A 55,570-nucleotide genomic window follows, 5' to 3' on the forward strand; every position below is an offset into this window, starting at 1 on the left:
AACGTCGTCACTTTGTACTCCTGTGGGGACACTGGCTGGGCGGCGGCCCCGGACGAACGACTGTCGTCCGGGGCCGCGGTTCACGCACCCGCGATGGGTGTCAGTGGCAGGCCAGCACAGACAGACCACTGGTGCCGCCGCACAGCAGCAGGCTCAGGTTGCTGGGGCAGCTGTGCCCGCTGTGGCTGCTACCGCCGGAGTTGGTCTGCGGTGCGGCTTCCATGCCCTGCAGGTCGAGAAGAGACATCTGTACTCCTTGGCGAGCTATCGGGGATCTACCGACCCGCGCCGGTTGGCGCGGGCGTCTGGGGGTCCGGCGCGGCGAGCCGTCGGACGGGGGTGAGCAGCGGTGCGTGCACCGGCTCGTCGTGCAGCGCGGTGCCCAGGGCCAGCAGCACACCGGCGGTGCCGGTGGCGAGGTCCGTGGAGAGCCGCAGCAGGCCGGTGCCGGGGAAGGCCATCCCGTCGGCGTACGGCAGGGCGTGCCAGGCGAGACCGCGGACCTGGGTGGCCACGGTCGGGTCGGTGACCGGGTCGGGCGTGCGGCCCGCGAGGTAGAGCAGGATGCCCGCGCGGCCGGTGAACAGGCCCGGGAGGATGTACATGGGCAGCGTGCAGGCCAGCTCGATCTGGGTCAGCGCCGTCGCGAACTGCTCGTCCGGCCTGCGCGCGAGGTAGGCGTCGATGGCGACGCCGATGCCGACGCTGCCGACCGCGAGGTACGGCATGGTCCGCCAGCCCTCGTTGACCTCTAGCGTTCCGTTGGTCCGCACGACCGTCCGGCGCAGGTCGCGGCGCAGTGCCACGGCCGCCTGGTCCAGGAACCGGGTGTCGCCGGTCTCGTCGTGGGCGCGCAGCAGCAGCATCACCTGGCCCGCGCAGCCGCGCAGCAGCCCGGCGTTGGGCTGGGTCCCGCCGCTGATCTGCGGCTCGGGGTCGTCCGGGTTGGCGTCGGGTAGGTCGAGCCGTTCGGCGACGAGTTCGGCCGCGCGCAGGCCCGCGACGCGCAGTGCGGGCTCGCCGGTCCGGTCGGCGAAGTGCAGCAGGTTGAGCCCGATGCCGCTGAGCCCGCCGCCCAGGTCGGAGCCGAGCGACTCCCAGCTCTCCCGCAGGCAGATGTCGACAGCGTCGAGCGCCTCCTGCCGGTAGCCGAGGTGGTCGAGGGTGAACGCGGCGCCGTGCAGGCCGTCGTAGAGCCCGGGCCGGGTTCCGCTGACCGGGTTGAGCGACCGGCGCACCAGCCACTGCTCCAGCTCCGGGTACCGGCCGCCGCCGGTGGCCGAGATGGCGTAGAGCACGCCCGCCGCGCCGTAGGCCAACCCGAGGCCGCCCATCGCGAACTGCTCGATGTCGCCGGGAAAGAGCCGGTCGGTGCGCTCGGGCGTCGCGCTGGCAACGATCGAGCGCACCAGGTCGTCGCGCAGCCGCGGCCAGTCGGCCGGGTCCGGCTCGATCCGCGGGCTCGGTTCGGCCCGGTGCTCGGCCGGGACGATCGTCTCGACCGCGCGCTCCAGGAATCCGGGCGCCACCGGGAAGTGCTCGGCGATGATCTCGGCGAACTGCACCGCTTTCGGCCGGTGCAGCCAGATCAGGCTGGTCATCGGCAGGAACATGGCCAATCGCAGGCAGGCCAGCGCGTAGCGGTCCATGGCGAAGCCGGTCACGCTGCGCGGGGCGGCGAAACCCTGCTGCGCCAGCCCCGGCCGCACGGACTCCTCGATCGGCGCGGCGACCTCGAAGTCGAGCAGCACAATGGTGTCGTCGGGCCGGACCATGACGTTGAGCAGATGCAGATCCCCATACACCACACCATTTTCGTGCACAGCGGTGAGCGTGGCCTCGATCTGCCGGTGGATGTCCTGGGCCCACGCGCTGTAGTCGGCCGCCTCGGCCGGGCCGGAGGTCGGGTCGATCAGCGGGTAACGCAGCACGATCGACTTGCTCAGCACCTCGCCCTCGACGTACTCCATCACCATGAACCGGTGCTCGCCGAGCCAGAACAGGTCGTACACCTCGGGAATGCCCGGGATGCCCGCGAGCCGGGTCAGGATCTCGTGCTCGCGCTCCACCCGTGTGACCGCGTCGTGGCCCCAGGCGTCCAGTCCGGCGTGCGGGCGGCCCTCCTTGAGCACCACCTGCCTGTCGGTGCGGGTGTCCGTGCCGACGTAGATCCCGCCGCCGTTGGAGAAGTGCACCACCCGCTCGATCTTGTAGGGCAGGTCGGCCACGGTGACCGCGTTGCGCGCGGCGAGTTGCGGGGCGAGGAAGTCGGGCAGGGTGACCCAGGCCGGGGTGTGGAACACCGGGTCCCTGCGGTCGGCCACCAGGTTCCCGTCGGGGTCGGCGATCGCGGGCACCAGTTCGCCGTGGTTGTCGACGGTGTAGCGCATGGCGAACGCGCCGTAGCGCACATACAGCGGACCCTTGCCCCAGCGCAGATCCGTGAGGATGTACGGGTTCGGCTCGCCGTCGAGCAGTTCGCCCAGCTCACGCAGGATCATCTCGCACTCGGCGTCGTCGGCCGGGTAGATGGTGACCAGCTTGCCGCTGTAGCCACGCGGGGCGTACTTGGAGACCCGGGCGTTGAGCGCGTCGCGGGAGCGGAGGAACTTGAAGTGGATGCCGCGGGGGACGCAGTAGTCCCACACCGCGTCGAGCACGCGGTCGGCGTTGGCCAGGGTCGCCGAGGCGTGGATCTTCCAGCCCTGGGCGGGCAGGCCGGTGCGGCCGGAGCTGAAGGTGAACCAGTCGTCCTGGTCCTTGCGCCGCCACCCGTCGGGCAGCGGACGGGCCGCGGTGTCGAACGACGTGCCTGCCGTGTGTTCGGAGTGCATCGCGTCGTAGAACGACGGATCCGCCATGCAGAACGCTTCGTACCGGTCGTCCACGCCGCCTCGTCTCCGTCGCCTCGTTGCGCCGATGCACCACGTTAAGCGGCGGCCAGCGCGGCGGTCTTAGCTTCGGCTTAGGGCGGGGTTTGATTCCGTCAACGGCCGCGAAACGGTGCGGTTAGGCCAAAAGATGCACAGAAAGTCCCATTTTTCCTGCTCCCAACGGGTGAACGACATGTCAATTCGTGCTGACTTGCTTACGAAAGGTCATCTTTTGCGACTACCTCTGTGGGGTCGGGAGAACGGTGCCAGGCGGAGGAGGATGGATGACGGGTGGACGGGCCGACGGAGTTCCCGAATCCGTGGACGGACTGCCCCGGGTCGAGCGGCCCGCGTTGCGCGAGTTGTTCGATCTCGCGCTGTCCCAACGGATCTGCGTGGTGATCGGCGCCGCGGGCTGGGGCAAGACCACGGCGGTGGCGTCGTGGGCACGCGACCGGCCCACCGCGTGGATGCGGCCAGAGGACCACGACGCGGAGGCGACCGGCTTCGTCCGCGGCCTCGTCGAGGTGTTGCGCCCACACCTGCGCCCACACGCGGGCGAGCCCGGCGCGGGTGCCGCGGCGATGGTCGCCTGGCTGCGCCACTCGCTGCCGGACGACCTCGTCCTCGTCGTCGACGATCTGCAGACGGTGGTGCCACAAAGCCCGGTGGCGGACGTCGTCGCCGACCTGTGCGCGCGGGCCCCCGACCGGCTGCGCATCGTGCTCGCGTCCCGGCGCGAGCCGCCGTTCTCCCTCGCCCGACTGCGCGGGCGCGGCCTGGTCTCCGAGATCCACGCCCCCGAACTGGCGTTCACCATGGCCGAGATCACCGACCTGCTGCGCGCGACGATCGGCGACGAACCGCCCGCGCTGGCCGCCCGGCTCTGGGAGCGCACCGGCGGGTGGCCCGCGGCCCTGTGCGGCGCCGTCGAGATGCTGCGCGGCGTCGACCCTGATCAGCGGCTCAGTGCGCTGGAGCACCATTTGACCGGTCCAGGCGAGCGGTTCCACGGGTACCTGGCCGAAGAGGTGCTCGGCTCCGAACCCGCCTGGGCGCGGGACCTGCTGCGGCGGCTGGCCGTGTTCGGCACGGTCACGTCGAGGACGGTGGACGCGATCGGGATCGCGGGCGCGTCCGGCCTGCTGACCGAACTGACCCGCCGGGGGCTGGTTCGGCGCGGCCCCGGCGGTCTCGTCCGCTGGTCGATGATCGGCCCGCTGGTCGACTACTTCGACCACGAGGCGGTGCTGCCCGCCGCCGACCGGGCGGCCCTGCACGTCACCGCGGCTCGGGAGTGCGTCGTGCGGGGCGCGCACGCCGAGGGACTCCGGCACCTGCTGGCCGCCGAGTCGCACGCGGCCTGCGTCGCGCTGCTGGTCGAGCGCGGCGAGGCGCTGGTGAACAGTGGCCAGGTCGACGTGGTGCTGGCGGCGTCGGCGCTGCCGGAGACCTACCTCGACGACCCGCGCGTACAGCGGATCATCGGCCAGGCGCGGCAGGTTCGCGGGCAGTGGGCCGCGGCGACGGAGTGCTTCCGGCGGGCGGGCCGCGACCACGACGACCTGGAGCCCGCGCTCGCCTGGCGGGTCGGCCTGCTCGCGTTCACCCAGGGCGAGTTCACCGAGGTGCTTTCCGTGTTCGGCCGGACCAGGTTCGCCAAGGAGGACACCACCGCGGAGACCAGGATGCTGGCCATGGCGGCCAGCGCCCATCGGATGACCGGCGACGTCGACGGCGCCCGGGTCATGATCGCCAGGGCCGAGTCAGCCGCGCGGCTCGGCGGGCAGCCGCGGGCGCTGGCGGCGGTGCACCAGGCGCGGGCGATGCTGGCCTCGGCCGACGCCGACCGCAGGCAGGCACAGGCCGAGTGCCGCGCCGCCCTGCACATCGCCGAGGCCGCCGACGACAAGGTGCAGGCCGCGTGGATCCGCGGCTGCCACGCCGTGCACATGCTCGACATGGGCTCGCCGCGTCAGGCCCTGGCCGAGGCGCGCGCCATGCGCGGGTTGGCCGAGCAGTGCGACAGCTCGTTCCTGCTGGCCCAGGCCGCGACGACGTGCGGCAGGGCCCTGGTGCGCCTGGGTCTGCTGGACGAGGCGCTCGCCGACCTGCAGACGGCTGTCGACCTGTTCCAGCGCCTCGGGTCCCGGTTCCTCGCGTGGCCGCTGTGCGGACTCGGCGACCTCTACCGCGTCCGGGGACAGTTGGTTCGCGCGCACGCGGCCTACGAGGAGGCCCTCGCCCTGACCGAGCCGTGCCACGACGTGCTGGGCCAGAGCTTCGCGCTGGTCGGGCTCGCGCGTATTCGGGCGGCCGACGACCTGGTGGCCGCCCGCGCGCTCGCCGAGCGCGCGGTGGCGCTGGGGGAGGGGCTGCGCGAGGTCGCGGCCTACCTGACCCGGGGGTGGGTCGCGCTGCTCGAAGGCGACCGCGGGCGGGCCGCCGCGGACGCCGCCCTGGCGGGTGCCGCCGCCCGGCGAAGACGCGACGACCCCGGGCTCGCCGAGGTGCTCACGCTCACCGTGCTGTCCTCCTGCGACCCGGTCGCCGACTCCGCGCTGCTCGGCGAGGCGATCGACATCTGGCAGGAGACCGGGTGCAGGCTGGAGGAGGCCGCGGCCAGGGTCGTGGCGGCCCGCGTCGGCACCGCCGCGCCGGACATCGCCGCCCAGCTCGCCGCCGAGACCCTGCTTGGCCTGGGGATCGACGTCGGGTCGCGGCGGGCGGCGGGCCCGCTCGCGGTGCTCAGCCGGTCCGGGCCCGCGGTGACCATCCGCACGCTCGGCGGCTTCCAGGTGACCCGCGACGGCAGCGCGGTGCCGAAGACCACCTGGCAGTCGAAGAAGGCCCGCGAACTGGTGAAGATCCTCGTCGCGCGGCGCAGGCCCGTGCCGCGCGACCAGTTGATGGAGCTGCTCTGGCCGGAGGTCGACCCGGCCCGCTCCGGCAACCGGCTCTCCGTGCTCCTGTCCGGTGTCCGCGACGTGCTGCAGCCGCTCCGGGCCGAGGCCGAGCCGCTGGCCACCGACGGCAACGTGGTCTGGCTCGACCCCACCCAGGTCCGCATCGACGTCGAGGAGTTCCTGGGCTACGCCGAGGACGCGCTCGACGCGCACCGCCGCGACCGCGACGACGCCATCGCGCGGCTGACCGCCGCCGCGGGCGCCTACACCGGCGATTTCCTGGAAGACGATCCCTACCAGGACTGGTCATCGCCGCTGGCCGAAGACGTCCGGGCGACCCACATCGCGCTGCTGCGGGTGCTGATCGCGCGGCTGCGGGCGGCGCACGACGTGGACGGGGTGGTGCGCTACACCCTGCGGCTGCTCGGCCACGACCCCTACGACGAACAGGCCCACCTCGGCCTGGTCGACATGATGTTCGCGGCGGGCCGCCTGGGCGAGGCCCGCCGCTACCATCAGATCTACCAGCGGCGGATGCGCGACATCGGCGTCACCCCGCGACCACTGCCCACCCCCCGCCGCGGCTGACCGACTATCCACACTCGACTGTCCAGAAAGGACTTTGGAGTTGTCGGAGGTCGCGGGTGTCGGCCACGCTAGGGTGATCTCATGGCGACGTGGAGTGATCTCGCGAAGTACGTGCGAGACCAGTACGAGGTGATCTCCGAGCAGCGCGACGAGATCCGCATCATGTTCGGCTTCGAGCACTACGACGAGGAGGACGAGCGCACGCAGGTGGTGATCCTGGCCAGGGAGGTACTCGACGAGCGGCACGAGTGGGTGCAGATCGCCTCGCCCGTGGGGCTGGCGGCGGGCGTCGACCTGCGTGCGCTGTTGTCGGAGGTGGGTCACTCCTCGGTCGCCTGCGGCGCGGCCATCATGGGCGACCATGTCGTGTTGCGGCATTCGCTGCCGCTGTCGTCGCTGGATATCCACGAGTTCGTCGACCCGCTGACGCTGCTCGCGGGCACCGCCGACCAGATCGAGGAGATGTTCTTCGGCGGCGACCAGTACTGAACCCCGGCTGCCCGCTCGAATCCCGAGCGGGCAGCCGGACCGGCTACGCGGTCACCCGCGCGCCGGGTGCGTGATCCGCACCGCCGAGGTGCCCAATCCGGTGGGCAGCAGCGAGAACAGTGTCGGCGCGCTCAGGTTCCTGGTCCGGTGCAGCTCGGCCTCGGTGTAGCGCGCGCACTTGCGGTGCCACTCCAGGATTCCCGACATCCACTCCTTGAGGTCCTCGGCGTGCCGGGTGATGACCCGGCGGACCGGTTCCTCGACCGCCAGCTCGTCGAGCATCGCGGGCAGGTCGTGGGTGGCTATCTGGTCGAACTGACGCATCCTGGCCGTCATCAGCTCGGCGACGATGTCGCGGGCGGTGAGCCGGTCGACGTTCAGGAAGTTCTCCACCACCAGCACGATGTTGTGCAGCTCGCCCTCGAACTCGATCTCCTTCTGGTAGGAGAACAGGTCGTTGGTGAAGCAGGCGTAGTCCTGCGCGGCGGTGTCCAGCTCCCGCAGCACGCGGGTCTGGTAGAGCCGTTCGGGCACGACGTCGGAGTGCGCGAGCCGAGCGAGACCGATCGTCAGGTCCGACCCGAAGGTCTTGCGCCGCATCTCGATGTAGTCGATCGGGTCGGGCACCCGGTTCTGGGTCTGGTTGGCCAGCTCCCACAGCCAGCTCGCCGTCATGTCCTCCACCGCGGTGCGGAACTGGCGCCGGGCGGCGTCCGACATCGGGCCCGCGGTGCGCTGCCACAGGTCGGCCAGCCCCCGCTCGATCGGGTTCGTCGGCGGCGGGACCGGCCCGGCGTCGAGCGGCATGAACGTGCTCAGCCGCTCGTTGCACAGTTTCGCGGCGGCGAGGTCGCGCTTCGCGCCGAACACGATCGGGAAGTAGTCGTCGCCGTAGGTTCCCCAGGCCAGCCAGTCCGAGGACAGGTCGAGCTGTTCGGGGCTCGCGTCGGCGTGGATCATCGCCGCGCAGTGCGCGAAGTCGAAGGCGACGAAGCGGCGCTCGTCCCACACGCCGCTGCCCGGCACCCCGGGCACCGCGTCGAACATGCCCATCCGCTGCGCCCAGCCCACCGCGGTGCGCCGCGCGTCGTCCAGGTGGGGGCTGGTGCGGATCGGGTAGGGCATGTGGAACTCGGGCAGCGGCAGGTGTCCCACCGCCTCGAACGGCATGTGCGCGTGCTGCCGCAACCGCAGCCGCGGCCCCGGGTTCGTCGGGCTGAGCGCGGCCGTGCCCAGGCCGGTCGGGCCGCGGTACCCGGTCGCGGCGCCCTCGTTCATGTACCGGCTCGACCGCGCGTGCCACTCGTGGCCGCCGGACTGCCAGTCCTGCAGGCCCTTGACGTATGCCGCCACGTCGAGCTGCTCGTGCGCGGGCACCGCGTGGTGGACGAGCAGTTCGGGGACCTCGGTCAGCGCCGTGTTCTCGAACTGCTGCAGGCGCGAGGTCAGCAGGTCGTTGACCAGCTCCGCGGCCTCCTGGGTCGAGCAGCCCAGGAACTTCTCGAAGACCAGCACCGCGTTGGAGTTCTCGCCCTCCTCCTCGACCTCGCGCTGATAGGAGAACAGGTCGTTGCGCAGGTGCACCGCGTCGGAGAAGGTGTCGGAGAGGACCCGCATCGGCCTGGCTCCGGCGATCGAGTCCGGGATCTCCGCGCGCGCCGCGAACTCGACCAGGTTCGCCGACCACGGCGCCCCGCCGACCCGGCGCCGCATCTGCACGTACTCGATCGGGTTGGCGATCCGGCCCTTGTCGATGTTGTCCAGTTCCCACATCGACTCGACCATCAGGTTGTGCGTGCTGGTGATGAACCGCTGCCGCCACGCGGGCGACATCGCGGGCACCGTGCGCGCCCACAGGTCCCGCAGCCCGGCCTCGGCCGGGTTCGTGGGCTCGGGCGGTGTCTCGTCGTCGGTGGTCATGAACAGTTCGAGGCGGTCCAGGTAGGCCCGCGCCCCGACGAGGTCGCGGGAGTACTTGAACTGTTCGAGGAAGTCGTCGTCGAAGAAGAAGACCCAGACGTACCAGTCGGTGATCACGTCGAGGATGTCGCCGGAGCTGTCCGGGTGGGTGTAAGCGCACATCAGCGCGTAGTCCATCTTCGCGAGCGCGGCCTCGTCCCACACCACGCCGCCGCCGGGCTTCGGCGCGTCGAGCATGCCCATCCGCTTGGCCCACGCGGCGCTGTGGCCGCGGGTGCGCTCCAGGTTCGGGTTGATCCTCGCCGGATACGGCACGTAGAACTCGGGCAAGGTGAATGCCTGCATGGACCTGCCTACTCTCGGGGTGCTCCGGGATAACGACGTTCGCAGCCCGGCGTGCGCGGCGGCAACGCCCAGTCGAGCGACATCGCGCCCTATCGAGTGAATCGCGCAGGCCGGTTCGGTAGCGGGGAGGGGAGCGAGCGGCGTAGTTCTACATAAGGTTGACGTGATGATGGCATAATGTAGATAATGTCCGCACTGACCGACGCTCATCGGCCGACGATCAGGAGGCGTTCGACATGACGGCCCCCGGCTCGACACCGGTCGTCTCGTTCGACCGGCACCCGGACTCCTATCGGCACTGGAGGCTGCGAGTCGACGGTCCCGTCGCGTGGCTGGAGATGGCTGTCGACGAAGCGGGCGGCCTGGTCCCCGGCTACGAGCTGAAGCTGAACTCCTACGACCTCGGCGTCGACATCGAGCTCTACGACGCGACGCAGCGGCTGCGCTTCGAGCACCCCGGCGTCCGCACGGTCGTGCTGACCAGCGCGAAGGACACCGTCTTCTGCGCGGGCGCGAACATCCGAATGCTGGCCGCGTCGGCGCACGAGTGGAAGGTGAACTTCTGCAAGTTCACCAACGAGACCCGCAACGGCATGGAGGACGCCACCGCGAACTCCGGCCAGACCTACCTCGCCGCGGTCAACGGGCCGTGCGCGGGCGGCGGCTACGAGCTGGCCCTGGCCTGCGACACGATCATCCTGATAGACGACAACTCCTCGACCGTCGCGCTGCCCGAGGTGCCGCTGCTCGGCGTGCTGCCCGGCACCGGCGGCCTGACTCGCCTGGTCGACAAACGCCGGGTGCGCAAGGACCGTGCCGATATCTTCGCCACCCGCCCGGACGGCATCAAGGGCAAGACCGCGGTCGAGTGGCGGCTGGTGGACGAACTGGCCCCGCGCCGCGAGTTCGCCGAGACCGTGCACCGTCGGGCGAAGGAGATCGCCGAGACCAGCGGCAGGCCGCTGGACGCCACGGGCGTGGAGCTGACCCCGTTGCGACGCGCGGTGACCGAGTCGGCCATCACCTACGATCACGTCGCCGCGGTGTTCGACCGGGCGGCGGGCACCGTCGAGATCACGGTGCGCGGGCCGGTGGACGCGGCGCCCGCGAACGCCGCCGAGCTGCACGAGCGGGGCGCCGAGAGCTGGCTGCTCGCCCTCACCCGGCAGCTCGACGACCTCATCCTGTTGTTGCGCACCAACGAGGTCGAGCTGGGTACCTGGCTCATCCGCACCGCGGGCGACGCCGCCGGGGTGCTGGCGCACGAGCGGTCGGTGCTCGCCGCGGCGGGCGAGGACTGGCTGGCCAACGAGATCGCGCACTACTACAAGCGCACCCTCAAGCGGCTCGACGTGACCAGCCGCAGCCTGATCGCGCTGATCGAGCCGGGCAGTTGCTTCGCCGGGGTGCTGCTGGAGCTGGCGTTGGCGTGCGATCGACAGTACATGGTGGACGGTCCGCCGCCCGACGACGAGGACAGCGCCGAGCGGGCCGGGATGTGGCTGTCGGAGGCGAACTTCGGCGTGTTCCCGATGGGCAACGGTCTGTCCCGTGTGGACTCCCGGTTCTACGGCGACGACGAGCACGTCGCCGCGCTGCGCAAGGAGATCGGCCGCGAACTCGCGGCGTCCGAAGTGGACGGACTGGGCCTGGTGACCGGCGCGCCCGACGATCTCGACTGGGCCGACGAGATCCGCATCGTGGTGCAGGGCCGGGCCGCGCTGAGCCCCGACGCGCTCACCGGCATGGAGGCCAACCACCGGTTCGTCGGCCCGGAGACCGTGGAGACCAAGATATTCGGCAGGCTCACCGCCTGGCAGAACTGGATCTTCACCCGGTCGAACGCGGCAGGCGCGGACGGCGCGCTGCGTCGCTACGGGACCGGCCGCAAAGCCGTCTTCGACCGGAAACGGGTGTAGCCGCCATGCCGGAAAAGATCGACTACGATGCCCGGATTCCCAACAACGTCGACCTCGCCGCCGACCGGCGGCTGCAGCGGGCGCTGGAGGGTTGGCAGCCCAAGTTCATGCACTGGTGGGGCGAGATGGGCCCCACGCTGGCGACGAACGGGGTCTACCTGCGCACGGCGGTGGCGGTCGGCCGAGCGGGGTGGGCGCACTTCGACCACGTCAACGTGCCCGACTACCGGTGGGGGATCTTCCTCGCCGAACGCGACCCCGATCGCAGGATCGGCTTCGGCGAGCACGCGGGCGACCCGGCGTGGCAGCAGGTGCCCGGCGAGTACCGGGCGGACCTGCAGCGGCTGATCGTCATCCAGGGCGACACCGAGCCCGCGTCGGTGGAGCAGCAGAAGCTGCTCGGCCTGACCGCGCCGAGCCTCTACGACCTGCGCAACCTGTTCCAGGTCAACGTGGAGGAGGGCAGGCACCTCTGGGCGATGGTGTACCTGCTGCACGCGTACTTCGGCAAGGAGGGCCGCGACGAGGCGGAAGGGTTGCTGCTGCGCAATTCCGGCAGCCCGGACGCGCCGCGCATCCTGGGCGCGTTCAACGAGGAGACCGCGGACTGGTTGGCGTTCTTCATGTTCACCTACTTCACCGACCGGGACGGCAAGTACCAGCTCGGCACGCTCAAGGAGTCGGCGTTCGACCCGCTGTCGCGCACGTGCGAGTTCATGCTCAAGGAGGAGGCGCACCACATGTTCGTCGGCACCACCGGTGTCGACCGCGTGGTGCGGCGCAGCGCCGACCTGACGCGGGAACACGACACCGTCGACATCGGCCCGCACGGCGGCATCCCGCTCGACATCGTCCAGAAGTACATCAACTTCCACTACACCGTCTCGCTCGACCTGTTCGGCGGCGAGACCTCGACCAACGCGGCCAACTACTACACCGCCGGGCTCAAGGGCCGCTGGCAGGAGACCCGCCGCGAGGACGACCACCGGCTCACCGAGGACAGCACCGTCCTGGAGCGGCCCAACGACGACGGCACCTGGGGCAGCGACGAGTCGCAGACCCTGCTGGCGCTGAACCTGGACCTGCGCGACGAGTACATCGCCGACTGCCGCACCGGGGTGAAGCGCTGGAACAAGATCCTCGACGACGCCGGGATCGGCTTCCGGTTCGCCCTGCCGCACCCGGGTTTCAACCGGGCGGTCGGGGTCAACGCGGGCTTCCACATCACCCCCGACGGCACGATCGTGGACGAGGCGACCTGGCTCGCGGGCCGCGGGAAGTGGCTGCCGACCAGCGAGGACCTGGCTTTCGTCCGCTCGCTGATGCGTCCGGTGTACGAACGCGGCAAGATCGCGAGCTGGGTGGCTCCGCCGACCGCGGGGATCAACGGCCGCCCGTTCGACTTCGACTACGTCCATCTCGCCTGAGGCGGTGCGCGATGTCCCTGCCCTCGTCAGTGCCGACAACTTCAGTGCCGACGACTTCAGTGCCGACGGTGTCCCCGCCGTTCAACGCCGCCGACTACCTCGTGGACCGGCAGGTGCGCGCGGGCCGGGGTGACCGGATCGCCGTGGTCACCCCGACCACCGAGCTGACCTACGCCCAGCTCGCGTTCGAGATTCGGCTCGTCGCGGCAGGTCTGCACGCGCTCGGGGTGCGCCCGGAAGAGCGCGTCCTGATGTGCATGACTGACGACGTGGAGCTGTTCACCGCGATCCTGGCCACGATGTACATGGGCGCCATCGCCGTCCCCGTCTCGACCATGCTGACCGCCCCGGAGCTGACCAGGCTGCTGGTCGACGCCCGCGGCCGGGTGCTGCTCGGCTCGTCCGCGTTCGCCGACACCGTGCGGGCCGCGGCCGGTGCCGCGCCCGAGGTCGAGCACGTCGTGCTGACCGACGACTGGGCGCGGCTGCGGTCGGCGGTCGAGCCCGCGCCCGAGTACCCGACCTGGGCGGACTCGCCGGCGCTGTGGCTCTACACCTCGGGCACCACCGGGACGCCGAAGGCGGCGATGCACCGGCACGTCGACATCCAGGTGGTCGCGGAGAGCTACGGCGGGGGAGTGCTCGGCATCGGCCCGGACGACCGGTGCCTGTCGGTCGCGAAGCTCTTCTTCGCCTACGGCATCGGCAATTCGATGTTCTTCCCGCTCTCGGTCGGCGCGACCGCGCTGCTCGAACCGGCCCGCCCGACGCCGCGGTTGATCGCCGACCGGGCGCGGCGCGAAGGCGCGACGCTGCTCTACGGCATGCCCAGTTTCTGGGGGCCGCTGCTGGCCGCGTCGATCCCCGCCGAGTCGCTGGCCTCGGTGCGGTTGGGCGTGTCGGCGGGCGAGGCGCTGCCCGCGCGCATGGTCCACGGCATGCGCGAGCAGTTCGGCGTGGAGGTGCTCGACGGCATCGGTTCCACCGAGATGCTGCACATCTTCGTGTCCAACCGCCCCGGCGCCGTGCGGCCCGCGTCCTCCGGCGTCCCGGTGCCCGGCTACGACGTCGAGATCCGCGACGACCGAGGCGCGGTGATCGACGCGGTCGGCCAGGCAGGCGAGTTGTACGTGCGCGGCGAGAGCGCGGCGGTGGGCTACTGGTGTCGCGCGGCGGTGTCGCGCCGCGTGTTCCTCGGCGAGTGGATGCGGACCGGCGACACCTACGTGCGCAACGACGACGGGACCTACACCTGCCTGGGTCGTTTCGGCGACATGCTCAAGGCGGGCGGCATCTGGGTGACGCCGAGCGAGGTCGAGGAGCGGCTGCTGCAACACCCCAAGGTCGCCGAGGCGGTCGTGGTCGGCGTGCCGGACTCCGACGACCTGGACAAGCCGGTGGCGTGCGTGGTGGCGATGCCGGGCGAGCGCGTCGACGCCGACGAGCTGATCCAGTGGTGCCGCGAGACCCTGGCGGCGTTCAAGCGGCCGCGGGCCGTGGTGCAGCTCGCCGAACTGCCCAAGACCGCGACCGGGAAGATCCGGCGCAACGTGCTGCGCGAGATCGCCAGGGCCGCGGCCGACTCCTGACGGTACTTCGTTGACACGCAAGGAAAGACGCCTGCGTACGCGATGGCGAGACCGTGGTCGAGCGCACGTGCCGAGGCTGTCCACACTGAAGCCCGCTCGCGGGCCGGTCTACGCCGCTTCCGCCGCGGCCAGACTGTCCCAATAGGACAGTGCGGCCACGGTCCACGCGGTGTGCTGGGCGCGGAACAGGTCGGCGGCCTTGGCGCCGCTCCAGGTCGCGGGGAGCAGGCGCGTGGGTAGTTGCGGGTCGAGGAAGGGAAATCGGCGCCACTCGTGCACGAGCCTGGTCTGCGCGTGCAGGGTGGCCTGTCCTGGCTGGGGGCGCAGGCCGGTGAACTTGTCGATGAACTGTTCGTAGTGGGCTTCGAGTTCGGTGAGGTCCCACGCCCGGCCGATCATCGCGGCCTCGTCGCCGATCCGGCCGTACTCCGCGAGGAACGACAGCACCGGCCCACCGATGTCGAGTTCCGCGATGATCGCCTCGACGTCGGCCTGTCTGCCGGTGTCGGGGCCGATCCACACGCCGGGTGCGGGGGAGCCCAGGCCCGCCCAGGTGAGCCGGGTCCGCACCCGGTGCCGGAGGTCGCGTTGGGACTCCGGCACGGTGAGCAGCACCATCAGCCACCGGCCGTCCCAGTCGCCGTGGTCGCGGCCGAACTCGTAGATTCGCCGCGCCCCTTCGGTGAGCAGGCGCCTGCCGGGCGCCGTGAGCGACCACCGGACCCGGCGGCCGACCCGTTCGGACACCAGCCAGCCCTCGGCGGCGGTGCGGGCCAGCGCCTGGCGGGCGGACTTCTCCTCGACGTCGAAGAACGCGAGGGTGTCGACCAGGGTGGCGGTCCACACCGGCCGGTCGCGGGGCAGGACGTACTCGCCGAGCACGGTCATCAGCAGCGACCGGGCGCTCGCGCCGCTGACCTCGCGCCGCCTGCTGACCGTCGGCCGGGGTGCGCCACCGCTCGCCATCCTGCTCCACCAACCTCGCCAGTGGTGAACATCCTGTCCTACATCGACCGGACCATCGTACCTTTCGTTGCTGGGGCGAAGGTCCCCATCCAGAAACCAACGACATCAATCTGACGTCGATCGCTGTTTACGTAGGAAGTGAATTGGGGTTGCGCAAACGGGGATCTCCGGTTGATACTATGTCAGTCAACATACTTATGGAGGTCTGGATGAGCGTGGTCTTCGTGACCGGCGGCTCGGGGTTCGTGGGCGGCAGGCTGATCGCGCGGCTGGTCGCGGACGGTCACACGGTGCGGGCGCTGGCCCGCAGCGACACCGCCGCCGCGCGGGTCGGCGCGCTCGGTGCGGTCGCCGTCCGCGGCGACATGGACGATGTCGCCAGTCTGCGGACCGCGGCCCAGGGCAGCGACCTGGCCTTCCACTGCGCCGCGCGCACCACCCGCGGCGGCAGCCGGGCCGCGTTCTGGGCCGACAACGTCGACGGCACGGCCAACGTCGTGCGCGCCACCCGCGAGGCGGGCGTGCGCAGGCTGGTGCACGTGGGCACCGAGGCCGCGCTGATGGCGGGCCAGGCGCTGGTCGGCGTGGACGAGACCGCCGCGCTTCGGCCCGACTCGCCCGCCCACTACGCCTCCTCCAAGGCCGCCGCCGAGCAGTTCGTGCTCGCGGCCAACAGCGCCGAGTTCGAGACGATCGTGCTGCGGCCCCGGTTCGTGTGGGGCGCGGGGGACACCACGGTGCTGCCCGAACTCCTCGCCACCGTGGCGGCCGGGCGGTTCGCCTGGATCGGCGACGGGCGCCACCTGATCGACACCACGCACATCGACAACGTGATCGAGGGCCTGTGTCTTGCCGCGGAGCGCGGCCGCCCGGGCGAGGTCTACTTCGTCACCGACGGCGAGCCGGTCGTCTTCCGCGAGTTCATCACCGAGCTGCTGGCCACCCAGGACGTCACCGCGCCCACCCGCTCGGTGCCCGCGGGCGTGGCCAAGGTGGCGGCGGGCGTCGGCGAGGCGGTGTGGCGGGGCCTGCGGCTCAAGGGCGCGCCGCCGGTCGACTACATGAGCCTGTGGTTGTCCAGCAAGGAATGCACCATCGACACCACGAAGGCCCGCACGGAACTGGGGTACGCGCCCGTGCGCACCCGCACGGCCGGGTTCGCCGAGCTGCGCGGCTGACGGCGATGCCGAGACCGCGGTCGCAGTCGCGTCGGCAGATCCTCGACAGTGCCCGGGTTCTGTTGTGCAGACAGGGTTATCAGGGCACCGGCCTGGCGCAGATCGTCGAGCGCAGCGGTGCGCCGCGGGGATCGCTGTACTTCCTGTTCCCCGGCGGCAAGGAGCAGGTCGCGGTCGAGGCGGTGACCGAGTCGGCAGCCGAGTTCGACGGCCTGATCACAGCGGCGTTCGCGGCCACCGACAGCCCGGGGGAGTGGGTCCAGGCCGTGGCCCGGCAGCTCGCGACGTCGTTGGAGTCCTCCGACTACCGCGAGGGCTGCCCGATCACCACCATCACGCTCGACTCGGTCCCGGACTCCGCGCCGCTCACCGCTGCCTGTCGCGCCACCTACGACACGTGGCTCGCCTCGATCACCCGCGGGCTCACCGCGTACGGGGTGCCCGGCGACGACGCGGCCGGCCTGGCGATGTTCATCCTGAGCAGCGTGGAAGGGGCGATGGCGCTGTGTCGGGCCTACCAGTCCACGGTTCCGCTGGCCGAGGCGGAACGCCATGTGCTCATCCTCCTGCGGCCGTACCTGACGGCTACGCCACGGTGATGACCACCCTGGACTTGTTCTCGAACCGGTAGGAGCCGTCGGCGAGCCGATAGGGCTCGGCGGCCTCGGTGATCGCCGCTCGCACCGCGTCCTCGCCCGAGTGCTCGACTGCCGCGGCGGTGCTGCCCGCCGCCATCATGCCCTCGACCAGCGTCTCCCGGTCGGCGGGCGGGTAGGGCATGTCGACCTCGCGAGCCGAGCGGACGACGAGTCCCGCCCGGCGGGCCAGATCCTCCAGCGCGCCCGGCTCCCCGAGGGCGGACGGACTCGCGCGCGGGCCGGGCGGCTCCAGTTCGCGCAGCCGGTCGCCGATCGCGAGCAGCTCGCGGTCCGCGCGGCGGCCCCAGTTGCAGATCGCCACCAGCCCACCCGGCCGCGCGACGCGCTTGGCCTCGGCGAGGGCGGCGACCAGGTCGGCGGCGAAGTGGAAGGCGTGGAACCCGGTGACGACGTCGAAGGTCCCGGCGTCCCACGGCAGGCTTTCCATCGCGCCGACCCGGATGTCGGCGTCCGGGACGAGCTGACGGGCCACCTCGACGGCGCCCTCGGCGGCGTCGATGCCGCTCACCACGGCGCCCCGGTCGGCGGCCAGTCGACAGAACTCGCCCGCGCCGCAGCCGACATCGAGCACCCGCGTGCCGACGCCGATGCCCGTGTCCGCCGCGACCGCCCGCCAGACCGGCCACGAGATCCCGGAGTACAGCCGAGCCGCGATCGCCGCCCGCGCACCCCACGCGGGCCCGTGGACTCCCGCCGTGGTGGGCGTCGACTCGCTCATCACCCCTCCTCGCGTGCGCGAGTGGGCTGGGCGACGAGCAGGTGGGTGGCCGCCGCACCCGGGCCCACCCGCCGGTGATCGATGACCGTCAGGCCCGCGGCGGCGAGCGCCGCCATCAGTGCGGCCACCGGGCGGATTCGGAACCCGCGCGCGGTGACCGGCTCCCGGGCCATCGCCACCGGATCGCCGAAGCCGAGCACCAGCCGTCCGGTCGGGGACGACATCCGTGCCTGCCCGGCGAGGTCGTCGTCGGGGACGAAGTAGACGGTGTTGACCGTCATGGCCCCGTCGATCGACCCGTCGGCGAACGGCAGGTCCGCCATCGACGCCTCGTGCGGCACCAGCCGACCGGCGGCGGCCTCGCGCCGGTGCCGCCGCCGGGCCCGGTCGAGCATCGTCCGCGAGATGTCCACCGCGTGCACGCGGCCACTGGGGCCGACCCGGTCGAGCAGCGGCGGCAGGCTCACCCCGCCGCCGAAGCCGATGTCGGCGACGACCTGACCAGGCGCGGGAGCAGGCGCGTCGACCGCCGCGCGGACGGTGGCGCCGTTGGCGCGGTTGCGCAGGACGCCGACGCCCCGGCCCGCGAGGCCGCGCGGATGGCCTAGCTGCCTGGCGAGACCTGCGAGCATGCTGTCGCGGAGTGCCATGCGCCCATCATCCCCGCCGCGATCGGCGGCCCGCCCGCCCCGGTCACCGGGTCAGCACCTTCTCCGGCGGCGGCTGCACCCGCGGGCCCTCCTCGGCGAGCCCGAACCGCTGGTGCAGGCGCCGCAGCGGGGCGGGTGCCCACCAGTTCGCCTCGCCCGCGAGCCGCATGAAGGCGGGCACCAGGACGCCGCGGACCAGGGTGGCGTCGAGCAGGATCGCGAGGGTAAGCCCGAGGCCCATCAGCTTGATGAACGTCACCTGCGAGGTGGCGAACGCCAGGAAGGTCACCGCCAGCACGCCCGCGGCCGCCGTCATGATCCGCCCGGTCTGCTGCAGGCCGGTGGCCACGGCGGTCGCGGTGTCGCCGGTCTGGTCGTGGTACTCCTTGATCCGTGACAGCAGGAACACCTCGTAGTCCATCGAGAGCCCGAAGGCGATGCAGAACATCAGGATCGGGATCGTGGTGTTCAGCGCCCCGGTCGTGGTGAAGCCGAGCAGGTCGGCGCCGCGGCCGTTCTGGAAGACCCAGACCATGGCGCCGAAGGTGGCGCCGAGGCTCAGGATGTTGAGCACGATGGCCTTGATCGGCACCAGCACGCTGCCGGTCATCAGAAACAGCAGTACGAACGTGGCCAGCGCGACGATCCCGAGCGCGAGCGGGACCAGCCCGAAGATGGCGTCCTTGGAGTCGACCAGGTCGGCGGCCGGTCCGGCCACCAGGATCGGCACCCCGACGTCCAGCGCCCGCAGCCTGGCGATCAGGTCCTCGCCCGCGGCGGACACCGGCTCGACGTCGCTGGAGACCTCCAGGTACGCGCCGCCCGGGTCGCCGAAGCGGGCCGAGCGCGGGTTCGGGTCGGCCACCTTGACGCCCTTGGCGAAGGTGCCCGTGACGGTGTCGACGCGGCTCACCTCGGGCACCGCGGAGATCCGCACGGCGGCCTCGGTGGTCTGCGCTGGCGAGGCGTTCGGGACCACCACGGGGAACGCCCTGGCGGACCCGCCGCCGAAGTCGGCGCGGATGCTGTCGCCGACCGTCCGCGCGACCGAGGACGCGGGCAGGTCGCGGTCGTCGGGCAGGCCGAAGTTCACCCCGAGGAACGGCACCGCCAGCACGGCCAGCAACAGCGCCACGGGGGCGCCGGTGAGCACCGGCCTGCGCATCACCGTGTGCGCCACGCGGTGCCAGAAGCCGTTGTCGGCACTGGCTTTCGCCCGTTTGCGGCCGACCGCGAACCGGTCCACCCGCCTGCCCAGCACGGCCAGCAGCGCGGGCAGGGTGAGCACGGCTGTGCCCGCCGCGATGGCCACCACGGCGATGCCCGCGTAGGCGAACGAGCGCAGGAAGTACAGCGGGAAGATCAGCAGCGCGGACAGCGAGATGGCCACCGTGACCGCGCTGAACGCGACCGTCCGGCCCGCGGTCTGCAGGGTGCGCGCGACCGCGGCCTCGGTGTCGAGCCCCTTGCCCAACTCTTCGCGGAACCGGGAGACGATCAGCAGGCTGTAGTCGATCGCCAGGCCCAGGCCGAGCGCGGTAGCCAGGTTGATCGCGAACACCGACACGTCGGCGGTGAGCGTGATCAGGAACAGCGCGAGGAACGTGCCGAAGATCGCGATGACGCCGACCGCGAGCGGGAGCAGCGCCGCGATCACACTGCCGAAGACCAGCAGCAGCAACACCAGCGTGATCGGGATCGCGATCGCCTCGGCCCGGCCGAGGTCGGCGCCGATCGTCTCGCCGAGTTCGTTGCCCAGCGCGGCGGGCCCGCCGATGACGACGTCGAGACCGGGGCCCGCCTTCGACCCGCTGTAGTCGGCCACCAGCCGGGCGGCGACGACTTCGAGTTCCTCCTCGGTGCCCGCCAGCCCGACCAGCAGCAGCGCCTTGCGGCCGTCGGCGGCGCGCAGCCCCGGATCGCCGGATCGCCAGTAGGACACCACCCGCTCGACGCCGGGTTCGGCCGTGAGCCGGTCGGTCAGCTCGCGCCCGCTCGCGGCAACCGTGGGGGCGTCCACCCCCTCGGCGACGCGGGCCAGCACGACGAGATCCGGGCTGCCCGCGTCGAAGCGGTCGGCGAGCAGCACGCCCGCCTTGGCGGACTCGGCCTCGGGGTCGTCGAAGCCACCGGATTTCACCGCCCCGAAGACGGAGACGCCCGCGATGGCGGCGCAGACGAGGAACAGGGCCGTGCCTGCCAGGACAGACCAGCGGCGACGGAAGGCGAGACGACCGAGGAAGGCGAACATGTACCGGAACGTACTAGTCCGATAAGTATTAGTCCAGAGTGAACTAGACTAAGATTCGGCCAATGACACCCCCTTCGTCCACCTACGTCGTGCTGGGTCTGCTCGCCAAGCAGCCGGGCTCGGGCTACGACACGGCGGCGTTCGCCGACCGGTCGGTGCGGCACTTCTGGCCGATCAGCCGCACCCAGCTCTACAGCGAGCTGACCCGCCTCGAAGGGCTCGGCTGGGTCACGGGCACGACCGTCCAGCAGGACCGCTACCCGGACAAGCGGGTGTACGAGCCCACGACGGCGGGCCTGGCCGCCCTGCGGGCCTGGCTCGACGAGCCCGTGGCGCGCGCGCGGCAGCGCACCCAGGACACGGTGGCACTCAAGACGTTCTTCGGCGCGTACATGGACCCGGGCAGGCTGGCCGATCAGCTACGGCAGTGTCGGGCGGAGGCCGAGAAGCTGCACGCGGAGCTGACCGGCGTGGTCGAGCACCTCGACGCCAAGGGGCCGACCCGGTCGCGCGCGTTCGGCCGGGCCGCCGCGCGCTACGGTGTGCTCAAGGCCGAGGCGACGATCGCGTGGACCGACGAGGTGCGGGAACTGCTTGCGGTGGAAGAAGACCAGGAGGCCGAAGCGGGCTGAGCGCCAGGTTGTCCACTGTGGACGCGAACAAGGACGGGGCGACCGACAGCCGACCGGCTGTGCGGCGCCCCGTCCCGTTCGGACAGTTCGAAGTCCTGATACCGCAACGACGAACACTGGTACTAGGGGCGAAAGTCGTCCGTCGGGCGAGCCGACGGACCTCACATCCGGGACATCCGCAGGTAGCGCCGGATGTCCGACAGCGATGCCAGCAAGACCAAGAGTATGGCGATGACACCGATGCCCAAGAGTCCCAAGAAGATGTAGCCGAGGACGTCCATGACTGGCCCTTCGGTAACTCGTCGTCGGCATGTCCGCGCACGCCGAAACACGTACCTCACATTGTCGCACACCAGATCAAGTCGGGCGCCCCGGCGCGATGCCGGTTCGGGAACGGTCCGGCGTCAGGGCCGCTTGCCCGGGCGGCCGTCCGCGATCACGATTCGGTAGTCCCGCGCCGACTCGGCGTCCGGTGCCAGGTCGAGCGGGCGGTCGAAGGCGAGCGCGGCGCACACCCCGGGGTACTCCGCGGTGCGCACGAACCACGGCTCGGCCGCGACCGGGTCGGGCAGGAACACCACCGTTGCGGTGGCCGCGGCGTCGGTGAAGGCCAGCCACGGCGCGGGCGCGCCGTTGACCGCGACGCCGTCCGGCGTGTGCGCCGCACCGTCCACGAAGGACTCGGCGCCGCGCCAGAACAGCCCGCCGTACCCGGCGCCCGCTCTGCCGCGGGTGGCCGGGCTGCCCAGCGCCAGCGGCGCTCCCGAGGTGTTGCGCAGTCGCAGCGCGAAGCGCAGCACCACCCAGTGGCCCGCCGCCTCGTCGACCCGGTCGATCCGCAGGGTTCGCCGTTCCACGGCCAGTTCCCGCCCGCCCGGGTCCAGCCAGGTCAACTCCTCGGCGATCTCGGTGTCGCTCGGCGGGCTGGCCCACCGGTCGTGCCGGATCACGCCGTGGTCGTCCCGGTCGACGTAGCCCGAACCGTCCACATAGGTCGGTCCGCCCCAGAGGTTGACCTCGCCCGCGTGCGCGACCGCGACGCTGATGCCGGTGTGCCAGGGGTGGTCGGCCGGGCGGTGGCCCGTGACCGGCGCGCCGCCGAGGGTGCGCACCTCGTGGGCGTACGGCCGGGGCGAGCCCGCCGCCGGGGTGTCCGGCGCGAAGACGTACCGCAGCAGTTCGCGCCCGGCGTGCCGCAGGCTGACCGAATCCACTGTCACAGCACGTGTTCGCGGTAGCGGGCGGCGAGCAGGGCGAGCACCTCGTCGCCCGGGGTGTCCCAGATCCGCTGGTTGAAGATCTCCACCTCGATCGGGCCGCGGTAGCCTGCCTGGTCCACCGCCGCGCGCAGCTACCATTGTCCACTGTGGACGAATGGACCGCGGTGGGGTCGTGGCTGGCGGCCCGCCGCGGCACCGGGTACGTCGCGCTGGCGACCGAAGGCGGCGCCCGCCTGGTGCGCGCGGGTGGCACGGCGTTCCAGGAGTTCCGCGCCGCCGGTCGCGGCACCGCCTGGGTGTGCGTGGTGGGCGACGCGGCCCGCGACGGCACGTTCGCCGCCTTCGTCGCCGCGCTCGGTGACCCCGAGTTCGGCGCCGACTCGGTGGCGTACCGGACCCGGCACGGCGTCGCGCTCGCGCTGGACTGGACCGAACCGTTCCTTGTGGACGGCCGACCGGCCGACCTCGGCGCCGACGGGCTCCCGGTCGAGGCGTTGCACCTGGACAACCCGCTCGTCCGGCTGCCGTTCGGGGCGGCGGAACTGGTCATCGGCGAAGATGGGCACCGACACGTGATCGACCTGCGGCACGGCAGGCCGGTGGACTGACGGACCGGAACGTCTGCCGGGCTGTCCGACCGGCGCCGGCCTGGCGGGTGATCTCGGTCGCCGAGGAGAGGAGCGCGGTGTGCGCGCGGTTGTGTTCGAGGAGTTCGGCGTACTTCCCCGGGTGCGCGAGGTCGACGACCCGGTGCCCGGCCCGGACGGTGTCGTCGTCGCGGTCGAGGCAACCGGGCTCTGCCGCAGCGACTGGCACGCGTGGCAGGGCCACGACACGCACGTGGTGCTGCCGCACGTCGCGGGGCACGAGTTGGCCGGGCGGGTCGTCGCGGTCGGCGCGGGGGTGCGGCGGTGGCGCGCGGGCGACCGGGTCACCGTGCCGTTCGTCTGCGCGTGCGGGAGCTGCCCGCAGTGCGCGAGCGGCAACCAGCAGGTCTGCGACCGCCAGTTCCAGCCGGGCGCAACGCACTGGGGTTCGTTCGCCGACCTGGTGGCGCTCGACCACGCCGACGTGAATCTGGTGGCACTGCCCGATTCCCTCGACTCGGTCACCGCGGCGGCGCTGGGCTGCCGGTTCGGCACGGCGTACCGGGCCGTGCTGCGGCAGGGCGCGGTGCGGGCCGGGCAGTGGGTGGCGGTGCACGGCTGCGGCGGCGCCGGGATGTCGGCGATCATGCTCGCGGTGGCCGCGGGCGCGCGGGTGGTCGCGATCGACCTCGCGCCGGACGCGTTGGCACTGGCCGAGAAGCTGGGCGCGGCCGCCGTCATCGACGCCGCGGGCACCGCCGACGTCGCCGCGGCCGTGCGTGCGCTGACCGGCGGCGGGGCACACCTGTCCCTGGACTGCGTCGGGCATCCGGCCGTGTGCGCGTCCTCGGTGGCGAGCCTGCGCAAGCGGGGCAGGCACGTGCAGGTCGGCCTGATGCCGCCCGCGCAGGGCGTCCCGCCGATCCCGATGCACCTGGTGATCGCGAACGAGCTGCAACTGCTCGGCACCCACGGACTCCAGGCGCACGAGTACCCGGCGCTGCTGCGCCTGGTCGAAGAGTCCGAAATGGACCTCGGCAGGCTGGTGGGCGCGCGGATCGGCCTGACCGACGTGCCCGCCGCGCTGGCGCGGATGAACGATCCGGTGCCCGCGCGGGCAGGTGTCACCGTGATCGAACTCTAGCCGGGGCGCCCGCGATGGACGACGACAGCCGGGCGCGTTCGCCGACCACATGGCCGCCACGCTGACCGGCGGGCCACGACCCTGCTGCCGGGCGTCGGCTACCGGCCGCGCCTGTTCGACGCTGCCGACGCGGGCCTGGCTACCAGCGCGGAGTTGGCAGGCCGGGCGGCGAACGTCGCGCCGATGACGGCCATGCTCCGGGCGTTCGGCGGCGTGCTGCCGGAGTTGGAGTGGTGTTTCGCCGACGGCGGCGGGGTGCCGCACGCGGACTTCGCCCCGCACTTCGCGGCCGTGGGGCGCGAAGGCGGGGGACACCTGGCGGCGGGTCCACGACCAGCACCTGGTCGACGGCTTTCTCGGGGCCGTGCCCGAGCTGACCGGCACCCTGGCCGCGGGCGCGCGGGTGCTCGACCTCGGCTGCGTTACCGGGCACGCGGTCACCGTTGCGGCGCGGGCGTTTCCCGCGTCGCGGTTTGTCGGTGTGGACGTCGACGAGCGGGCGATCGCGACGGCCGACGCCGAGCGGGTCCGGTGCGGCCTCGACAACGCCGAGTTCGCCCTGAGCGGCGCTGCGGCGCCGCCCGCCGACCCGACGTCATCCTGGCGTTCGACTCGGTGCGCGACAAGCGCGCGCAGGCCGAGGTGCTGCGGCGATGTGGGGCGCCGAGGTGGCCCACCGGATGCTCACCGCCGCTGGGCTCGGCTGGTCGAGGTGTTGGCCTCGCCGCGGCCGAAGAACGGCGTCTACGCCTGCCGGGCCTGATCGGGGGTTCGCGGCGGCCGACTGGAGTCGCGGTACGCGGACGCCTGGATCTCGAACAACTCGTGGTAGCGGCCGCGGCGCGCGATGAGTTCGTCGTGGGTGCCCTGTTCGGCGATCCTGCCCTTGACCAGCACCAGGATCCGGTCGGCGTTGCGGATGTTGGCCAGCCGGTGGGTGACCAGCACGGTGGTGCGGCGGCGGCCATCCCGGCCGTCCGCGGCGTGCTGGAGCCCGGCGAACACCCGGGCCTCGGCCTTGGCGTCCAGCGCCGCGGTCGGCTCGTCGGCGACCAGCACGGCGGCGTCCCGGTAGATCCCGCGGGCGATGCCCATCCGCTGCCACTGCCCGCCGGAGAGGTCCTGGCCGTCGTTGAACTGTTTGGACAGCAGGGTCTTCTCCCGCAGCGGCAACGAGTCCAGCACCTCGTCGGCCCCGGACTTGGCGATCGCGCCCGCCCACGCCGCGCCGTCGGGGTCGTCGCGCCCCAGCCTGCCGACGGTGATGTTGTGCCCGGCGGTCATCGGCCACTCGGCCGGTTCCTGGGCTATGACGGCGATGTTGCGGTGCACCGAGTGCGGATCGGCGGTGGCCAGGTCGATCCCGTCCCAGCAGACCCGGCCCGCGCTCGGCGGGTAGAGGCCGGTGAGCAGCTTGCCGAGGGTGGTCTTGCCGGACCCGTTCTCACCGACCAGCGCGACCACCTCGCCGCGCCGGATGGTGACGTCGATGTCGTGCAGCGCGGGGGTTCGCTGCCCGGGATAGCTGAACGACACGTGCTCCAGCCGGATCTCGGCCGGGTCCTCTGGCGCGCTGACCGCGGACTCCGGCGGCGTGCGCAGCGCGGACTCGGCGAGCAGCTTGTTGTAGTAGTCGATGTAGAAGGAGTCCTCGTAGAGCAGGTTCACCGCGCGCGTCGCGGTGGACAGGGCGCTCGACGCGGTGCGCATGGCCAGCACCGCGGTGCCCGCGAGCGCGAGTTCCATCGCCCCGGTGTAGAGCAGTGCGCCGAGCACGACGTAGGCCGCCGCGGTGCCCGCGCCCGCGGCCGCCCGCCCGGTCAGCCGCACCAGGTTGCTGCGGTGCGCGAGCCGGATCTGGTCGTGCGTGAGGCTGGCCGCGACCCGCCGGTACTCGGCGAGCAGCCGCGGCTGCAGGGTGAGCGCGTGCCGCTCCAGCGCGAGCACGCGCCAGGTGGCGGCCTCCTCGACCACCGACTTGCGGATGTTGCGGGTGACCGTGTCCAGGAAGTGCTGGTAGTTCAGCCGCGCCACCCGCGCGGCCGCCCAGCCGTCCGCCGCGGCGGCGAGCAGCAGCACCGGCGCGAGCCACGGGTTGAGCACCGCGGCGATCACCATCGCCGCGACCACCGAGATGCCCGCCGAGACCAGGTCCGCGATCTGGCGCAGGCTGTTCTCGATCGAGCGCACCCCGTGCCGCGCGCCCTGCCGTGCCAGCTCACGGAAATCGGCGTCCTCGAAGGCGAGCAACTCGACCCGGACCACGGCCGCGGTCACCTCGTCGTCGGCCGCCGTGGTGACCATCGGGCGCAGCATGCCCTCGACCGACGCGACCGCGGTGTCCAACAGCGCGCGCACCGCGTACGAGGCGACCACGAGCGCGATCGCGGGCAGCGACTCGGCCACCCGCGCCGGGGTGGGGCCCTGCTGGAGCAGCGCGGTGAACACGTCGGCGGTGGCCAGCAGGCCGAACGCGGTGACGCAGCCGGACGCCACGTGCACCAGCCCGGCGAGCAGCGTCAGCCGCCGCGAGGTTCGCCAGGCCAAGCGCAGCACCACGGCCACCGCGGTGGGCAGCGTGCGCACCGCCTGGCCGAACCCGGCGGTGGCGACCCGCTCATCGATCTTCGCCCACGACGGCATGGCGACGTTCTCCACGCCGATCAACGGCTCCTGCTCAGCGGTCACTCTCTTGTTTTACCTTGCCGCACCGACAATTCAGCCGAACGCGCTGAGCAGGTGGTACATCAGCAGGAGTTGGGTGATCGCCATCGGCTCGCTGCGCTGGGTTGGCGTGAGCTGCCCGAGGCAGGACGGCGGCTCGCCCGGCTGGTCCAGGGACGACCAGATCGCCTTCTGCACGGTCTGGCTCTCCTCGGTGGGCACGTATCCGTGCACGTGCAGGGTGTCGCACGGCCTGCCGTCGGAGTCGCGCTCCAGCTTGAGGTGGATCGCCTTGTGCAGCGTGGGAACGACGACCGCGTTGAGGTCGGGGTGCCGGATCGTGGAGCGCAGCATGAGTTCGGCCGACAGCGGCGTGTCCGGCGGGTCCCGGCGCGACGGGATGGGCGCGAACCGCACCACGATGTCGGCGAAACGCTGCTGCGGCCGGATGAACTCCGCCGACTCGGCCTCCCGCCGGTCCAATTCGTCGCGCACCTGCCGCTCGGCGTAGCCGCGTTTGGTGGTGTCGCGGCGGATCTTCCACTCGCGCCGGATCTCCTCGGGCGGATCGAGGAAGACGGCCACCTCGAAACAGGCGCGCGCGAGCTTGGTGTAGAGCGGAAGCAGGCCCTCCACGATGATGAAGTCGTTGGGCTCCACCACTTCCGGGCGCGCCAGCTCGCCGGTGCTGTGGTCGTAGACCGGTTTGAGGATCGGCTGCCCGGTGGCCAGCAATTGCAGGTGCTGGGCCATGATCTCCAGGTAGTTGCAGTCGGGGTGCAGCGCCGTGAACGGCTTTCCCTTGCGCTCCAGGCGATCGAAGCGGTGGTAGTCGTCGACGCACACCGCGGTGCAGCGGTCCGGTCCGAGCGCCCGCACCAAACCCTTGGTGAGCGTCGTCTTCCCGGCCGCGCTGTCCCCGGCGATCGCCAGCAGCACCGGACGGCGAGGTCCGTGGTCCGCGGCCGCCCGCGCGAGTCGAAAGGTCTTGTCCGGCATGCTCTCACCGCCCGTCGAGTTCGAAGCTAGCCCGCGGCGGCGCACGTGGCGCCCCCCGCCGCGGGGAGGAGCGAGGGGAGCCGTCGCTCGACCTGACACTGCGTAGTTGGTGCCGTATGGTTTCCGTTGTGGCGCAAGCGCCGGTGCGCATCGTGCTCGTGGACGACCACGAGATGGTCCTGCAGGGATTGAAGTCGATGCTGACCCCGTTTCGCGGCCGGATCCGCGTCGTCGGACAGGCGACCACGGCCGAGGACGCGGTGGGCGTGGTGGCGGGCCTCGATCCCGACATCGTGCTGTGCGACGTCCGACTGCAGGGCGCCAGCGGTCTGGACCTGTGCAAGCGCCTGCTCCAGGTCGACCCGGTCCGCAAGGTCGTGTTGCTCAGCGTGTACGACGACGAGCAGTACCTGTTCCAGGCGCTGCGCGCGGGCGCGGCGGGCTACCTGCTCAAGCAGATCACCGGCGAGGAACTGGTCACCCAGCTCGAACGGGTGCACTCGGGCGAGCGCGTGATCGACACGGCGCTCGCGGGGCGGGCGGTGGAGACCGCGGCCCGGTTGGCCAGCGGCGAGTTCTGGCCCGGCGCGCGCCAGGGCCTCACCCACCGGGAGAGCGAGGTGCTCTCGTTCATGGTCACCGGGATGTCCAATCGGGGCATCGCCCGCAGGCTCGTCGTCGGCGAGGAGACGGTGAAGAGCCACCTCCGCGCGATCTACCGCAAACTGGAGGTTTCCGACCGGGCGGGCGCCGTCGCGGTCGCGCTGCGCGAGGGGATCTACCGGTGACCGGCGGGGACACCGACCTGGAGCGGGAGAACGCGCTGCTGCTCGCGATCATCCAGGCGACCTCGGAGGGGCCGGGAGTCGAGCCGCTCGCGGCCGCGGTCGCCAAACTGATCGCCGATGCCACCGGGACCGACGCGTGTTTCGTGCACGTGCTCGACGACGCGGGCCGCTCGCTCACCCTGGCAGGCGCGACGCCGCCGTTCGACATCGCGGGCCAGGTGCTCTCCCCGCTGGGCGTCGGGATCACCGGCTGGGTGGCCAGCCACCACGAGCCGGTGGTGATCGTGGAGAACAAGGAGGCCGACCCGCGCTACCGGCCGATTCCGGTGCTGCGCGGCTCGGAGTTCACCTCGATGGCCTCGGTGCCGATGGCCAGCGACCTCGCGGGCCTGGTCGGCGTGCTCAACGTGCACACCCGGGAGCGCCGCGAGTTCACCGAGCGCGACCTGCGGCTGCTCACCATGATCGGCCGGCTCGTCGCGGGCGCGGTGCACCAGGCGCGGCTGCACCGCGGGCTCGCGGGCCGCGAACGCGCGCACGAGCGGTTCGTCGAGCAGGTTGTGGCCGCGCAGGAGGCCGAGCGGCGCAGGCTCGCCGCCGACATCCACGACGGCATCTCCCAGCGGTTGGTCAGCCTCGGCTACCACCTCGACGCCGCCGACCGGACCGTGGCCGACGACCCCGCGTACGCCGCCGAGCAGATCGTGCTCGCCCGCAGGCTGGCCGACCTCACCTTCGAGGAGGCCCGCGCGGCCATCGGCGGACTGCGGCCGCCGGTGCTCGACGACCTCGGCCTCACCGGCGGCCTGGCCAGCCTCGCCCGGTCGGTGCCGAACCTGAAGATCGTCCTCGACCTGAGCGACGCCCGGCTGCCCGAGCACGTCGAGGTCGCGCTGTATCGGATCGCCCAGGAAGCGCTGCAGAACGTGCAGAAACACGCGGGTGCCGCCGCGGTCCGGCTGGTGTTCGAGGTCGAGCATTCCGCGGCCCGTCTGGAAGTCCGTGATGACGGCGCGGGTTTCGATGTCGACGCGCCGCCGTCGACCTCTGGCGGCTACGGGTTGAACAGCATGGCCGAGCGGGCGGAGTTGATCGGCGGCACGTTGTCGGTCCGGTCGCGTCCTGGCTCGGGGACGACTGTCGTGGCCGTCGTGCCGCTGGGCGCGGGCTGCTAGTCGGGCGCGGGTTTCCAGCCGCCGTCGGTGTCGGAGAGCAGGTGTTGGATCAGCAGTTCCGTGCTCGCGGTGCTGTCGACGTGGGTGACGGCGTGCCACGGCCGGTCCAGCGGGGTTCCGGCGACCGGCAGCTCGATCAGCAGCCCGGCGGCGAGTTGCCCGGCGACGGCCTCGCGGGAGGCCATGGTGACGCCGAGGCCGGCGATCGCGGCGGCCACCGCGGCGCCGTGCGAGCCGAGGGTGAGCTGCGCGGGCACGACGTCGAGGGTGCCGAGCAGGGCGCGGCAGGTGGCCCGGGTGCCGGAGCCCTCCTCGCGCAGCAGCCAGGTCGCCCGCTCGGGGCTGAACTCGTCCGCGAGCGTCGGCGGACCGACGACCACGAGCGTGTTCGGGCAGACCGCGCGGAGCCTGCCGCGCAGACCGTCCGGCTGCCTGCCCGCGACCACGAGATCCACCTCGTGGTGGGTGAGCATCGGCCAGACCTGGTCGCGCGGGGCCACCTCCAGGCGGAGCTGGATGCGCGGGTGCCGCGCCCGGAACGACGCGAGCAGGCCCGGCAGCACGTGTTCGCCCGCGGTCGTGACCGCCGCGATCCTGACCAGCCCCTCGTCCGGGCGAACCTGGTCGCGCGCGGCGGCGGCGGCCTGTTCGTGCAGGCCGAGGATGGTGCGGGCGTACCCGGCGTACATCGCGCCCGCCGCGGTGAGCCGCACGCCGCGGCCGTCGCGTTCGAGCAGGGGCACGCCGACGTCCTTGACCAGCGTGGTGATCGCCGCGGACACCGCGGACTCGGTGATGTAGAGCCGTTCGGCCGCCGCGCGGACCGAGCCGGTGTCGGCGACCTCGACGAAGGCCCGCAGCCGGGCGTTGGTGGTCACGGGTCCGGTTCCGCGAGGAACACCCTGCTGGACAACAGATCCGCCGGTTCCAGCGTGGTCAGGTCGGCCAACCCGACCTCGGCCGCGGCGCCGTCCATCAGCCTGCGCGCCTGGCGCAGCCGGGCCCGCTCGACGGCGTTGCGGACGCTGCGGGCGTTGGCGAAGCGGGGCTGCCGCGAGCGGCGTTCCAGGTAGTCGTGCAGGACGCGCAGCGCGGGCGGGGAGAACTCGTAGCCCAGCTCCGTGGCCATCATCTGTCCTATGTGGTCCAATTCGTCGACAGTGTAGTCTGGAAAGTCGATGTGGTGGGCGATCCGCGAACTCATCCCCGGGTTGGACCGGAAGAACTCGGCCATCCGGTCGGCGTAGCCCGCGAGAATCACCACCAGGTCGTCGCGGTTGTTCTCCATCACCTGCAACAGGATCTCGATCGACTCCTGGCCGTAGTCGCGCTCGTTGTCCGCCCGGTAGAGGTAGTACGCCTCGTCGATGAACAGCACGCCGCCCATGGCGCGTTTGATGACGTCTTTGGTCTTGGGCGCGGTGTGCCCGACGTACTGGCCCACCAGGTCGTCGCGGCCGACGGCGACCAGGTGTCCCCGGCGCAGATAACCCAGCCGGGCCAACAGATCCGCCATCCGCACGGCCACCGTGGTCTTGCCCGTGCCCGGACTCCCGGTGAAACACAGGTGCAGGTTCGGCCGCTGCGCCGCGATACCGAACCGGGCGCGCACCCGGTCCACCAGCAGCAGCGCGGAGATCTCCCGGATGCGCTCCTTGACCGGTGCCAGGCCGACCAGCTCGCGGTCGAGGGTGTCCAGCAGTTCGTCCACACCGGACTGTTCGCGCTCGGTCGCCAAGTCCACCAAGGCATCGGCGGGCAGGTTCACCGCGGGCGGGTCGTCCTCGGCGGCCGGCCGCGCCTCGCCAGGGCGCGCCATCCCGAAACCGCGCCGCGACGGGTCCACCGGTCAGGCCCGCGGGTAGCGATCGCCCGCGGGCCGCTGCACCGCGTAGGCGTGCGTCGTGTAGCGGACCTGCCGGTCGCGGCTCTCCTGCCGGTCCAGCCGGAAGCCCGGCTCGCCGTCCGGGCGCTGCACGAGGAACGACAGCGCCGTGGTCTGCCTGCCCAGCCGGGCATCGTAGGCGTTGAGCTTGACGTAGTGGTCCGGGTGCGCCGCGCGGCAGGCGTTGACCTCCAGCAGCACCCCGGCCGCGTCGGCCAGGTCGAACATCGGCAGGCCCCACATGTCCCAGTAGGAGTTGCGCGGGTGCGGGTCGTCGGTGAACTCCACCGACAGTGGCCAGCCGTTGTCCAGCGCGTAGGTGATCTGCGCGGTGATCTCGGCGTCGGTGAGGTCCGCCAGGTAGGAGAACGTGCCCTGGGTGATGCGCATCGGGTTGCCCCTGCCTCAGACGCTAGTCGGCGTCGCGACGACGTCGGGGGTGTCGGTGGACGCGTAGTTGAACGTGATGTCGCCCCAGGTGGCCAGCGCGACGTCGAGTTCGCGGTTCTTCCTGGCCGCGGCCTTGAGGATGTCCTCGCCCTCGGCGTAGAAGTCGCGGCCCTCGTTGCGCGCCTTGATCACGGCCTCCACCGCGACCCGGTTGGCCGTGGCGCCCGCCGCGATGCCCATCGGGTGGCCGATGGTGCCGCCGCCGAACTGCAGGATCACGTCCTCGCCGAGGTGGTGCAGCAGTTGGTGCATCTGACCGGCGTGGATGCCGCCGGAGGCCACCGGCATGACCCCGGGCATCGAGGCCCACTCCTGGTCGAAGTACAGGCCCTTCACCGGATCGGCGGCGACGTGGTCGAGCCGCAGCGTGTCGTAGAACCCCGCCACCATGTTCGGGTCGCCCTCCAGCTTGCCGACCACCGTGCCCGCGTGGATGTGGTCCACGCCTGCCAGCCGCATCCACTTGGCGATCACCCGGAAGCTCACCCCGTGCGTCTTCTGCCGGGTGTAGGTGCCGTGCCCGGCCCGGTGCAGGTGCAGGATCACGCCGTTGCGCCGCGCCCACTTGGCCATCGACTGGATCGCGGTGTAGCCGACGGTCAGGTCGATCATGACGATGACGCTGCCGATCTCCTTGGCCATCTCCGCGCGCTCGTACATGTCCTCCATGGTCGCGGCGGTCACGTTGAGGTAGTGGCCCTTGATCTCGCCGGTCTCGGCCTGCGCCCGGTTCACCGCCTCCATGCAGAACAGGAAGCGGTCGCGCCAGCGCATGAACGGCTGCGAGTTGATGTTCTCGTCGTCCTTGGTGAAGTCCAGCCCGCCGCGCAGTGCCTCGTAGACGACCCGGCCGTAGTTGCGGGCGGACAGGCCCAGCTTCGGTTTGGTGGTCGCGCCGAGCAGCGGCCTGCCGTACTTGTTGAGGTACTCCCGCTCCATCACGATCCCGTGCGCGGGTCCCTGGAACGTCTTGACGTAGTGCGTCGGAATCCGCATGTCCTCCAGTCGCAGCGCCACCAGCGCCTTGAAGCCGAACACGTTGCCGATGATCGACGAGGTGAGGTTCGCGATCGACCCCTCCTCGAACAGGTCGAGGTCGTAGGCGATCTTCGCGATGAACTGCCCCGGTGTGCCCGGCACGGCCGCCACGCTGTAGCACTTGGCCTGGTAGTGCTCGTAGGCCGTGAGCCGGTCGGTCCACACCACCGTCCACGTCGCCGTCGACGACTCGCCCGCCACCGCCGCGCCCGCCTCCTCGGGCGGCACGCCGGGCTGGGGGGTGATCCGAAAGGCCGCGAGGACGTCGGACGCCTTCGGTTCGTAGTCGGGCTGCCAGTAACCCATCTCCGCGTACGGGATGACCCCGGCGCTCCAGCGCTCCGCCACCTGGTCCTCCTCGCTGACCTCGTGAAGTTCAGCGTGACCCAGGTGGTTCACATTGTCCATCAAGGATCAGCGGCTAACCGTCAACCGATCGTTCAACTGTCCAGGTGGGTCATCGCGACTTGGCGGGCCGCCTGCGGCCGAGGACGAAGGGGAGCCTGCCGCCGGTTGTCGCGGGGGTCGGTGGTGGGGGTGCGGCGCCGGAGTGGTCGGGGGCGGCCACGAGTTCGCCGGTCGGGTCGAGGCGGACGAGTACCGACTCGCGGGCCCAGCGCTCTGGCGCGAGTCTGCCGTCCGGGGCGTTGAGGCGTTTGGCGTGCAGGGTGGGGATCACCTCGGCCCACTCCGGGCTGCCGGGCTGGACCGTGGTCACGGTGCCCACCCAGGTGACCAGCCGCTCGCCGGTGGTCTTGCTGTGCACGGTGACCGTCACCCGGGACGCGTCGGTGAGGCCGCGGATCGGCTGCTCGGCCCCGCCCGCGAGCACGTAGGCGCGGCCGTCGTGCCAGTGGTGCCAGGTCGGGGCGGCGCGGGGCAGGCCCGGTGTGCCGATCCAGACGAGCCCGGCGGTCCGGGTGGCCTCCGCGACCAGGCTGGGAATCCGGTTCATCGACGCCGCCATCCTGGGGACGGGTGCACCGCCCGCTGGAGTTCGGGCAGCTCCGCGAGGACGGCCTCGCGCAGCGCCGCGTAGTCCTCGGTAGGCATCGAGTGTAGCGCCGCGGCGTCCGGCGGCAGGTCGAGCTTGAGCGACCAGCTCCCGACCAGCAGCCCCAGCAGGTCCACCAGGTTGTCCGTCGAACCCCGCGCCCCCAGCAGGTACCGCTGCAGCTTGCGGCGCTCGCGGATGGAGAAGGTGAGCGGATCGCGCAGGACCGCCCACTCGCCGTCGCCCAGCGGGACGCGCTGGCCCGCGAGCAGCACGTCGCGCACGGACACGACGCCCAGCACCCGGGTGGTGTCGTCGGTGACCACGAGGTGGCGGATGCGGCGCGCGGCCATCTCCGCCGCGGCCTCGTAGACCTCCCAGTCCGCCCCGATGGTCACCACCTCGCGGGTCATCACCGCGGCGGTCTCGGTGTCGTCGGGATCGAGCGCCTCCGCGACGGCGCGCAGCACGTCCCGCTCGGTGACGATCCCGGCGAGGACACCGTCCGCGAGCACGACGGCCGAGCCGACCCTGGCCTCGACCATCGTGCGCGCGGCGGCGCGGAGCGAGTCGGCGGGCGCCACCGAGATGGTGTCGCTCGCGAGGAGGTCGCCGATCTTCACGCCGACCGCTCCCGGTTCGCGGCGGGCTCGGCCGCGAACGTCCAGTCCGGCAGCTTGAGCCGGTACCGCTCGTCGTAGTGGAACAGGCCGCGCTCCTCGTCGAAGTCGACGAACTTCGGCACGGGGAGATCTCGGGGGAGCGGGCATGCCCGCCCGAGATGGGCCCGGAACTCGTCGGCGAACTGGGCCACCGCGCTGCGGACCAGCGCGGCCTCCCCCGTCGGCAGGGCGCACCGCTGTCCGCCGGTCACGGTGGCGCACTTGGCAAGCATGGTGTCGAGGTCGGCCTCGGTGCCCTCGCCGCGGTCGATCCGGTCGAGGCAGCCGGTGATCGACTGGGTGCCCTGCTTGCAGGCCGGGCACTGCGCGCAGGACTCGATCGCGAGGAACCGGGAGAACGCCAGTGTGGCGGCCACGACGCAGGCCGAGTCGTCGTAGACCACGAAGCCCGCCGACCCGAGCCCGAAGCCGGCGGCGTGCATCGAGTCGAAGTCCAGGGCCGTGTCGAGGTGGTCCGCGGTGAGCATGGCGCCCGACGCGCCCGGGACGACGGCCTTCACCCGCCTGCCGTCCGCGACTCCGCCGCCGATGAGGTCGATCAACATTCGCAGGGGCAGCCCGAGCGGCAGTTCGACCACGCCGGGTGTGCGCACGTCGCCGGAGATGGTGAACACCGCCGTGCCAGGGGAGGTGTCGGTCCCCGACGACCGGAACCAGTCCGCGCCGCGGCGCAGGATCTCCGGCACGTGCGCGAGGGTCTCGACGTTGTTCATCACCGTGGGGTTGGGCGAATCCCGCTTGGCGAACGGGCCGATCCGGTACGGCGGGAAGATCCGCGGCAGCGGCGCGGCGCACTCGATCACCTCGATGGCGGCCTTCTCCTCGCCCAGCAGGTACTCGTCCGGGCCGAAGACGAGCTGGATCGGGACCTGGCCGAGCAGGCCCGCGCCGTTCATCTCGTCCAGCGCGGCGAGCAGCCCGGCGATCTCGCGCTCGAACCGCCGTTTGATCACCACGAAGCCGCGGCTCGCGCCGACCGCGTACCCGGCGATCGCCAGCCCTTCGAGCACCTGGTAGGGGTTGCGGCGCAGGATGAAGCGGTCCTTGAAGGTGCCGGGCTCGCCCTCGGCCGCGTTGGCCACGACGAAGGTGGTCGAGCAGGGGGTGTCGCGCACGGTGGCCCACTTGGTCGCGGTGGGGAAGCCCGCGCCGCCCCGGCCGCGCAGTCCGGCGGCCCGGAGTTCGCCGATCACCCATTCCGGTGACGACTGGCCGGCCTTGGCCAGCCCTTCGCCGCCGCCGAGGGCGCGATAGTCGGCCAGTGTCGCCACGTGCTCGGTCACGGCCTGGACGCGCTCGCCGCCGACGGTCATGTCGTTGACCTCCCCGAGCTGCGCGCAGGCCGTCCTGCATATCCGACGCTAGTCAGCGGGGCGCCGCTGTCTTCCCCTCGCGGGGGTAGATCGGGGGGAGGGCCGATCCTCAAGCAACCGGTTGACGATTGACCGTCAATTCGTGATGGACGACTGTGCAATCAACCGTCCATCATGGTGTGCGCACCGTTTGCTCAAGGCTCGGCTTTCTTCCAGACTCACGGGTGTTGTCGCGAGGCGGGAGGTACCGCCGGTTGGACGGCTATTTCGGGTCCTACGCGTTGGTCGGCCTGCTGATCGTGGTGGGCGCGGCGTTCGTCGCGGTGTCCTACGGCGCGAACCGGCTGCTCAGCCCGGACCGGCCGACCGCCCAGAAGCTGCTCACCTACGAGTGCGGCGTCGATCCGGTCGGCGGCGGTTGGGCGCAGTCCTACGTCCGCTACTACGTCTTCACCTTCCTCTACGTCGTGTTCGCCGTCGACGCCGTGTTCCTGTTTCCGTGGGCGACGGTGTTCGCCGCGCCGGGCTTCGGGATCGCCACCCTGGTGGAGATGTTCGTGTTCCTCGGTTTCCTGGCCGTGGGAATCCTCTATGCCTGGCGCAAGGGAGTGCTGTCTTGGGTGTGACCGACCTGCCGGAGCCGCGCATGGGACTGCTGCCCCAGGTGCCGAAACCGATGCGGTTCGTGCTGAACTGGGGCAGGCGCTACTCGCTGTGGGTGTTCAACTTCGGGTTGGCCTGCTGCGCCATCGAATTCATCGCGGCCTCGATGAGCAGGCACGATTTCATCCGGCTCGGTGTGATCCCGTTCGCGCCGAGCCCGCGCCAGGCCGATCTGATGATCGTCTCCGGCACGGTGTCGGACAAGATGGCCCCTGCCGTGCAACGGTTGTACGAGCAGATGCCCGAGCCGAAGTACGTGATCTCCTTCGGTGCCTGCTCGAACTCCGGCGGCCCGTACTGGGACTCCTACTGCGTGACCAAAGGTGTGGACCAGTTGATCCCGGTCGATGTCTACGTCCCCGGGTGTCCGCCGCGGCCGGAGGCGCTGCTGCACGGGATCATGAAGCTGCAGGACAAGATCGCCGCCGAGGAGTGGGCCGACCGGGGGTCGCCGCGGGCGCCCGAATATCCCTCGCTCACGCGGATTCCCGATGACTCCTGAGGAGTTGCGCGCGCGGGTGGTCGCCCGGTTCGGGCCGGTCGCCGCCGAGATCAGCCACGGCCAGTTGACCGTGGACGTCGATCGGGACACCTGGATCGCCGCTCTCACCTTCGCCCGCGACACGCTGCTCTGCGGGTACTTCGACTGGCTCTCCGCGGTCGACGAACTCGACGGCGAGCCGCCCGGCATCCGGGTGGTGAGCCACGTGTACTCGCTGCAGCGGCGCCATCATCTGCTGCTGCGCACCCTCGTGCCGGGCGACGACCCGCGGCTGCCCACCGCCACCACTGTCTACAAAGGAGCGAACTGGCACGAGCGGGAGACCTGCGAGATGTTCGGCGTCGAGTTCGCCGACCACCCGAACCTGATCCCGCTGCTGCTGCCGGACGGCTTCGCGGGCACCCCGCTGCGCAAGAGCTTCGTGCTCGCCTCGCGGGTGGCCAAGCAGTGGCCCGGTGAGGTCGACCCCGGCCAGTCGGTCGGCGACCTCAAGCCCAAGCGCAGGCGCAACCTGCCCCCCGGGGTGCCCAACCCGGACGAGTGGGGTCCCGCCGCGACCCGGGCGGCGGAGCCGTGACCGTCGCGGGCGTGCTGGACGTCGCGCTGCGACTGGGTGTCGTGGTCGCGGCGTTCCTGCTGGTGCCGCTGCTGGTCGGGCAGTTGGAGCACAAGACGATGGCGCACATGCAGGCCCGGCTCGGCCCGATGTACGCGGGCGGCTTCCACGGCTGGGCGCAGCTCCTCGCCGACGGGGTGAAGTTCGTGCAGAAGGAGCACGTCGTCCCCACCCAGGCGGACCGGTCGGTGTTCTCGCTGGCGCCCGCGGTCGCGCTGCTGCCGTACCTGGTGGTGCTCGTGGTCATCCCGGTGGGACCGGGCATCGTCGCGCTGGACCTGGACATCGGGCTGTTCTTCGCGCTCGCGGTGATGAGCGTCAGCGTCGTCGGGTCGATCATGGCGGGGTGGTCGAGCGCCAACAAGTACGCGCTGCTCGGCGGTCTGCGCACGGCCGCGCAGTTGATGGCCTACGAACTGCCGCTGGTGCTCGCCGCCGCGTCGGTCGCGATGGCCGCCGGAACCCTGTCACTGAGCGGGATCACGGTGGCGTGGCAGCCGTGGTGGCTGGCCTGGCAGGCGGTGGCCGCAGTGGTGTTCTTCGTCGCCGGGCTCGCCGAGCTGGCCCGGCCGCCGTTCGACATGCCGGTCGCCGACTCGGAGATCGTGCTCGGCCCCTACACCGAGTACACCGGGCTGCGGTTCGCGTTCTTCCTGCTCGCCGAGTACGCGGGCATCGTCGTGCTCTGCGCGTTGACCACCGTGTTGTTCCTCGGCGGCTGGCGCGGGCCGTTCGCCGACGACACGCTCGGCCCGGTCTGGTTTCTGGCCAAGGTCTTCGCACTGTCCTTTGTGGTCATCTGGGTGCGGGTGAGCCTGCCCCGGCTGCGGGAGGACCAGTTGCAGCGGTTGGCCTGGCAGGTTCTCGTGCCGTTGTCGCTGGCACAGCTCGCACTGACCGGCGTCGTGAAAGTGGTGATCGGGTGAAGGTCTACGGCCTGGGACTCCTCAAAGGACTCGCCGTCACACTGCGGACGATGACCCGCCGGTCGGTCACCCGGCAGTATCCCGAGGTGCAGCCCGAACTGCCGCCGCGCAGCCGCGGCGTCATCGCGCTGCTGGCGGAGAACTGCACCTCGTGCATGCTGTGCGCGCGGGAGTGCCCGGACTGGTGCATCTACATCGAGTCGCACAAGGAGACGCTGCCCGCCGCGGTCGAGGGCGGCCGGGAACGCAACCGCAACGTGCTCGACCGGTTCGCCATCGACTTCTCGCTGTGCATGTACTGCGGGATCTGCGTCGAGGTGTGCCCGTTCGACGCGCTGTTCTGGTCCCCGGAGTTCGAGTACGCCGCGCAGGACATCACCGAGCTGACCCACGAGGTAGACCTGTTGCGGGAGTGGATGTGGACGGTGCCCCCGCCGCCCGCGCTCGACGCGGGAGCGGACACCGCCAAGGAGATCCTCGCCGCCGCGAAGGCCGACGAGGTGGACGGCGGCACGCCGTGACGGGCGCCGAGATCGCCTTCGTTGCGCTGGGTCTAGTGGTGCTCGTCTCGGCCGTGCTCGTGGTGAGCAGCCCACAGTTGGTGCGCGCGGCGCTGTGGCTGGTGGTGGGCTTCGGCGCGATCGCCGGGTGTTTCCTGGTGCTCACGGCCGAACTGGTGGCCTGGGTGCAGGTGCTGATCTACGTCGGGGCAGTGGTCGTGCTGCTGCTGTTCGGGATCATGCTCACCCGGGCGCCGATCGGCCGGTCCGCCGACCTGGACAGCGGCAACCGCCCGGCCGCGCTGGTGGTGGCCCTGGGCACCGCGGCGATCCTGGTCACGGTGCTGCTCCTCGGGTTCCGCGGCGCGTACTTCGACCTCGGCGGCGATCCGGCGGGCGGCGCGGAGGTCATCGGCGCGGGCATCTTCCGGTACTGGGTGCTGGCCTTCGAAGTGCTGTCGGTGCTGCTGCTCGCCGCCCTGGTGGGCGCGATTATCTTGTCCCGCAACGACATCGGACCAAGTGCGCCCGCCGAGCCCGCGGCCTCGGCACCGGAGGGGAGCCGGTGATGCACATTGCGTATCCGCTGGTGCTGGCCGCGCTGCTGTTCTCCGTCGGCGTGTACGGGGTGCTGGCCCGGCGCAACGCCATCCTGGTGCTGATGTCGGTCGAGCTGATGCTCAACGCGGTCAACATCAACCTGATCGCGTTCGACATCTTCCTCGCCGACACGCTGCGCTCCGGGCAGGTGCTCACGCTGTTCGTGATCGTCATCGCCGCCGCCGAGGTGGGGCTGGGCCTCGCGATCGTGCTGCTGGTGTTCCGCAACCGGGCCACTGTCGCGGTGGATTCCCTGCGGGACTTGGCAGACCGCGACGAGGCGCCGTCGGGGGTGGGCCGATGACCACGACGCTCGCGGCGTTCGCGGTGCTGAGCCCGTTCGCCGCCGCGGTGGCCGGAATGCTGCTGGGGCGCCGGATTCCGCCCGGCGTGCTCGCCGTCGCGGGCACCGCGGTCAGCGCGGTGCTCGCGGTGTTCGTCGTGCTCGCCGTGGTCGGCGACCCGACGCGGGTGTGGGAGACCTCGACGCTGCTGACGCCGACCGGCACCGTGCCGGTCACCCTGGGCGTGCGGGTCGACGCGCTGTCCGCCGCGGTCGCGGTCATGGTCGCGCCGGTCGCGCTGGCCATCCAGGTGTACTCGATCGGTTACCTGCGCGGCGATCCGCGGTACTCGTCGTATGCCGCGCTGGTGTCGCTGTTCACCGCCGCCATGCTCACCGTGGTGCTGTCCGCCGACCTGATGCTGATCTACGTCGGCTGGGAGGTCATGGGCATCTGCTCGTACTTCCTGATCGGCCACCACTGGGAGCGGCCCGCGACCTCGGCCGCCGCGGTGAAATCGTTCCTGATGACCAGGTTCGGCGACGTCGGGTTCCTGTTCGGGATCTTCGTGCTGGGGATGGCCGCGGACTCGTTCCGGGTCTCCGCCGTGCTCGCCGCCGTGCCCGCCATGTCGGACGGCACCCTGCTCACCGCCACTTTGCTGCTGACACTGGGAGTCGTCGGCAAGGCGGCCCAATTCCCCTTGCACAGTTGGCTTCCCGACGCGATGGCCGGGCCGTCGCCGGTGAGCGCGCTGATCCACGCCGCGACCATGGTGGCCGCGGGCGCCTACATGGTCGCCCTGCTGTTCCCGGTGTTCGCCGCCGCGCCGATCACCCTGGACGTGCTCGCCGTGCTGGCGGTCGTCTCCATGCTCGGCGCCGCGTTGGCCGCGCTCGTCGCCGACGACCTCAAGCGGGTGCTGGCGTACTCGACCATCAGCCAGCTCAGCCTGATGTTCGCCGGTCTCGCGGTCGGCGGGCGCACCGCGGCGGTCAGTCACCTGTTGTCCCACGCGGCTTTCAAGGCGCTGCTGTTTCTCGCCGCGGGCGCGGTGATCCTGGCCGTGGGCAGCAACCTGCTGGCCGACATGGGCGGGCTGCGGCGCGCCATGCCGGTCACCTTCGCGACCATGACGGTCGGCTTCGTCGCGCTCGCGGGGCTGCCGCCGACGAGTGGATTCTTCAGCAAGGACGCCATTGTCGCCGCCGCCGAGCATGCCGCGACCGGCGCCGGGTCGCCGGTCGGCGCGGGCACCGCGTGGGTCGTGCTGGTCGCCGTGCTGCTGACCGCCGGGCTCACCGCGGCCTACGCGACCCGGGCCTGGCTGCTGACCTTCTTCGGACACGCGACCGGTCGGACAGCGCGCGAGGTGTCGCCGCTGCTGCTGGGCCCGCTGCTGGTGCTCGCGGTTCCCGCGCTGCTGTTGGGTTTCGGCGGACTGCGCTTCGCCGAGCTGCGCCCGGAACTGGTCAGCACCCTGGTCGCGCTGGCACCCGCGGTGCTCGGCGCGGGCGTCGTCTACACCGCGTGGCGGCGGCAGCCCGCCGGGGACCCGGTCGCCGCGCTCGGCGGGCCACGCGCGGTGTTCGCCACCGCGTTCCGCACCGACGACCTGTACGAGCGCACCGTCGCCCCGGCGGTCATGGGCCTGGCGGGCGGCGTCGTCGGCGTGGACAACCGGGTCGTCGGGCGCGCGGTGACCGGCGCGGGTCGCACCGCGCGCCGGATCGGTGGCGTGCTTCGCCTGACACAGAACGGAAACGCGCAGTTCTACCTGACCGGGCTGCTGGCGGGCGTGTTGCTGATCGCGGTCGGCGTGGTGGTGCTGCGATGACCGTCCTCACCGTCCTGCTCATCGCGGTCCCGCTGGCCGGTTGCCTCATCGTGCCCGCGCTGCCGCGGCGGCGGGCGGTGTCCTTCGGCGTCGTCGTCACCGGGCTCACGCTGCTGATCGCCGCGGCGATGGCCGTGTCGTTCGACTACGGCCGGACGGCCGAGATCCAGTTCGCGGTCGACCAGCCGTGGATTCCGCCCATCGGCCTGCGCTTGCACCTCGGCGTCGACGGAATCTCGCTGCCGCTGGTGGTGTTGACCGCGCTGCTGTGCGCGTTGTGCGCGATCTACACCACCCGACCGGCGGGCGAGCCGATCAGGCCGCGCGCGTTCGTGGCACTGGTGCTGCTGACCGAGGTCGGCATGCTCGGCACGTTCGTGGCGCTGGACCTGTTGCTGTTCTTCGTGTTCTTCGAGGTCGTGCTGGTGCCGATGTACGCGATCATCGCGGGCTGGGGCGGTCCGGCGCGGGCGGCGGCGGCGCGCCAGTTCATCCTCTACACCCTGCTCGGCTCCGGCGTGCTGCTGGTCGGGCTGCTGCTGATCTACGCCCAGGCGTCCACTTTGGACATGGTGGTGCTGGCGTCGATGGGCGGCGCGGCGATCAGCCCGGCCCTGCAGGTGGTGGCGTTCCTGCTGGTCGCGGGCGGGTTGGCGGTCAAGGTGCCGATGTGGCCGCTGCACACCTGGCTGCCCGACGCGCACACCGAGGCGCCGACGGTCGGGTCGGTGCTGCTGGCCGGGGTGCTGCTGAAGATGGGCACGTACGGGATGGTGCGCATCGCGGTGCCGATCCTGCCCGAGGGGGCGCTGGCGCTGGCGCCGTTCCTCGGCGCGCTCGGCGTGGTCGGCATCATCTACGGCGCGCTGGCCTGCCTCGGGCAGCGCGATCTCAAGCGGCTCATCGCGTTCTCCAGCGTGGGCCACATGGGTTTCGTCCTGCTCGGCATCGCCACGCTCACCCCGGCGGGCATCAATGCCGCGCTGTTCGCCAACATCGCCCACGGCCTGATCACCGGTCTGCTGTTCTTCCTGGCGGGCGCGATCGCCCAGCGCTACGGCAGCACCGACGTGGACAAGCTCGGCGGCGGCCTGCTCGCCAAGGCCCCACGGCTGGGTTCGCTGCTCGTGCTCGCCGCGGTGGCCAGCCTCGGATTGCCCGGCCTGGCGGGGTTCTGGGGCGAGATGCTCGCGATGCTGGCCGCGTTCGACCCCGCTCCGGGGCTCGATCGCGGGCTGTACCTGGTCTTCATGGCGATCGCCGGGATCGGGGCGGTGCTCACCGCGGCGTACTTCCTGGTCATGCTGCGTCGGGTCGCCCAGGGCACGGTCGCCGAGCCGGTCGGCACCCTGCGCGTCGCCGATGTGACCGGCCGTGAGCTGGTGGCGTGGGTTCCGTTGGTACTGCTGGTGTTCGCGGCGGGGCTGTGGCCGCGCCTGGTGCTCGGCGTCACCGACGGCGCCGTGCGCGCGCTGCTGGGCGGGGGCTGAGCCATGCCGACCGTGCAGAGCATCGATTACCTCGCGATCGCGCCGCCGCTGGTCCTGGCGCTCGCCGCGCTCGCCGTGCTCGTCGCGGACACCCTTGTCCCACAACGACTCCGCGGCTGGATTCACGGCGGCGCGGTGGCCGGAACGCTGCTCGCGGTGGGTGTCGAGGTGCCCCTCGCGATCGATGTGCTGTCGGCGAACCGGCCGCGCGGCACGTTCTGCGTCGGCACGGGGGAGCAGCTCTCCTGCTCGTACGTGGTGGACGAGTTCACCGTGCTGTTCCAGGTGGTCATGCTCGTCGCGGCCGTCGTCGTGCTGCTCATGGCGCACACCGAGGTGCGCGACACCCGGCTCCCGGTCGGCGAGTTCTGCTTCCTCGTCCTGGCAGCACTTTCCGGGGCGCTCGCGCTGGTCGCCGGGCGGGACTTGATCACCCTGGTGGTGTGCCTGGAAGTCGTGTCGCTGCCGCTGTTCGCGCTGGTGGCGCTGCGCCGCTACGACGGCCGCTCGTCCGAGGCCGGGCTCAAGATGTTCCTGGTCTCGGTCATCTCCACCGCGGTCATGCTGTTCGGCATCAGCCTGGTCTACGGGGTCACCGGAACCATGTTCCTGGACCGGATGGCGGTGGCGCTGGCCGAACCCGGCCCACTCGGCGGCGTCGCCACGGTCGGCGTGGTGCTCGTGCTCGTCGGGTTCGGGTTCAAGGTGTCCGCGGTGCCGTTCCACTTCTGGGCGCCGGACACCTACCAGGGCGCGCCGGTCTCGGTCGCGGCGTTCCTCGCGGTGGTGTCCAAGGCCGCCGGGTTCGCCGGGCTGATCCTGGTGCTCACCATCGGATTCGGGCCCTACAGCGGGGTGTGGGGCCCGTTGGTGGCGGTGCTCGCGGCCGTGTCGATGACCGTCGGCAACCTGGTGGCGCTGCGCCAGCGGACGCCCATGCGGCTGCTCGCGTGGTCCTCGATCGCGCAGGCGGGCTACATGCTCGCGCCGCTCGGCGCGGTCGGCGGCATCGCGGCCGGGGCGACCCGGCAGGCCGAGTTGGACGAGCTGATCGCCGCGACGGTCGGCTACGTCGCGATCTACTCGGTGATGAACATCGGCGTGTTCGCGGTGATCGCGTTCATCGGCTGGATCGGCAAGCTCGGCGGCGGAAACATCGACGACTACCGCGGCCTCGCCCGCTCGCACCCGGCCGTGGCGATCGCGCTCGCGTTCTTCCTCGCCTGCCTCGCCGGGCTGCCACCGGGGCTGGCAGGCCTGTTCGCCAAGATCGTCGTCTTCCGCGGTGTGGTGGACAACGGCTACGGCTGGCTCGCGGTGGTCATGGCGGTCAACACCGTGATCGGGCTCTACTACTACCTCGCCTGGGCGGCCCGGCTGTTCGGCCCGCGGCCCGCTGGCCAGGGTGTCCACTTCGGACAGGTGTCGGCGCCGGTCGGAGCGGCTATCCTGATGGCCGCGGTCGCCACGGTGGCGATGTCCGTGCTGCCGCAGTTGGTCCTCGGCATTGCCCCATTCGGCACGACGGGAGGCTGATCCGGTGAGCGAGCTTGCGAGCGAACCACAGTCGCAGCGCGAAATTCAGGCCACTGTCGCGACCTTCATCCGGGAGTCGAACAGCGGCACCGTGCTGCTCGACTCGGGCGCCGAACTGTCCTTCGACGCCAAGGCGTTCGCGCGCAGTGGGCTGCGGATGTTCCGGCTCGGCCAGCGGGTGGTGCTGCGGGTCGTCGGCGGCCAGGTCGTGGCCATCACCCACATCTGTTTCCCGTTGCACTGAGGTGGCGACGTGTCGTGGACTATCGGATCACCGCGGCCGAGCGGGCGCGGTTCAAACGCTGTAGGCGGCAGTGGGATTTCGCCTCCCCACATCGGCGCGACCTCGAACCCGTCGATTCCGCGGCGGTGAGCCTGCCGCTCGCGATCAAGGACGCGCTCGCGGTCTACTACTACCCCGGCACTTGGGATTGGCACCGCGAACTGGTGCTTTCCCTGGTACACAAGGCATTTCTGCGGTCGGTGCGGGAGCAGTCCGATCCGCCGGACGCCGGGGTGGTCGAGGTCGGCACCGCGTTCCTGGCGAACTACAGCGCGTGGGCGCCCACGGTGGACGACTTCGCCCCGGTCAAGATCGACCACGACGTCGAGGGGCTGCTGCCCGATCCCCGCGATCCGCTGGCGGGCCTGGTCACCCCGGACGGGCGGCGGATGATCTACGCGACCCGGGTCGACCTGCTCGCGGTCGACGCCGCCGACGAGTACTGGGTCGTGCGGCACCAGGTGGTCGAGGACTGGCAGGACGTCGACATGCTGCTGCTCGACGAGGCCGCGGTCGCGGCCTGCTGGGCGTGGGAGCAGGTGTACCTGGGGATGGAGATCGCGGGCACGATCCACAACGAACTGCGCACCGACCCCACGCCGCCGCCCGGCCCGCTGGAGAACGCGGACCGCGTCGCCCAGCACGAACCCAGCGGCGGCGGTCGGGCCATCCCGCAGCACCGGCGGCTCTACGCGCGCGCCAAGCAGGCGGACATGGACCGGGTGGTGCGGCGCACCGCGGGACCGGTGCGGCGCACCCGGATTCGGCGCGGCCGGATCGAGATCGCGGCGGCGGGCGCGCAACTCGGCGCCGAGGCCCTGGACATGGCCGACGTCGACCTGGTCGCCTATCCGGCGCCCGCCCCGCACTGCCGGACGTGCCGGTTCCGCCCGCCGTGTCTGGCCATGATGGACGGTGCCGACCCGGAAATGCTGCTGTCGAAGGGATTTCGGCCGCGGCCCCCGACGTTGCGGCCCAAGCCGAGGCTGGGTCAGTCGACGTGGGGATTCGGCAGGGGAGCCGCGCCGCCACCAGAGTGGTGACCTACTTGTCGATGTCGCCGACCACGAAGAACATCGACCCGAGGATGGCGATCATGTCGGCGAGCAGGGTGCCGCGCATCAGTTCGGGCAGCACCTGGATGTTGTTGAACGACGCCGACCGCAGCTTCAGCCGCCACGGCGTCTTCTCGCCGCGCGAGACCAGGTAGTAGCCGTTGACCCCCAACGGGTTCTCGGTCCACGCGTAGGTGTGCCCCGGCGGTGCTTTGACCACTTTGGACGTTCGCGCGCAGATCGGCCCGGGCGGCAGCTCGACGATCCGGTCGAGGCAGCGCTCCGCGAGATCGAGCGAGGTGTACACCTCGTCGAGCAGGCATTCGAAGCGGGCCAGGCAGTCGCCCCCGGTCCGGGTCACCACCGGCACGTCCAGCTCGCCGTAGGCGAGATAGGGCTCGTCGCGGCGAAGGTCGAAGTCCAGGCCGCAGGCGCGCGCGATCGGCCCGGACACCCCGTATTCCGCGGCCTGCGCGACCGACAGCACGCCGACGCCGCGGGTCCGGGCGTGGAAGATCTCGTTGCCACGTACCAGGTTGTCGATGTCGCGAGTGCCGCGTCGCACGTCGGCGACAGCCTGCCTGGCGCGGACCGGCCAGCCCGCGGGCAGGTCGTCCTTGAGGCCGCCGACCCGGTTGAACATGTAGTGCATCCGGCCGCCGGAGACCTCCTCCATCACCTGCTGGAGGACTTCACGCTCCCGGAAGGCGTAGAAGATCGGCGTGATGGCGCCGAGTTCGATCGGGTAGGAACCCAGGAACATCAGGTGGTTGAGCACCCGGTTGAGCTCGGCGAGCAGCGTGCGGATCCACACCGCCCGCACCGGCACCTCGATGTCGAGCATCCGCTCCACGGCGAGCACGACGCCCAACTCGTTGGAGAACGCGGAAAGCCAGTCGTGCCGGTTGGCGAGCATGATGATCTGCCGGTAGTCGCGGACCTCGAACAGCTTCTCCGCGCCGCGGTGCATGTAGCCGATGATCGGCTCCACGTCGGTGATCCGCTCGCCGTCGAGCCGCAGCCGCAGCCGCAGCACGCCGTGCGTCGCCGGGTGCTGGGGGCCGATGTTGAGCACCATGTCCTCGGTGGCCAGCTCGGCGGCGCCCGATCCGATCGCGACTGTCCGTTCGGTACTCATCCGGTCGTCCCTCCACTGTGGTCCAGCAGGACCGCGGGCACGGTGACGCCGACCGCCTGCACCAGCCAGTCGAAGCCGCCGAGGCCCGCACGGTCGATCAGGTCCGCCTCGTCGCAGGCTTGGCGCAACTCGCGCAGGTAGCGCGGCGGATCGGTGCGCGCGAGCGCTATCGGCGGCCGGGTGCCGCGCACGCCGAGTGCGCGCAGTGCCGCGCGCTGGGTGGTGAGCAGGGTTTCGCCCGCGCCCGCCAGGACCCCCGCGGCGGCGCAGGCGTCGGTGGCCACGTGCGCGGTGATGTCGCACGAGCCGTCGGGCACCGGGGACACCTGGCGGCCCGCGCGGTATCCGGTCAGCGTGCCGAACGGCGGCCTGCCGGGCAGTCGGTGGGCGTAGTCGGCGGCGACCGCGACGCCGCGCCGAAGCGCCCGCACGACGCCTGCCCACGCGTCGTCGCGGGGACGGCCGACCTCGGCCCGCGCGCCGACCCTTGCCAAGGGCCACCAGCGAACCAGCCAGTCGAGGTCGGCCGCGTCGGGGATGTCGCCGAGGCGTTCGGCGCCGGACTCCGGCTCGACCAATACTATCCGCGGTCCGTCGGCGGTGCGCTCGACCACGTCGACGGGCACGTTGTCGAGCCACTCGTTGGCGACGACCAGACCGGTGACGGCGTGGGGCAGGGCCGCGGTCCAGGTGATCCGGGCCGGGAGGTCGGCGGGCCGCGGGGCGAGTTCGACCGTGGTCAGCCGCAGTCGCGCGCTCAACTCTGGTCCGGCGAGCCGGGCCAGGCCCGCGAGCAGTTCGCCGCCGCCGCCGCCCACGTCGACCACGTCCAGCGCCGCGGGGTGGTCGAGCATGCGGTCGACGTCGTGCAGCAGGACGAGAATCGCGGCCGCGTAGGCGGTGGGGGAGTGCGCGGAGGTGCGGAAGTGCTCAGCGGGCCTGCCCACGCGGTGGAACCCGGACTCCGCGTAGAGCGCGCGATCGGTTGCCGTGCGCCAGGACTGCCAGGTGTCCGGTGCCCGCTGCCTCATGCCAGCACCGCGGCCGTACCGGGGTGCGCCACCCGGTGGTTGACGATGTCGAGCTGGCGGACGGTGTAGCGGCGCAGGAAACCGAGCTGCCGGGCGGTGAGTCGGTCGCAGATCCAGTCCCAGTGCAGCGACACCCAGTCGCCTGTGGACAGTGCGGTGTGGAACTCGGCGGGCCGCACGGATTCCACCGCGGGCTCGGCGAAACTCAGCAGCCTGCCGTCGGCCCGCAGGGCGCGCGACCGCACCAGCACCCGGTCGCCATGTACGGACACCACGCGGCCCCACCGGATTCGGCACCGGTCGAGCACCGTCAGCGCGTGCGCTCCGGCCTTGTCGTCGCCGAGCAGGCGCAGCCACGGGTAGACGCAGAACACCTGGAAGCTGTGGTGCGGCACACCGCCCGCGAGCACGCTCGCCACGAGATGCGGGAACTGCTTGCCGGTGCTCGGCTTGAACCGCTCCTCCATCGAGTTCGCGATCGCGGGCACATCGATCGCGTCCAGCAGCCGGTTGCCGAGCCAGTACGCCTCGACCACCCGGTGGTCGAGCGGATCGCGGATGCCGGTCGCGCCCGCTATCAGCTCCAGGTACGGCCAGGCGCCGGAGAATCCGCGGACCAGGCGGACCAGGCCGCGGTCGTCCGCGCCCGCGGCGCGGAAGCTCAACAACTCGTCGCTGTCGGCCGGACCGCAGAAGCCGAGCGAGTTCGGCGGGTAGGCGTAGCGGAAGAACAGTTCCGCGCCCGAGTGCCCCACCGCGAGTGAGCCCATCCCTCAAGGTAACGCCGCCGTATGGCCGCGGCAAGACGTCACGGCGTCGGCAACAGGGACGGCCTGACTGCGGGTTCTCCCGAATCAGAAAATGATTGCACGGGGCCTTCGGCGCGTCGGCGAACAGTACGAAATTCTTGTCAGCGTGACGACCACCGAGTCAAACAACCCCGGAATGGGAGGCCATAGGCGTGCCTCACCGATTGTCGCGCGCCCGGCGATGGGCGATCCGATGTGGACGGCGACGGCAGGGCAGTCGCGGTGGCCCGCACCCGCTTCGCCCCGCCCGCCAAGTGGCACGACTACTTCGCGGTGGGCACCGCGACGCCACGCCCGAGCATCGAGTCGTGACGGGCGCGGGTCGTCAGGTGACCCGGTGCGCGTCGGCGGGCGTACCCCGGACATCCGACACGTCCCGGACCATGAACACCGGACTGTCAGCGGGTGGTGTGGTCGAGGAACGCCCGCCATTCGCCGGGGGTGAAGGCGAAGGCGGGGGAGTGGGGCAGTTTGCTGTCGCGCAGACCGACCTGGCCGTGGTCGAAGTTGACCTCGACGCAGCCGGTGCCGTTGTCATTGCTGGCGGTGGCCTTGAACCAGCCGTCGGCTTCGAACGCCGTGGCCGCGGCCCGCGGGTCATACGTCCGCATGGGTGGATCCCTTCGCTTTGCGCTGGTGCTCGCCGAGTACCCGGCGGATGAACCGCCGCGAGTCGTATTCTCCCAGTGCCGCGCTGCGTACCAACTCCCACCGTCGCTGAAACTGGCGCATCGCGTCCTCGTCATCGATGGTGGCCGAGCCGACCGCGTACTCCACGCTGACGAAGTCGCCCATGGTCGCGCTGTTGAACTGCATCAAGGTGAATCCGTAGGTCGTCGCCGGGAAGCGGGCGTCGAACGGCAGCACCAGCAGCGTGAGGTAAGTGTGTTCGGACAAGGCGAGCAGGTGGGCGAGCTGAGTGGCCATCATCGCCGGGTCGCCCATGTTCCGGCGCAGGCACGCCTCGCTGAGCAGGAACGTGCAGTCCGGCGGCGACTCCTGGGTGAAGATCGCCCGCTGGCGGCCGAGTCGGGCGCGCACCGAGGACTCGATGTCGACCGCGTCGCCCAACTCGAACTGGCGGCGCATGTACGCCTCGGACTGGATCAGGCCGTCGTGCGCCTCCAGGTGCACCGCCTTGATCACCCGCGCGTCCCGCTCGACCTCCTGGTATTCGCTCCACCACGCCGGGCTGGCGCTGGTGTCCACCCAGACGCCGCGCTCGTCGAGCGGCGTGCGGGCGAACTGCCGCAACTCCTCGGCCTTGGTGCCGGTGAGGCCGTAGGCGTCGAGCAGCTTGTCGAGGTCGGCCATGGTGACTCGGGCGATCCGGGCTCCCTCGAACTTGGTGATCCACGCCTGGCTGCGCCCGACCAGCTTTCCCGCTTTCTCCTGGGTGAGCCCACAGGCTTCGCGCGCGTTGCGCAGGGCGAGGCCGAGGCGAACCCGGCGATGGGACGGAGGACCAGCGGCCACGGTGCGTGACCTCCTTCGCGGTGAACATTCAGCCATTCGAGGACTTGGCTCATGCTGAATAGTCGGACTAGTGTGGTCACACTAACAGTAGTCGTGCGAGCACGACGGGTAGGAGGCCACATGCTAGCCGGGGCAGACCAAGACGGCCCGCGAGGGGACGACCAGCGAGAGCCGCACCCCTTGGCGGCGCTCATTCCCGACCCGACCGGGAAACCGCCACTGTGCGACGAGCCGAGGTTCGCGGAGATCCTGGCGAGAATGGTCGCCGACGCGGCGCCGCGGATGTTCGCCGTCGTGCAGGAGTACGGAGACCGCTACGACGCCCGGATCGCGGCATGGGGGCTCGCCCATGCCGAGCACTCGGACGTGGTGGACTTCGGTGGCTCTGTCCACCTGGGACTGCACACACCGGAGTCCGCCCTGCGCATGTTCGGCGTCACCGGTCGACTGACGCCCCGGCTGGTGTGGGTGGACCCGGCCTTGGCGACCCCTGACGACCTGATGGAGGAGTCCGACGAACGCTGACCGGGCGCGGGCGGGTACCCGGGGTCGCGACCTATAGCGCGTGTCCGGTGGTGGCGTCGACGTGGTCGGGGACCGGGTCGTGCCGGTCGCCCACGGTGGAGGTGCCGGTCGGCTCGAACATCAGGATCGACGCGCCGTCCGCTGAGGACGGTCGGTGTTCGACGCCGCGCGGCACGACGAACACCGCGCCCCGGGGGAGAACCACCTCGCGGTCGCGCAGGGCGATGGTGAGTTCGCCGTCGAGGACGAGGAAGAACTCGTCGGTGTTCTCGTGGGTGTGCCAGACGTGCTCGCCCGCGACCTTGGCGATTCGGACGTCGTAGTCGTTGACCCGGGTGACGACCCGGGGACTCCACAGCGCGTCGAAGCTCGCCAGCGCGGTGTGCAGGTCGATCGGTTCGGTGCTCACACCTTCACTGTCCCAGCCCGACCCGCGGCACGCCAGGAACGACGAGCCGCTCCCGGGTGGCGACCAGGACGAAGTGGCCGACCACCGCGATCACCACGCCCACGGCGGCGATCAGCCAGCCGGGCGCGCCCGCGCGGAGCACGAGGATCACCATGAAGGCGTCGAACAGGGCGACCAGGGTGAAGCCGACGTGCCCGACGTAGGCGGCGGACAGTTCATGGCGGATCCGGCGCGCCTGGTCGGCGCGCCACACCATGACCAGGGCGAGCACCGCGAAGGCGGCGAACAGCACCCGCGCGCCGGTCCCGATCACCGTCCACTCGGCGGCGACCGCCAGGACCAGGAACACCGCCATGGTCACCAGCGACCACAGGTAGGTTCCGAACAGCGCGCGGCGGCTGATGGCGACGCAGCCCGCGACGAACGCGAGTCCGCCCGCCGCGGCATGGATCGCGATGAAGACGGTGTGCGGCATGGCGAGGGCCTCCTGGTGTGCTGCCTAGAGCAGACACCGTGACCAGGCGGTGTGTCCAACAGCTTGTCCGGCGCGATTGACAACCGCTGGTTGTCGTTCACCATGGGCGGTGTGGACGTCGACACCGCGTTGCTGCGGGCATTCGTGCTGACCGCCGAGGAGCTGCACTTCGGCCGCGCGGCCGAGCGGCTGCACCTGAGCCAGCAGGCGCTGTCCAAGCGGATCGCCCGCCTGGAGGCGCTGCTGGGCGTCCGGCTGTTCGAGCGCACCAACCGCCGGGTCGTGTTGTCCGCGGCGGGAATCCGGCTGCTCCCGCCCGCGGGCGACGCACTGTCCCAAGTGGACGCCGCGCTCGCCGTCGTCGGGACGCTGGACGGCCCGCTGACCGTGGACGTGCTCAACGAGCACCTCCCGCCGCTGCGCATGGTGCACCAGGCGATCGACCGCGATCCCGCGTTGCGCCTGCGGGTGACGATGGGCAAGGGCGGCCGGGACGTGGTGGCCGATCTGCGCAACGGTGTGTTCGACCTGGCGTTCGGTCGCGCTGGTGCGATCCCGGCGCCGTGGCCCGCCGACGTGGCCCGGGCGATCCTGATGCTCGAACCGGTCGGGTTGCTCGTCTCGGCCGACGACCCGCTGGCGCGGCGGGACACGGTGACCCTGGCGGAGTTGCGGGGCGTGCCGCTGTGGTTCCCGGGGGTCGCGACGCCCGCCGAGTGGGTCGGCTACCTGGACGAACTGGGCGCGGAGTTCGGTGTGGACATCGACTATTCCGGCTCCACCATGGGATTCGAGCACTTCGTCAGCCGGATCGCGACCGGCGTGCACCGGGCGACGTTCCTCGGCACGGCGATGGCGCCGCCGCCCGACGATCGGGTCCGCACCCTGGGGATCGTCGGCCCGACCCCGGTGTTCCCCTGGTGGGCCATGTGGCGGCGCCGGGTGCCGCGCCACCAGGTGCACCGCCTGCTCGCCGCGATGACCGGCGACGGTGTGCCGACCCCAGCGGTGCCCGACCGCGACCGGATCTGGCTGCCCGCGCGGGATCGCGCCTACCTCGCCGAAGACACCTAGCCGATCGCGATCAGCACGCGGCCGCCCCTGCCGCCGGACTCCACGGCGACATGCGCGGCGGCGATGTCGTCCAGCGCGAACGGCCGCCCGACGGGAATGTGCAGGTGTCCGGTGTGGACGGCCTCGGTCAGGTCCCGCGCCGCGTGCCGCTTTCCCGCGCGCGGGAAGTCGTCGCTGCCGAGCAGGCGCAGGGTGACGTTGGAGAACAGCAGCGGCCAGAACGGCAGCGTCGGCGGCGCCGCGGTCGCGTACGCCGCGATCACCGCGCCCTGAGCGGCCACCGCGGCGTCCAGGTCGGCGTTGGCCGACAGGGCGACCTCGACGATCCGGTCCACCCCGGCCGGGGCGATCGCGCGGATCTCGCCCGCCGGGTCGGGTCCGTCGAGCGCCACCACGTGGTGCTTGGACTGAACTACGTCGGTCGAGCGCCGAACCGTGCCGATGACCACCGCGCCACCCCACTGGGCGAGTTGGGCCGCCACCGAGCCGACCGCGCCGAGGACACCGTGCACGAGCACCGTGGCGCCCGACACCGCTCCGTCGGCGAACACCGCGCGGTGGGCGGTGATGCCGGGAATCCCGAGCGCCGCGCCGATCTCGTCGCCGACGTCGTCGGGCAGGTCGATCGCCTGGTCCGCGGGCACCACGGTCGCCTCGGCCGCGGTGCCGAACGGCCGGTACGACTGCGCCCCGTACACCCACACCCGGCGCCCGATCCGGGTCGCGTCGCCGCCGGGGCCGACGGCGTCGAGCACGCCCGCGCCGTCGCTGTGCGGCACCACCAGCGGGTACGGCATGGCCGAGCCGAGCCAGCCCTGGCGCTTCTTCACATCGCCCGGGTTCACCCCGGACACCGTCAGCCGGACCCGCACCTCCCCAACGGCGGGCTCGGGCAGCGGCAGGTCGCCGACCCGCAGCGCCTCGGCGGCGGGACCCTGTCGCTCGTACCAGGCTGCGCGCACGTCGGTAGCTCCGTCCTCGAACTCGGTCGGGCCCAACCTACTGGGCAGCCGAGTAGGGTGCGGCCTCGACTGGGAGGTCGCATGGACAACATGAGCCGGGTGGAGCGCATCGTCGCCACGCTGCCCGAGGCGGTGCGCATCGATGTCGCCGAATGGGGGGACCACCCGACTTTCCGGGTGCGCGGCAAGAACTTCGTGTTCGCCGACGACCGGGCCGAGAACCTGACCGTGAAGCTGTCCAAGGACGAGGCCGAGGCGGTGGTCGCGACCGACCCGGCCGCCGCCCCCGCGGGCTACGGCCTCGGCCGACACGGCTGGGTCGCCCTGACCGTCCCCGCCGACGCCGACGACGAGCGCTGGACCCAGGTCGAGGAGTGGATCCGCACGTCCTACAGCCTCGTCGCGCCCAAGGCGCTGGCGCGTCGAGCGGAGTCGCCGACGACCTGACGGCAGGGCCATCTGCACCTGTCTCGATCGACTTCGTGGGCGTAACGTCCGGCCGGGGTCCGCACCGTCAGACGTTCCTCGTCGATCACAAGGACGTGCCATGAAGCGGCGAATTTGGGCGGCTGGTGCCGCGCTGATTCTGACTGGATCATTACTGACACTCGCGGGCGCGCCATCACAGGCGCAGCCCAAGGGCAGGTTCGGCTTCGACGCGAAGCCCGGCAGGCCGCAGCTCTCCGGCGCCGCCGACCACGGGCTGTTGTTCGGCACGGGCGGCGTCTTGGCCGCGCAGGACAGTCCGCGCGCTCAGGCGGTCGCCTCCGACGACGTGCAGGCCAACGGCGACAACAAGGCCAACCCGAGCGACCAGTTCGGCAGCGGGTCGGGTCTGCCCGCCAACGAGACCGCGATCGCGATCAACCCGACCAACCCGAACAACGTCATCGCGGGCGCCAACGACTACGAGCCCGGCGTCGACGGCAACATGGGACTCTACGTGTCCTTCGACGGCGGCCGCAGTTGGCCGATCAGCAGGCACGTCCGCCAGGTCACCACGCCGGACCGGTCGATGTACGGCACCGGCGATCCGGTGATCGCCTTCGACCGGGCGGGCGTCGCCTACGCCTCGTTCATCTCCTTCGGTCGCGCGAACTTCGACTCCTACATCGCGGTGAGCCGGTCCACCGACGGCGGCATCACCTGGACTCAGCCGGTCGACGGCGCGCCCGCGGCGGGCACGCTGATCACTCCCGGCGACGGCATCGTGGTGCACAACGGCGGGCCGGAAGACGCGCAGATCTTCCACGACAAGGAGTGGATGGTCGCCGGGCCGCGCCCGCCCGGCGTGCCGCTGGTCCCGGGCACCGACCAGGGCTACGTCAG

General features: G+C 71.5%; 56 protein-coding genes (1 of these 56 cut by a window edge). 29 read left to right on the top strand and 27 right to left on the bottom strand.

Annotated elements, in window-relative coordinates:
- Positions 1-100: 100 nt before the first annotated feature.
- Entirely contained in the window at positions 101-247 is a 147-nt protein-coding gene (locus ACT4N7_RS01315; RefSeq protein WP_444826675.1) for a SapB/AmfS family lanthipeptide, read from the bottom strand.
- Between the two features lie 28 nt (positions 248-275).
- Positions 276-2,888: a class III lanthionine synthetase LanKC gene (lanKC, locus tag ACT4N7_RS01320; RefSeq protein ID WP_444826676.1), complete on the bottom strand. Its 2,613-nt coding sequence runs from the start codon at positions 2,886-2,888 to the stop codon at positions 276-278.
- A 269-nt stretch (positions 2,889-3,157) separates the two neighbouring features.
- On the opposite strand from lanKC, the gene ACT4N7_RS01325 reads away from it, so the two are divergent.
- Entirely contained in the window at positions 3,158-6,367 is a 3,210-nt protein-coding gene (locus ACT4N7_RS01325; RefSeq protein WP_444826677.1) for a BTAD domain-containing putative transcriptional regulator, read from the top strand.
- An 81-nt stretch (positions 6,368-6,448) separates the two neighbouring features.
- A complete protein-coding gene (locus ACT4N7_RS01330) occupies positions 6,449-6,856 on the top strand; it encodes a hypothetical protein (RefSeq protein ID WP_444826678.1) in 408 nt (135 codons plus the stop codon).
- 51 nt (positions 6,857-6,907) lie between these two features.
- On the opposite strand, the gene ACT4N7_RS01335 is transcribed toward ACT4N7_RS01330, so the two are convergent.
- On the bottom strand, positions 6,908-9,121 hold the full coding sequence (locus ACT4N7_RS01335; protein ID WP_444826679.1) for a terpene synthase family protein: 2,214 nt from the start codon (positions 9,119-9,121) through the stop codon (positions 6,908-6,910).
- A 236-nt stretch (positions 9,122-9,357) separates the two neighbouring features.
- Here ACT4N7_RS01335 and boxC point away from each other — a divergent pair, with 236 nt between their 5' ends.
- From boxC to ACT4N7_RS01350, 3 genes are all read left to right on the top strand, one after another.
- The gene (boxC, locus tag ACT4N7_RS01340; protein ID WP_444826680.1) at positions 9,358-11,040 is read left to right on the top strand and encodes a 2,3-epoxybenzoyl-CoA dihydrolase; all 1,683 of its coding nucleotides are present in this window, start codon (positions 9,358-9,360) and stop codon (positions 11,038-11,040) included.
- 5 nt (positions 11,041-11,045) lie between these two features.
- Positions 11,046-12,467, top strand: a complete 1,422-nt coding sequence (gene boxB, locus ACT4N7_RS01345) for a benzoyl-CoA 2,3-epoxidase subunit BoxB (RefSeq protein WP_444826681.1) — start codon at positions 11,046-11,048, stop codon at positions 12,465-12,467.
- Positions 12,468-12,535: 68 nt separating this feature from the next.
- Positions 12,536-14,056 carry a benzoate-CoA ligase family protein gene (locus ACT4N7_RS01350; protein ID WP_444826682.1) on the top strand — a complete coding sequence of 507 codons (1,521 nt, stop codon included), beginning with the start codon at positions 12,536-12,538 and terminating at the stop codon, positions 14,054-14,056.
- 108 nt (positions 14,057-14,164) lie between these two features.
- Here ACT4N7_RS01350 and ACT4N7_RS01355 read toward each other — a convergent pair whose 3' ends face one another.
- Entirely contained in the window at positions 14,165-15,022 is an 858-nt protein-coding gene (locus ACT4N7_RS01355; RefSeq protein WP_444826683.1) for a PaaX family transcriptional regulator, read from the bottom strand.
- Positions 15,023-15,231: 209 nt separating this feature from the next.
- Between ACT4N7_RS01355 and ACT4N7_RS01360 the strand changes: the two genes are divergently transcribed.
- Positions 15,232-16,200, top strand: a complete 969-nt coding sequence (locus tag ACT4N7_RS01360) for an NAD-dependent epimerase/dehydratase family protein (protein WP_444826684.1) — start codon at positions 15,232-15,234, stop codon at positions 16,198-16,200.
- Positions 16,201-16,205: 5 nt separating this feature from the next.
- On the top strand, positions 16,206-16,799 hold the full coding sequence (locus ACT4N7_RS01365) for a TetR/AcrR family transcriptional regulator (RefSeq protein WP_444826685.1): 594 nt from the start codon (positions 16,206-16,208) through the stop codon (positions 16,797-16,799).
- Here ACT4N7_RS01365 and ACT4N7_RS01370 read toward each other — a convergent pair.
- From ACT4N7_RS01370 to ACT4N7_RS01380, 3 genes are read right to left on the bottom strand one after another with little or no spacing between them, the layout of a single operon-like run.
- Positions 16,786-17,577 (bottom strand): class I SAM-dependent methyltransferase, encoded by a 792-nt coding sequence (locus tag ACT4N7_RS01370; protein WP_444826686.1) that lies wholly within the window; start codon positions 17,575-17,577, stop codon positions 16,786-16,788. The two genes, ACT4N7_RS01365 and ACT4N7_RS01370, sit on opposite strands and share 14 nt — an antisense overlap.
- Positions 17,577-18,227, bottom strand: coding sequence for a class I SAM-dependent methyltransferase (locus tag ACT4N7_RS01375; RefSeq protein WP_444826687.1), 651 nt, complete (start codon positions 18,225-18,227; stop codon positions 17,577-17,579). The genes ACT4N7_RS01370 and ACT4N7_RS01375 overlap by 1 nt, the downstream gene beginning before the upstream one ends.
- Before the next feature lie 43 nt (positions 18,228-18,270).
- Positions 18,271-20,478 (bottom strand): MMPL family transporter, encoded by a 2,208-nt coding sequence (locus tag ACT4N7_RS01380; protein ID WP_444826688.1) that lies wholly within the window; start codon positions 20,476-20,478, stop codon positions 18,271-18,273.
- 62 nt (positions 20,479-20,540) lie between these two features.
- Between ACT4N7_RS01380 and ACT4N7_RS01385 the strand changes: the two genes are divergently transcribed.
- Positions 20,541-21,110, top strand: a complete 570-nt coding sequence (locus ACT4N7_RS01385; RefSeq protein WP_444826689.1) for a PadR family transcriptional regulator — start codon at positions 20,541-20,543, stop codon at positions 21,108-21,110.
- A 161-nt stretch (positions 21,111-21,271) separates the two neighbouring features.
- On the opposite strand, the gene ACT4N7_RS01390 is transcribed toward ACT4N7_RS01385, so the two are convergent.
- From ACT4N7_RS01390 to ACT4N7_RS01400, 3 genes are all read right to left on the bottom strand, one after another.
- A complete protein-coding gene (locus tag ACT4N7_RS01390; RefSeq protein ID WP_444826690.1) occupies positions 21,272-21,391 on the bottom strand; it encodes a DUF6893 family small protein in 120 nt (39 codons plus the stop codon).
- A 123-nt stretch (positions 21,392-21,514) separates the two neighbouring features.
- Positions 21,515-22,324 (bottom strand): PmoA family protein, encoded by an 810-nt coding sequence (locus ACT4N7_RS01395; RefSeq protein ID WP_444826691.1) that lies wholly within the window; start codon positions 22,322-22,324, stop codon positions 21,515-21,517.
- A 2-nt stretch (positions 22,325-22,326) separates the two neighbouring features.
- Complete coding sequence (locus ACT4N7_RS01400) at positions 22,327-22,449, bottom strand: hypothetical protein (RefSeq protein ID WP_444826692.1); 123 nt, start codon at positions 22,447-22,449, stop codon at positions 22,327-22,329.
- A gap of 27 nt (positions 22,450-22,476) precedes the next feature.
- Between ACT4N7_RS01400 and ACT4N7_RS01405 the strand changes: the two genes are divergently transcribed.
- The 3 genes from ACT4N7_RS01405 to ACT4N7_RS01415 all read left to right on the top strand — a co-directional run bounded on the left by ACT4N7_RS01405 (position 22,477) and on the right by ACT4N7_RS01415 (position 24,824).
- Complete coding sequence (locus ACT4N7_RS01405; protein ID WP_444826693.1) at positions 22,477-22,938, top strand: hypothetical protein; 462 nt, start codon at positions 22,477-22,479, stop codon at positions 22,936-22,938.
- Between the two features lie 79 nt (positions 22,939-23,017).
- Positions 23,018-24,061 carry a zinc-dependent alcohol dehydrogenase family protein gene (locus tag ACT4N7_RS01410; protein WP_444826694.1) on the top strand — a complete coding sequence of 348 codons (1,044 nt, stop codon included), beginning with the start codon at positions 23,018-23,020 and terminating at the stop codon, positions 24,059-24,061.
- Positions 24,062-24,425: 364 nt separating this feature from the next.
- A complete protein-coding gene (locus tag ACT4N7_RS01415) occupies positions 24,426-24,824 on the top strand; it encodes a methyltransferase domain-containing protein (protein WP_444826695.1) in 399 nt (132 codons plus the stop codon).
- Here the strand turns inward: ACT4N7_RS01415 and ACT4N7_RS01420 are convergent.
- Complete coding sequence (locus tag ACT4N7_RS01420; protein ID WP_444826696.1) at positions 24,806-26,749, bottom strand: ABC transporter ATP-binding protein; 1,944 nt, start codon at positions 26,747-26,749, stop codon at positions 24,806-24,808. The two genes, ACT4N7_RS01415 and ACT4N7_RS01420, sit on opposite strands and share 19 nt — an antisense overlap.
- A gap of 30 nt (positions 26,750-26,779) precedes the next feature.
- Positions 26,780-27,724 (bottom strand): phosphoribulokinase, encoded by a 945-nt coding sequence (locus tag ACT4N7_RS01425; protein WP_444826697.1) that lies wholly within the window; start codon positions 27,722-27,724, stop codon positions 26,780-26,782.
- Between the two features lie 128 nt (positions 27,725-27,852).
- Here ACT4N7_RS01425 and ACT4N7_RS01430 point away from each other — a divergent pair, with 128 nt between their 5' ends.
- Both ACT4N7_RS01430 and ACT4N7_RS01435 read left to right on the top strand, forming a co-directional pair.
- The gene (locus tag ACT4N7_RS01430; RefSeq protein WP_444826698.1) at positions 27,853-28,512 is read left to right on the top strand and encodes a response regulator; all 660 of its coding nucleotides are present in this window, start codon (positions 27,853-27,855) and stop codon (positions 28,510-28,512) included.
- The gene (locus tag ACT4N7_RS01435) at positions 28,509-29,687 is read left to right on the top strand and encodes a GAF domain-containing sensor histidine kinase (protein WP_444826699.1); all 1,179 of its coding nucleotides are present in this window, start codon (positions 28,509-28,511) and stop codon (positions 29,685-29,687) included. Before ACT4N7_RS01430 ends, ACT4N7_RS01435 begins: the two co-directional genes overlap by 4 nt.
- On the opposite strand, the gene ACT4N7_RS01440 is transcribed toward ACT4N7_RS01435, so the two are convergent.
- The 7 genes from ACT4N7_RS01440 to ACT4N7_RS01470 all read right to left on the bottom strand — a co-directional run bounded on the left by ACT4N7_RS01440 (position 29,684) and on the right by ACT4N7_RS01470 (position 36,050).
- Positions 29,684-30,565: a LysR family transcriptional regulator gene (locus ACT4N7_RS01440; RefSeq protein ID WP_444826700.1), complete on the bottom strand. Its 882-nt coding sequence runs from the start codon at positions 30,563-30,565 to the stop codon at positions 29,684-29,686. The two genes, ACT4N7_RS01435 and ACT4N7_RS01440, sit on opposite strands and share 4 nt — an antisense overlap.
- Entirely contained in the window at positions 30,562-31,506 is a 945-nt protein-coding gene (cbbX, locus tag ACT4N7_RS01445) for a CbbX protein (RefSeq protein WP_444826701.1), read from the bottom strand. The genes ACT4N7_RS01440 and cbbX overlap by 4 nt, the downstream gene beginning before the upstream one ends.
- 30 nt (positions 31,507-31,536) lie before the next feature.
- A complete protein-coding gene (locus ACT4N7_RS01450) occupies positions 31,537-31,962 on the bottom strand; it encodes a ribulose bisphosphate carboxylase small subunit (RefSeq protein ID WP_444826702.1) in 426 nt (141 codons plus the stop codon).
- A gap of 15 nt (positions 31,963-31,977) precedes the next feature.
- On the bottom strand, positions 31,978-33,408 hold the full coding sequence (locus ACT4N7_RS01455; RefSeq protein ID WP_444826703.1) for a form I ribulose bisphosphate carboxylase large subunit: 1,431 nt from the start codon (positions 33,406-33,408) through the stop codon (positions 31,978-31,980).
- Between the two features lie 109 nt (positions 33,409-33,517).
- Positions 33,518-34,015: a hypothetical protein gene (locus ACT4N7_RS01460; protein WP_444826704.1), complete on the bottom strand. Its 498-nt coding sequence runs from the start codon at positions 34,013-34,015 to the stop codon at positions 33,518-33,520.
- On the bottom strand, positions 34,012-34,677 hold the full coding sequence (locus ACT4N7_RS01465; RefSeq protein WP_444826705.1) for a CBS domain-containing protein: 666 nt from the start codon (positions 34,675-34,677) through the stop codon (positions 34,012-34,014). The genes ACT4N7_RS01460 and ACT4N7_RS01465 overlap by 4 nt, the downstream gene beginning before the upstream one ends.
- Complete coding sequence (locus tag ACT4N7_RS01470) at positions 34,674-36,050, bottom strand: NADH-ubiquinone oxidoreductase-F iron-sulfur binding region domain-containing protein (protein ID WP_444826706.1); 1,377 nt, start codon at positions 36,048-36,050, stop codon at positions 34,674-34,676. Before ACT4N7_RS01470 ends, ACT4N7_RS01465 begins: the two co-directional genes overlap by 4 nt.
- A 254-nt stretch (positions 36,051-36,304) precedes the next feature.
- On the opposite strand from ACT4N7_RS01470, the gene ACT4N7_RS01475 reads away from it, so the two are divergent.
- The 12 genes from ACT4N7_RS01475 to ACT4N7_RS01530 are packed head-to-tail and all read left to right on the top strand — an operon-like array spanning position 36,305 to position 46,330.
- Entirely contained in the window at positions 36,305-36,676 is a 372-nt protein-coding gene (locus tag ACT4N7_RS01475; protein WP_444826707.1) for an NADH-quinone oxidoreductase subunit A, read from the top strand.
- Positions 36,673-37,215: an NADH-quinone oxidoreductase subunit B gene (locus ACT4N7_RS01480; RefSeq protein ID WP_444826708.1), complete on the top strand. Its 543-nt coding sequence runs from the start codon at positions 36,673-36,675 to the stop codon at positions 37,213-37,215. The genes ACT4N7_RS01475 and ACT4N7_RS01480 overlap by 4 nt, the downstream gene beginning before the upstream one ends.
- Positions 37,205-37,792, top strand: coding sequence for an NADH-quinone oxidoreductase subunit C (locus tag ACT4N7_RS01485; RefSeq protein ID WP_444826709.1), 588 nt, complete (start codon positions 37,205-37,207; stop codon positions 37,790-37,792). The genes ACT4N7_RS01480 and ACT4N7_RS01485 overlap by 11 nt, the downstream gene beginning before the upstream one ends.
- Positions 37,789-38,757 (top strand): complex I subunit 1/NuoH family protein, encoded by a 969-nt coding sequence (locus ACT4N7_RS01490; RefSeq protein WP_444826710.1) that lies wholly within the window; start codon positions 37,789-37,791, stop codon positions 38,755-38,757. Before ACT4N7_RS01485 ends, ACT4N7_RS01490 begins: the two co-directional genes overlap by 4 nt.
- Complete coding sequence (locus ACT4N7_RS01495) at positions 38,754-39,278, top strand: NuoI/complex I 23 kDa subunit family protein (protein ID WP_444826711.1); 525 nt, start codon at positions 38,754-38,756, stop codon at positions 39,276-39,278. The genes ACT4N7_RS01490 and ACT4N7_RS01495 overlap by 4 nt, the downstream gene beginning before the upstream one ends.
- On the top strand, positions 39,275-39,826 hold the full coding sequence (locus ACT4N7_RS01500) for an NADH-quinone oxidoreductase subunit J family protein (RefSeq protein WP_444826712.1): 552 nt from the start codon (positions 39,275-39,277) through the stop codon (positions 39,824-39,826). Before ACT4N7_RS01495 ends, ACT4N7_RS01500 begins: the two co-directional genes overlap by 4 nt.
- Positions 39,826-40,161 (top strand): NADH-quinone oxidoreductase subunit NuoK, encoded by a 336-nt coding sequence (nuoK, locus tag ACT4N7_RS01505; protein ID WP_444826713.1) that lies wholly within the window; start codon positions 39,826-39,828, stop codon positions 40,159-40,161. Before ACT4N7_RS01500 ends, nuoK begins: the two co-directional genes overlap by 1 nt.
- Entirely contained in the window at positions 40,158-41,978 is a 1,821-nt protein-coding gene (locus ACT4N7_RS01510; RefSeq protein ID WP_444826714.1) for an NADH-quinone oxidoreductase subunit 5 family protein, read from the top strand. The genes nuoK and ACT4N7_RS01510 overlap by 4 nt, the downstream gene beginning before the upstream one ends.
- A complete protein-coding gene (locus tag ACT4N7_RS01515; RefSeq protein WP_444826715.1) occupies positions 41,975-43,468 on the top strand; it encodes a complex I subunit 4 family protein in 1,494 nt (497 codons plus the stop codon). The genes ACT4N7_RS01510 and ACT4N7_RS01515 overlap by 4 nt, the downstream gene beginning before the upstream one ends.
- Before the next feature lie 3 nt (positions 43,469-43,471).
- Positions 43,472-45,004, top strand: a complete 1,533-nt coding sequence (locus ACT4N7_RS01520) for an NADH-quinone oxidoreductase subunit N (RefSeq protein WP_444826716.1) — start codon at positions 43,472-43,474, stop codon at positions 45,002-45,004.
- Between the two features lie 4 nt (positions 45,005-45,008).
- On the top strand, positions 45,009-45,248 hold the full coding sequence (locus ACT4N7_RS01525; RefSeq protein ID WP_444826717.1) for a hypothetical protein: 240 nt from the start codon (positions 45,009-45,011) through the stop codon (positions 45,246-45,248).
- A 14-nt stretch (positions 45,249-45,262) separates the two neighbouring features.
- On the top strand, positions 45,263-46,330 hold the full coding sequence (locus tag ACT4N7_RS01530; RefSeq protein ID WP_444826718.1) for a hypothetical protein: 1,068 nt from the start codon (positions 45,263-45,265) through the stop codon (positions 46,328-46,330).
- 1 nt (position 46,331) lies between these two features.
- On the opposite strand, the gene ACT4N7_RS01535 is transcribed toward ACT4N7_RS01530, so the two are convergent.
- From ACT4N7_RS01535 to ACT4N7_RS01555, 5 genes are all read right to left on the bottom strand, one after another.
- Positions 46,332-47,480 carry an NADH-quinone oxidoreductase subunit D gene (locus ACT4N7_RS01535; protein ID WP_444826719.1) on the bottom strand — a complete coding sequence of 383 codons (1,149 nt, stop codon included), beginning with the start codon at positions 47,478-47,480 and terminating at the stop codon, positions 46,332-46,334.
- Complete coding sequence (locus tag ACT4N7_RS01540; protein ID WP_444826720.1) at positions 47,477-48,511, bottom strand: SAM-dependent methyltransferase; 1,035 nt, start codon at positions 48,509-48,511, stop codon at positions 47,477-47,479. Before ACT4N7_RS01540 ends, ACT4N7_RS01535 begins: the two co-directional genes overlap by 4 nt.
- On the bottom strand, positions 48,508-49,281 hold the full coding sequence (locus tag ACT4N7_RS01545) for a DUF6390 family protein (RefSeq protein ID WP_444826721.1): 774 nt from the start codon (positions 49,279-49,281) through the stop codon (positions 48,508-48,510). The genes ACT4N7_RS01540 and ACT4N7_RS01545 overlap by 4 nt, the downstream gene beginning before the upstream one ends.
- Positions 49,282-49,718: 437 nt before the next feature.
- Positions 49,719-49,931 (bottom strand): DUF397 domain-containing protein, encoded by a 213-nt coding sequence (locus tag ACT4N7_RS01550; protein ID WP_444826722.1) that lies wholly within the window; start codon positions 49,929-49,931, stop codon positions 49,719-49,721.
- Positions 49,918-50,796: a helix-turn-helix domain-containing protein gene (locus ACT4N7_RS01555; RefSeq protein ID WP_444826723.1), complete on the bottom strand. Its 879-nt coding sequence runs from the start codon at positions 50,794-50,796 to the stop codon at positions 49,918-49,920. Before ACT4N7_RS01555 ends, ACT4N7_RS01550 begins: the two co-directional genes overlap by 14 nt.
- A 120-nt stretch (positions 50,797-50,916) precedes the next feature.
- On the opposite strand from ACT4N7_RS01555, the gene ACT4N7_RS01560 reads away from it, so the two are divergent.
- Positions 50,917-51,321, top strand: a complete 405-nt coding sequence (locus tag ACT4N7_RS01560) for a hypothetical protein (RefSeq protein ID WP_444826724.1) — start codon at positions 50,917-50,919, stop codon at positions 51,319-51,321.
- 31 nt (positions 51,322-51,352) lie between these two features.
- On the opposite strand, the gene ACT4N7_RS01565 is transcribed toward ACT4N7_RS01560, so the two are convergent.
- The gene (locus ACT4N7_RS01565; protein ID WP_444826725.1) at positions 51,353-51,730 is read right to left on the bottom strand and encodes a cupin domain-containing protein; all 378 of its coding nucleotides are present in this window, start codon (positions 51,728-51,730) and stop codon (positions 51,353-51,355) included.
- A 4-nt stretch (positions 51,731-51,734) separates the two neighbouring features.
- Entirely contained in the window at positions 51,735-52,205 is a 471-nt protein-coding gene (locus ACT4N7_RS01570; RefSeq protein WP_444826726.1) for a hypothetical protein, read from the bottom strand.
- 63 nt (positions 52,206-52,268) lie between these two features.
- Here ACT4N7_RS01570 and ACT4N7_RS01575 point away from each other — a divergent pair, with 63 nt between their 5' ends.
- Positions 52,269-53,279 carry a LysR family transcriptional regulator gene (locus ACT4N7_RS01575; protein WP_444826727.1) on the top strand — a complete coding sequence of 337 codons (1,011 nt, stop codon included), beginning with the start codon at positions 52,269-52,271 and terminating at the stop codon, positions 53,277-53,279.
- On the opposite strand, the gene ACT4N7_RS01580 is transcribed toward ACT4N7_RS01575, so the two are convergent.
- Positions 53,276-54,241, bottom strand: coding sequence for an NADPH:quinone reductase (locus ACT4N7_RS01580; protein ID WP_444826728.1), 966 nt, complete (start codon positions 54,239-54,241; stop codon positions 53,276-53,278). The two genes, ACT4N7_RS01575 and ACT4N7_RS01580, sit on opposite strands and share 4 nt — an antisense overlap.
- Positions 54,242-54,322: 81 nt before the next feature.
- Between ACT4N7_RS01580 and ACT4N7_RS01585 the strand changes: the two genes are divergently transcribed.
- Both ACT4N7_RS01585 and ACT4N7_RS01590 read left to right on the top strand, forming a co-directional pair.
- Positions 54,323-54,688 (top strand): MmcQ/YjbR family DNA-binding protein, encoded by a 366-nt coding sequence (locus ACT4N7_RS01585; RefSeq protein WP_444826729.1) that lies wholly within the window; start codon positions 54,323-54,325, stop codon positions 54,686-54,688.
- Between the two features lie 100 nt (positions 54,689-54,788).
- Positions 54,789-55,570: the 5' portion of a sialidase family protein gene (locus tag ACT4N7_RS01590; protein WP_444826730.1), read on the top strand. Its footprint extends 946 nt past the window's final position; only the first 782 of its 1,728 coding nucleotides appear in the window; the start codon lies at positions 54,789-54,791; its stop codon lies off the right edge, out of view.

It is taken from the genome of Actinokineospora sp. (assembly GCF_052390155.1).
In the GTDB taxonomy this organism is placed as follows: domain Bacteria; phylum Actinomycetota; class Actinomycetes; order Mycobacteriales; family Pseudonocardiaceae; genus Actinokineospora.

Coding starts and splice junctions, on each gene's coding strand:
- ACT4N7_RS01510 (WP_444826714.1), top strand. CDS start 40,158: ATGACCACGACGCTCGCGGCGTTCGCGGTGCTGAGCCCGTTCGCCGCC.
- ACT4N7_RS01545 (WP_444826721.1), bottom strand. CDS start 49,281: ATGGGCTCACTCGCGGTGGGGCACTCGGGCGCGGAACTGTTCTTCCGC.
- ACT4N7_RS01570 (WP_444826726.1), bottom strand. CDS start 52,205: ATGCCGCACACCGTCTTCATCGCGATCCATGCCGCGGCGGGCGGACTC.
- boxB (WP_444826681.1), top strand. CDS start 11,046: ATGCCGGAAAAGATCGACTACGATGCCCGGATTCCCAACAACGTCGAC.
- ACT4N7_RS01560 (WP_444826724.1), top strand. CDS start 50,917: ATGCTAGCCGGGGCAGACCAAGACGGCCCGCGAGGGGACGACCAGCGA.
- ACT4N7_RS01370 (WP_444826686.1), bottom strand. CDS start 17,577: ATGAGCGAGTCGACGCCCACCACGGCGGGAGTCCACGGGCCCGCGTGG.
- ACT4N7_RS01470 (WP_444826706.1), bottom strand. CDS start 36,050: ATGACCGTCGGCGGCGAGCGCGTCCAGGCCGTGACCGAGCACGTGGCG.
- ACT4N7_RS01360 (WP_444826684.1), top strand. CDS start 15,232: ATGAGCGTGGTCTTCGTGACCGGCGGCTCGGGGTTCGTGGGCGGCAGG.
- ACT4N7_RS01535 (WP_444826719.1), bottom strand. CDS start 47,480: ATGAGTACCGAACGGACAGTCGCGATCGGATCGGGCGCCGCCGAGCTG.
- ACT4N7_RS01550 (WP_444826722.1), bottom strand. CDS start 49,931: ATGCGGACGTATGACCCGCGGGCCGCGGCCACGGCGTTCGAAGCCGAC.
- ACT4N7_RS01540 (WP_444826720.1), bottom strand. CDS start 48,511: ATGAGGCAGCGGGCACCGGACACCTGGCAGTCCTGGCGCACGGCAACC.
- ACT4N7_RS01485 (WP_444826709.1), top strand. CDS start 37,205: ATGACTCCTGAGGAGTTGCGCGCGCGGGTGGTCGCCCGGTTCGGGCCG.
- cbbX (WP_444826701.1), bottom strand. CDS start 31,506: ATGGCGCGCCCTGGCGAGGCGCGGCCGGCCGCCGAGGACGACCCGCCC.
- nuoK (WP_444826713.1), top strand. CDS start 39,826: ATGCACATTGCGTATCCGCTGGTGCTGGCCGCGCTGCTGTTCTCCGTC.
- ACT4N7_RS01515 (WP_444826715.1), top strand. CDS start 41,975: ATGACCGTCCTCACCGTCCTGCTCATCGCGGTCCCGCTGGCCGGTTGC.
- ACT4N7_RS01315 (WP_444826675.1), bottom strand. CDS start 247: ATGTCTCTTCTCGACCTGCAGGGCATGGAAGCCGCACCGCAGACCAAC.
- ACT4N7_RS01355 (WP_444826683.1), bottom strand. CDS start 15,022: ATGGCGAGCGGTGGCGCACCCCGGCCGACGGTCAGCAGGCGGCGCGAG.
- ACT4N7_RS01380 (WP_444826688.1), bottom strand. CDS start 20,478: ATGTTCGCCTTCCTCGGTCGTCTCGCCTTCCGTCGCCGCTGGTCTGTC.
- ACT4N7_RS01325 (WP_444826677.1), top strand. CDS start 3,158: ATGACGGGTGGACGGGCCGACGGAGTTCCCGAATCCGTGGACGGACTG.
- ACT4N7_RS01460 (WP_444826704.1), bottom strand. CDS start 34,015: ATGAACCGGATTCCCAGCCTGGTCGCGGAGGCCACCCGGACCGCCGGG.
- ACT4N7_RS01450 (WP_444826702.1), bottom strand. CDS start 31,962: ATGCGCATCACCCAGGGCACGTTCTCCTACCTGGCGGACCTCACCGAC.
- ACT4N7_RS01335 (WP_444826679.1), bottom strand. CDS start 9,121: ATGCAGGCATTCACCTTGCCCGAGTTCTACGTGCCGTATCCGGCGAGG.
- ACT4N7_RS01365 (WP_444826685.1), top strand. CDS start 16,206: ATGCCGAGACCGCGGTCGCAGTCGCGTCGGCAGATCCTCGACAGTGCC.
- ACT4N7_RS01390 (WP_444826690.1), bottom strand. CDS start 21,391: ATGGACGTCCTCGGCTACATCTTCTTGGGACTCTTGGGCATCGGTGTC.
- ACT4N7_RS01425 (WP_444826697.1), bottom strand. CDS start 27,724: ATGCCGGACAAGACCTTTCGACTCGCGCGGGCGGCCGCGGACCACGGA.
- ACT4N7_RS01520 (WP_444826716.1), top strand. CDS start 43,472: ATGCCGACCGTGCAGAGCATCGATTACCTCGCGATCGCGCCGCCGCTG.
- ACT4N7_RS01585 (WP_444826729.1), top strand. CDS start 54,323: ATGGACAACATGAGCCGGGTGGAGCGCATCGTCGCCACGCTGCCCGAG.
- ACT4N7_RS01375 (WP_444826687.1), bottom strand. CDS start 18,227: ATGGCACTCCGCGACAGCATGCTCGCAGGTCTCGCCAGGCAGCTAGGC.
- ACT4N7_RS01385 (WP_444826689.1), top strand. CDS start 20,541: ATGACACCCCCTTCGTCCACCTACGTCGTGCTGGGTCTGCTCGCCAAG.
- boxC (WP_444826680.1), top strand. CDS start 9,358: ATGACGGCCCCCGGCTCGACACCGGTCGTCTCGTTCGACCGGCACCCG.
- ACT4N7_RS01330 (WP_444826678.1), top strand. CDS start 6,449: ATGGCGACGTGGAGTGATCTCGCGAAGTACGTGCGAGACCAGTACGAG.